This window comes from Gordonia sp. DT218 (assembly GCF_049847105.1).
Taxonomy (GTDB): domain Bacteria; phylum Actinomycetota; class Actinomycetes; order Mycobacteriales; family Mycobacteriaceae; genus Gordonia.
This window is the reverse complement of record NZ_JBNCNS010000004.1, coordinates 426,979-484,649: the sequence shown is the minus strand read 5'-3', so window position 1 is coordinate 484,649 and position 57,671 is coordinate 426,979. Positions and strand designations below refer to the sequence as shown.

General features: G+C 66.0%; 52 protein-coding genes and 1 tRNA gene. 28 read left to right on the top strand and 25 right to left on the bottom strand.

Annotated features, from left to right (window positions below):
* The first annotated feature begins 110 nt into the window (after positions 1-110).
* Positions 111-1,856 carry a DUF3556 domain-containing protein gene (locus ACPXCG_RS17560; RefSeq protein ID WP_425793290.1) on the top strand — a complete coding sequence of 582 codons (1,746 nt, stop codon included), beginning with the start codon at positions 111-113 and terminating at the stop codon, positions 1,854-1,856.
* A 328-nt stretch (positions 1,857-2,184) separates the two neighbouring features.
* Here ACPXCG_RS17560 and ACPXCG_RS17555 read toward each other — a convergent pair whose 3' ends face one another.
* Positions 2,185-2,571, bottom strand: a complete 387-nt coding sequence (locus tag ACPXCG_RS17555) for a VOC family protein (RefSeq protein WP_425793289.1) — start codon at positions 2,569-2,571, stop codon at positions 2,185-2,187.
* A gap of 219 nt (positions 2,572-2,790) precedes the next feature.
* Between ACPXCG_RS17555 and ACPXCG_RS17550 the strand changes: the two genes are divergently transcribed.
* On the top strand, positions 2,791-3,777 hold the full coding sequence (locus ACPXCG_RS17550; protein WP_425793288.1) for a hypothetical protein: 987 nt from the start codon (positions 2,791-2,793) through the stop codon (positions 3,775-3,777).
* Here the strand turns inward: ACPXCG_RS17550 and ACPXCG_RS17545 are convergent.
* Positions 3,737-7,120, bottom strand: a complete 3,384-nt coding sequence (locus ACPXCG_RS17545) for an SNF2-related protein (protein ID WP_425793287.1) — start codon at positions 7,118-7,120, stop codon at positions 3,737-3,739. The two genes, ACPXCG_RS17550 and ACPXCG_RS17545, sit on opposite strands and share 41 nt — an antisense overlap.
* 81 nt (positions 7,121-7,201) lie before the next feature.
* Between ACPXCG_RS17545 and ACPXCG_RS17540 the strand changes: the two genes are divergently transcribed.
* Positions 7,202-8,392, top strand: coding sequence for an alkaline phosphatase family protein (locus tag ACPXCG_RS17540; RefSeq protein ID WP_425793286.1), 1,191 nt, complete (start codon positions 7,202-7,204; stop codon positions 8,390-8,392).
* Between the two features lie 24 nt (positions 8,393-8,416).
* On the opposite strand, the gene ACPXCG_RS17535 is transcribed toward ACPXCG_RS17540, so the two are convergent.
* Both ACPXCG_RS17535 and ACPXCG_RS17530 read right to left on the bottom strand, forming a co-directional pair.
* A complete protein-coding gene (locus ACPXCG_RS17535) occupies positions 8,417-9,337 on the bottom strand; it encodes an aldo/keto reductase (RefSeq protein ID WP_425793285.1) in 921 nt (306 codons plus the stop codon).
* Between the two features lie 44 nt (positions 9,338-9,381).
* The gene (locus tag ACPXCG_RS17530; protein ID WP_425793284.1) at positions 9,382-9,693 is read right to left on the bottom strand and encodes a DUF2316 family protein; all 312 of its coding nucleotides are present in this window, start codon (positions 9,691-9,693) and stop codon (positions 9,382-9,384) included.
* Between the two features lie 81 nt (positions 9,694-9,774).
* Between ACPXCG_RS17530 and ACPXCG_RS17525 the strand changes: the two genes are divergently transcribed.
* Positions 9,775-10,209: a MarR family winged helix-turn-helix transcriptional regulator gene (locus tag ACPXCG_RS17525; protein ID WP_425793283.1), complete on the top strand. Its 435-nt coding sequence runs from the start codon at positions 9,775-9,777 to the stop codon at positions 10,207-10,209.
* Positions 10,210-10,418: 209 nt separating this feature from the next.
* Here the strand turns inward: ACPXCG_RS17525 and ACPXCG_RS17520 are convergent, their stop codons facing one another.
* On the bottom strand, positions 10,419-10,541 hold the full coding sequence (locus tag ACPXCG_RS17520) for a hypothetical protein (protein WP_425793282.1): 123 nt from the start codon (positions 10,539-10,541) through the stop codon (positions 10,419-10,421).
* Between the two features lie 148 nt (positions 10,542-10,689).
* Here ACPXCG_RS17520 and ACPXCG_RS17515 point away from each other — a divergent pair, with 148 nt between their 5' ends.
* Positions 10,690-10,839 (top strand): hypothetical protein, encoded by a 150-nt coding sequence (locus ACPXCG_RS17515; RefSeq protein WP_425793281.1) that lies wholly within the window; start codon positions 10,690-10,692, stop codon positions 10,837-10,839.
* Here ACPXCG_RS17515 and ACPXCG_RS17510 read toward each other — a convergent pair.
* Both ACPXCG_RS17510 and ACPXCG_RS17505 read right to left on the bottom strand, forming a co-directional pair.
* Complete coding sequence (locus ACPXCG_RS17510) at positions 10,820-11,449, bottom strand: histidine phosphatase family protein (protein ID WP_425793280.1); 630 nt, start codon at positions 11,447-11,449, stop codon at positions 10,820-10,822. The genes ACPXCG_RS17515 and ACPXCG_RS17510 overlap by 20 nt on opposite strands.
* 161 nt (positions 11,450-11,610) lie before the next feature.
* Complete coding sequence (locus ACPXCG_RS17505; protein ID WP_425793279.1) at positions 11,611-13,032, bottom strand: phytoene desaturase family protein; 1,422 nt, start codon at positions 13,030-13,032, stop codon at positions 11,611-11,613.
* Positions 13,033-13,329: 297 nt separating this feature from the next.
* On the opposite strand from ACPXCG_RS17505, the gene ACPXCG_RS17500 reads away from it, so the two are divergent.
* Positions 13,330-14,139 (top strand): DUF1266 domain-containing protein, encoded by an 810-nt coding sequence (locus ACPXCG_RS17500; RefSeq protein ID WP_425793278.1) that lies wholly within the window; start codon positions 13,330-13,332, stop codon positions 14,137-14,139.
* Here the strand turns inward: ACPXCG_RS17500 and ACPXCG_RS17495 are convergent.
* Both ACPXCG_RS17495 and ACPXCG_RS17490 read right to left on the bottom strand, forming a co-directional pair.
* Entirely contained in the window at positions 14,074-14,700 is a 627-nt protein-coding gene (locus ACPXCG_RS17495; protein ID WP_425793276.1) for a hypothetical protein, read from the bottom strand. The two genes, ACPXCG_RS17500 and ACPXCG_RS17495, sit on opposite strands and share 66 nt — an antisense overlap.
* A gap of 48 nt (positions 14,701-14,748) precedes the next feature.
* A complete protein-coding gene (locus tag ACPXCG_RS17490) occupies positions 14,749-15,465 on the bottom strand; it encodes a hypothetical protein (protein ID WP_425793274.1) in 717 nt (238 codons plus the stop codon).
* A gap of 253 nt (positions 15,466-15,718) precedes the next feature.
* On the opposite strand from ACPXCG_RS17490, the gene ACPXCG_RS17485 reads away from it, so the two are divergent.
* Entirely contained in the window at positions 15,719-16,678 is a 960-nt protein-coding gene (locus ACPXCG_RS17485; RefSeq protein WP_425793273.1) for a phosphotriesterase family protein, read from the top strand.
* A 41-nt stretch (positions 16,679-16,719) separates the two neighbouring features.
* Positions 16,720-18,222 (top strand): AMP-binding protein, encoded by a 1,503-nt coding sequence (locus ACPXCG_RS17480; RefSeq protein WP_425793272.1) that lies wholly within the window; start codon positions 16,720-16,722, stop codon positions 18,220-18,222.
* A 104-nt stretch (positions 18,223-18,326) separates the two neighbouring features.
* Here the strand turns inward: ACPXCG_RS17480 and ACPXCG_RS17475 are convergent, their stop codons facing one another.
* From ACPXCG_RS17475 to ACPXCG_RS17460, 4 genes are read right to left on the bottom strand one after another with little or no spacing between them, the layout of a single operon-like run.
* The gene (locus ACPXCG_RS17475) at positions 18,327-18,965 is read right to left on the bottom strand and encodes a TetR/AcrR family transcriptional regulator (RefSeq protein WP_425793271.1); all 639 of its coding nucleotides are present in this window, start codon (positions 18,963-18,965) and stop codon (positions 18,327-18,329) included.
* A 4-nt stretch (positions 18,966-18,969) separates the two neighbouring features.
* Positions 18,970-20,019, bottom strand: coding sequence for a phosphotransferase family protein (locus ACPXCG_RS17470; protein WP_425793270.1), 1,050 nt, complete (start codon positions 20,017-20,019; stop codon positions 18,970-18,972).
* The gene (locus ACPXCG_RS17465; RefSeq protein WP_425793269.1) at positions 20,016-21,281 is read right to left on the bottom strand and encodes an acyl-CoA dehydrogenase family protein; all 1,266 of its coding nucleotides are present in this window, start codon (positions 21,279-21,281) and stop codon (positions 20,016-20,018) included. The genes ACPXCG_RS17470 and ACPXCG_RS17465 overlap by 4 nt, the downstream gene beginning before the upstream one ends.
* Before the next feature lie 10 nt (positions 21,282-21,291).
* Positions 21,292-22,113, bottom strand: a complete 822-nt coding sequence (locus ACPXCG_RS17460) for an SDR family oxidoreductase (protein WP_425793268.1) — start codon at positions 22,111-22,113, stop codon at positions 21,292-21,294.
* Between the two features lie 172 nt (positions 22,114-22,285).
* Between ACPXCG_RS17460 and ACPXCG_RS17455 the strand changes: the two genes are divergently transcribed.
* Entirely contained in the window at positions 22,286-22,441 is a 156-nt protein-coding gene (locus ACPXCG_RS17455; protein WP_190267130.1) for a DUF6131 family protein, read from the top strand.
* Positions 22,442-22,549: 108 nt separating this feature from the next.
* Here ACPXCG_RS17455 and ACPXCG_RS17450 read toward each other — a convergent pair whose 3' ends face one another.
* Both ACPXCG_RS17450 and ACPXCG_RS17445 read right to left on the bottom strand, forming a co-directional pair.
* Positions 22,550-23,533, bottom strand: coding sequence for a TauD/TfdA dioxygenase family protein (locus tag ACPXCG_RS17450; RefSeq protein ID WP_425793267.1), 984 nt, complete (start codon positions 23,531-23,533; stop codon positions 22,550-22,552).
* Between the two features lie 90 nt (positions 23,534-23,623).
* Positions 23,624-25,963, bottom strand: coding sequence for a sulfatase-like hydrolase/transferase (locus tag ACPXCG_RS17445; RefSeq protein WP_425793266.1), 2,340 nt, complete (start codon positions 25,961-25,963; stop codon positions 23,624-23,626).
* Between the two features lie 223 nt (positions 25,964-26,186).
* On the opposite strand from ACPXCG_RS17445, the gene ACPXCG_RS17440 reads away from it, so the two are divergent.
* From ACPXCG_RS17440 to ACPXCG_RS17425, 4 genes are read left to right on the top strand one after another with little or no spacing between them, the layout of a single operon-like run.
* Positions 26,187-27,782: an ABC transporter substrate-binding protein gene (locus tag ACPXCG_RS17440; protein WP_425793265.1), complete on the top strand. Its 1,596-nt coding sequence runs from the start codon at positions 26,187-26,189 to the stop codon at positions 27,780-27,782.
* A complete protein-coding gene (locus ACPXCG_RS17435) occupies positions 27,782-28,738 on the top strand; it encodes an ABC transporter permease (protein ID WP_425793264.1) in 957 nt (318 codons plus the stop codon). Before ACPXCG_RS17440 ends, ACPXCG_RS17435 begins: the two co-directional genes overlap by 1 nt.
* Positions 28,738-29,682 carry an ABC transporter permease gene (locus tag ACPXCG_RS17430; protein WP_425793263.1) on the top strand — a complete coding sequence of 315 codons (945 nt, stop codon included), beginning with the start codon at positions 28,738-28,740 and terminating at the stop codon, positions 29,680-29,682. The genes ACPXCG_RS17435 and ACPXCG_RS17430 overlap by 1 nt, the downstream gene beginning before the upstream one ends.
* The gene (locus ACPXCG_RS17425; RefSeq protein ID WP_425793261.1) at positions 29,682-31,382 is read left to right on the top strand and encodes a dipeptide ABC transporter ATP-binding protein; all 1,701 of its coding nucleotides are present in this window, start codon (positions 29,682-29,684) and stop codon (positions 31,380-31,382) included. Before ACPXCG_RS17430 ends, ACPXCG_RS17425 begins: the two co-directional genes overlap by 1 nt.
* A 374-nt stretch (positions 31,383-31,756) precedes the next feature.
* On the opposite strand, the gene ACPXCG_RS17420 is transcribed toward ACPXCG_RS17425, so the two are convergent.
* Complete coding sequence (locus ACPXCG_RS17420; protein WP_425793260.1) at positions 31,757-32,599, bottom strand: SDR family NAD(P)-dependent oxidoreductase; 843 nt, start codon at positions 32,597-32,599, stop codon at positions 31,757-31,759.
* A gap of 157 nt (positions 32,600-32,756) precedes the next feature.
* Between ACPXCG_RS17420 and ACPXCG_RS17415 the strand changes: the two genes are divergently transcribed.
* A complete protein-coding gene (locus tag ACPXCG_RS17415) occupies positions 32,757-34,604 on the top strand; it encodes a multicopper oxidase family protein (RefSeq protein WP_425793259.1) in 1,848 nt (615 codons plus the stop codon).
* A complete protein-coding gene (locus ACPXCG_RS17410) occupies positions 34,601-35,173 on the top strand; it encodes a hypothetical protein (protein ID WP_425793258.1) in 573 nt (190 codons plus the stop codon). Before ACPXCG_RS17415 ends, ACPXCG_RS17410 begins: the two co-directional genes overlap by 4 nt.
* A gap of 92 nt (positions 35,174-35,265) precedes the next feature.
* Here the strand turns inward: ACPXCG_RS17410 and ACPXCG_RS17405 are convergent.
* Positions 35,266-35,351 (bottom strand) — tRNA-Leu (locus ACPXCG_RS17405).
* Positions 35,352-35,740: 389 nt separating this feature from the next.
* Here ACPXCG_RS17405 and ACPXCG_RS17400 point away from each other — a divergent pair.
* The 7 genes from ACPXCG_RS17400 to pknB all read left to right on the top strand — a co-directional run bounded on the left by ACPXCG_RS17400 (position 35,741) and on the right by pknB (position 45,416).
* Positions 35,741-36,937: a DUF3662 and FHA domain-containing protein gene (locus ACPXCG_RS17400; protein ID WP_425793257.1), complete on the top strand. Its 1,197-nt coding sequence runs from the start codon at positions 35,741-35,743 to the stop codon at positions 36,935-36,937.
* Between the two features lie 223 nt (positions 36,938-37,160).
* Positions 37,161-37,625: an FHA domain-containing protein FhaB/FipA gene (locus ACPXCG_RS17395; RefSeq protein WP_425793255.1), complete on the top strand. Its 465-nt coding sequence runs from the start codon at positions 37,161-37,163 to the stop codon at positions 37,623-37,625.
* Positions 37,622-39,073, top strand: coding sequence for a PP2C family protein-serine/threonine phosphatase (locus tag ACPXCG_RS17390; RefSeq protein ID WP_425793254.1), 1,452 nt, complete (start codon positions 37,622-37,624; stop codon positions 39,071-39,073). The genes ACPXCG_RS17395 and ACPXCG_RS17390 overlap by 4 nt, the downstream gene beginning before the upstream one ends.
* Positions 39,073-40,503, top strand: coding sequence for an FtsW/RodA/SpoVE family cell cycle protein (locus ACPXCG_RS17385; protein WP_425793252.1), 1,431 nt, complete (start codon positions 39,073-39,075; stop codon positions 40,501-40,503). Before ACPXCG_RS17390 ends, ACPXCG_RS17385 begins: the two co-directional genes overlap by 1 nt.
* Positions 40,500-42,005, top strand: a complete 1,506-nt coding sequence (locus ACPXCG_RS17380) for a peptidoglycan D,D-transpeptidase FtsI family protein (RefSeq protein ID WP_267631056.1) — start codon at positions 40,500-40,502, stop codon at positions 42,003-42,005. Before ACPXCG_RS17385 ends, ACPXCG_RS17380 begins: the two co-directional genes overlap by 4 nt.
* Positions 42,005-43,387: a serine/threonine-protein kinase gene (locus tag ACPXCG_RS17375; protein WP_425793251.1), complete on the top strand. Its 1,383-nt coding sequence runs from the start codon at positions 42,005-42,007 to the stop codon at positions 43,385-43,387. The genes ACPXCG_RS17380 and ACPXCG_RS17375 overlap by 1 nt, the downstream gene beginning before the upstream one ends.
* Before the next feature lie 106 nt (positions 43,388-43,493).
* Positions 43,494-45,416, top strand: a complete 1,923-nt coding sequence (gene pknB / locus ACPXCG_RS17370) for a Stk1 family PASTA domain-containing Ser/Thr kinase (RefSeq protein ID WP_425793250.1) — start codon at positions 43,494-43,496, stop codon at positions 45,414-45,416.
* 136 nt (positions 45,417-45,552) lie between these two features.
* On the opposite strand, the gene ACPXCG_RS17365 is transcribed toward pknB, so the two are convergent.
* A complete protein-coding gene (locus ACPXCG_RS17365) occupies positions 45,553-46,236 on the bottom strand; it encodes an aminodeoxychorismate/anthranilate synthase component II (protein ID WP_425793249.1) in 684 nt (227 codons plus the stop codon).
* A gap of 219 nt (positions 46,237-46,455) precedes the next feature.
* Between ACPXCG_RS17365 and crgA the strand changes: the two genes are divergently transcribed.
* Both crgA and ACPXCG_RS17355 read left to right on the top strand, forming a co-directional pair.
* Positions 46,456-46,746 carry a cell division protein CrgA gene (gene crgA, locus ACPXCG_RS17360; RefSeq protein WP_124709472.1) on the top strand — a complete coding sequence of 97 codons (291 nt, stop codon included), beginning with the start codon at positions 46,456-46,458 and terminating at the stop codon, positions 46,744-46,746.
* Positions 46,747-46,838: 92 nt separating this feature from the next.
* A complete protein-coding gene (locus ACPXCG_RS17355; protein WP_425793248.1) occupies positions 46,839-47,342 on the top strand; it encodes a PH domain-containing protein in 504 nt (167 codons plus the stop codon).
* Positions 47,343-47,358: 16 nt separating this feature from the next.
* Here ACPXCG_RS17355 and ACPXCG_RS17350 read toward each other — a convergent pair whose 3' ends face one another.
* Together ACPXCG_RS17350 and ACPXCG_RS17345 are read right to left on the bottom strand one after the other, a co-directional pair.
* The gene (locus tag ACPXCG_RS17350) at positions 47,359-48,252 is read right to left on the bottom strand and encodes a rhomboid family intramembrane serine protease (RefSeq protein WP_425793247.1); all 894 of its coding nucleotides are present in this window, start codon (positions 48,250-48,252) and stop codon (positions 47,359-47,361) included.
* Between the two features lie 47 nt (positions 48,253-48,299).
* The gene (locus ACPXCG_RS17345) at positions 48,300-48,821 is read right to left on the bottom strand and encodes a peptidylprolyl isomerase (protein ID WP_425793246.1); all 522 of its coding nucleotides are present in this window, start codon (positions 48,819-48,821) and stop codon (positions 48,300-48,302) included.
* 167 nt (positions 48,822-48,988) lie between these two features.
* Here ACPXCG_RS17345 and ACPXCG_RS17340 point away from each other — a divergent pair, with 167 nt between their 5' ends.
* From ACPXCG_RS17340 to ACPXCG_RS17330, 3 genes are all read left to right on the top strand, one after another.
* Positions 48,989-49,165, top strand: coding sequence for a hypothetical protein (locus ACPXCG_RS17340; RefSeq protein ID WP_425793245.1), 177 nt, complete (start codon positions 48,989-48,991; stop codon positions 49,163-49,165).
* 883 nt (positions 49,166-50,048) lie between these two features.
* The gene (locus tag ACPXCG_RS17335; RefSeq protein WP_425793244.1) at positions 50,049-50,330 is read left to right on the top strand and encodes a DUF4190 domain-containing protein; all 282 of its coding nucleotides are present in this window, start codon (positions 50,049-50,051) and stop codon (positions 50,328-50,330) included.
* Between the two features lie 203 nt (positions 50,331-50,533).
* Positions 50,534-50,947: a hypothetical protein gene (locus tag ACPXCG_RS17330; RefSeq protein ID WP_425793243.1), complete on the top strand. Its 414-nt coding sequence runs from the start codon at positions 50,534-50,536 to the stop codon at positions 50,945-50,947.
* A 259-nt stretch (positions 50,948-51,206) separates the two neighbouring features.
* Here the strand turns inward: ACPXCG_RS17330 and ACPXCG_RS17325 are convergent, their stop codons facing one another.
* Positions 51,207-51,599: a hypothetical protein gene (locus ACPXCG_RS17325; protein WP_425793242.1), complete on the bottom strand. Its 393-nt coding sequence runs from the start codon at positions 51,597-51,599 to the stop codon at positions 51,207-51,209.
* A 101-nt stretch (positions 51,600-51,700) separates the two neighbouring features.
* Between ACPXCG_RS17325 and ACPXCG_RS17320 the strand changes: the two genes are divergently transcribed.
* Positions 51,701-52,063: a DUF4190 domain-containing protein gene (locus tag ACPXCG_RS17320; protein WP_425793241.1), complete on the top strand. Its 363-nt coding sequence runs from the start codon at positions 51,701-51,703 to the stop codon at positions 52,061-52,063.
* Positions 52,064-53,725: 1,662 nt separating this feature from the next.
* Here ACPXCG_RS17320 and ACPXCG_RS17315 read toward each other — a convergent pair.
* The 4 genes from ACPXCG_RS17315 to ACPXCG_RS17300 all read right to left on the bottom strand — a co-directional run.
* Positions 53,726-54,439: a hypothetical protein gene (locus ACPXCG_RS17315; protein ID WP_425793240.1), complete on the bottom strand. Its 714-nt coding sequence runs from the start codon at positions 54,437-54,439 to the stop codon at positions 53,726-53,728.
* A gap of 113 nt (positions 54,440-54,552) precedes the next feature.
* The gene (locus ACPXCG_RS17310) at positions 54,553-55,818 is read right to left on the bottom strand and encodes a hypothetical protein (protein ID WP_425793239.1); all 1,266 of its coding nucleotides are present in this window, start codon (positions 55,816-55,818) and stop codon (positions 54,553-54,555) included.
* A gap of 72 nt (positions 55,819-55,890) precedes the next feature.
* On the bottom strand, positions 55,891-56,475 hold the full coding sequence (locus ACPXCG_RS17305) for a hypothetical protein (protein WP_425793238.1): 585 nt from the start codon (positions 56,473-56,475) through the stop codon (positions 55,891-55,893).
* 663 nt (positions 56,476-57,138) lie between these two features.
* On the bottom strand, positions 57,139-57,671 hold a 533-nt coding region (locus ACPXCG_RS17300; protein WP_425793237.1), incomplete at its 5' end, for a hypothetical protein.

The window sequence follows — 57,671 nt, the reverse complement described above, 5'->3', positions numbered from 1 at the left end:
CGAACCGCTACCAAGCACTTGCTTGGTTTGTTAGGCTCCCTCCTCGACACACGACATGCCGGCCAGCCCGGCCACGGCGACAAAACGCACAGGTGACGAGGGCGATAGCGATGGGATTCCTGAAGCAGACCACTCCCGAGATCGACTTCCCGACCTGGAGTCAGGGCACGCGGGCCGAGAAGATCAAGCCCATGGCCCGGCACTGGGCCGAGGTGGGTTTCGGGACGCCGGTCGCGTTGCACCTGTTCTACGTCGTGAAGATCGCGCTCTACATCCTGATCGCATGGGCGGTGGTCATCACCACGCCCGGCATCGACGGCTTCTTCGATGTGACGAGTTGGTACAACGAGCCGATCGTCTTCCAGAAGGTCGTGCTCTACACGATGCTGTTCGAGGTCGTCGGCCTCGGCTGCGGATTCGGACCGCTGAACAACCGATTCTTCCCGCCGATGGGCTCGATACTGTATTGGTTGCGGCCCAAGACTATTCGTCAGCCACCATGGCCGAATCGCATTCCGCTGACCAAGGGGGACTCGCGGCAACCGATCGACGTGCTGCTGTACGCGGCGCTGCTGGTGACGCTGGTGGTCGCGCTGTTCAGCTCGGGTACGGGTGCGATCCCGGAACTCGACACCACCGTCGGCGTCTTGCCCGACTGGGAGATCTGGACCATCGTCGTACTGCTCGCGGCGGCAGGTCTGCGCGACAAGACGATCTTCCTGGCCGCTCGCGGAGAGGTGTACGGCGCGTTGACCGTCACGTTCCTGTTCGCCGGCGTCGACATGATCCTCGGCGCCAAGCTCATCTTCCTCGTCATCTGGATGGGCGCGGCAACGTCGAAGCTCAACAAGCACTTCCCGTTCGTGATCTCGACGATGATGTCGAACAATCCGATCTGGCGGTCACCGAAGATCAAACGAAAGTTCTTCGAGGATTTCCCCGAGGACCTGCGGCCCGGACGGCGGTCGCGGTGGATCGCCCACTTCTCCACCGCCGTCGAAGGTCTCGTCCCGATTGTCCTGTTCTTCTCGGGCGGCGGCTGGCTGACTGCGGTCGCGGCGATCATCATGTTGATCTTCCATTTCGGCATCCTGTCGTCGATCCCGATGGGTGTGCCGCTGGAGTGGAACGTCTTCATGATGTTCGGTGTGGTGGCGCTGTTCGTCGGGCACTCCGACATCGGTCTCACCGACCTCCAGTCCGTCTGGCCGATCCTGCTGTTCCTCGTGTCGGCGGGCACCGTGATCATCGGAAACCTGGTGCCGCGCAAGGTCTCATTCCTGCCGGGTATGCGGTACTACGCCGGGAACTGGGACACCAGCCTCTGGTGCCTCACGCCCGCAGCATCCGCGAAGATCGAGAGCGGCATCGTCGCGATCGCGTCGATGCCGGCCGCACAACTCGAGCGTTTCTACGGCAGCGCGGAAGCAGCGCAGATCCCGCTCTACATGGGATATGCGTTCCGCTCGTTCAACAGTCACGGTCGGGCGTTGTTCACGCTCGCGCATCGGGCGATGGCCGGCTGTGAAGAGTCAGGCTTCGTGCTGACGGACGGTGAGCGGATCACCAGCACGGCGATGGGCTGGAACTTCGGTGACGGCCACATGTGCAACGAGCAACTGATCGCGTCGTTGCAGCGGCACTGCCGGTTCGAGCCGGGTGAGGTGCGGATCGTGATCCTCGACGCGCAGCCGATCCACCGGCAGACGCAGGAGTACCGGCTCGTCGACCCGGCAGTCGGCGAGTTCGAGCGGGGATTCGTGAAGGTGTCCGACCTCGTCACCCGGCAGCCCTGGGACGATCAGATTCCGGTGACGGTGACATGGCAAGCGGAGAGTCGGGAGTCGGCGGGATAGACCGCCCTGACTGCGTGACCCGAACAGAATGCAGCCCCGTTGCGACACAGTCGGCAACGGGGCCACCGGGCGGGACGCGCGTCCGGTCAGGTCACTGCCAGACCCAGTTCCAGCGGCGGGTGCGCTGATCGAACTTGCGCACACGTCGGCGACGATGCTGCGGGGCGGCGGGTGTGTTCTTGCGGTTGTTCGTGGGGGTCGGCATCGTTGTGCCCTTTCTCTCTGACCCGGCCGGTGCCGGCTCTCCCTCTGACACCCACAACAATGCGGTGGCAACCTTGCGGCGCCATCGACTCTTCCTGGCAGTTTGCTTGAGACGAATCCGTCGTCAGTCGTCGAACCCGTGATGCACTGCTTCGACATTGTTGCCGTCGAGGTCGCGTAGGAACACCCCGTAGTAGTTCGGGTGATATTCGGGCCAGACGTGGGGCTCGTGCAGAATCGTCGCGTTCGCGGCCTTGGCCGCGGCGAACACATCGTCGACGGCCTCACGGCTCTGGGCCGTGAGGGCCAGATGGATGGGGCGGTGTCCGGTGTCGTCGAGCGGACCTACCCAGAGGCGCGGGAAGCCGTCGGCGCCGGAGAGTCCGATCACCGGGCCGCCGTCGCGCTGATACCGCATGGCCTCGCGCACGCCGACGGCGGCGAACACCGTGGTGTAGAAGACCGCGGCGCGAGCCGGGTCGGCACACTGCAGGGCGACGTGATCGAGCATGGCAAGGAATCTACCGTCCACGACGGGCGACTGGTGGTGAACAAATGAGCAGAAGATCGCGCCGGTGTAACGCATCGTGCGATTGCCCCGATCTTCTGGCCAAGGCGTGACGCGAATGCTCGTCCGTGACGATGCGCCCCGCCCGAGCACTGTGGAGCCGGCCCCGAACTTGTCGGACCCGCTCCATATCGTGCTGTCATTGCCGACGACTGGAGACCCATGGCAGTCACCGTCTCCCATGACACCCTCGCGTTCTCCTTCCCCGAGGTTCACGCCGACGCCGAGTTGTACATCGAGTTCGTACGCACACTGCGAGTGCCCGACGACGACATCACTCATCCGCTGCCGCCCGGACTCGGCTCCTTCGACCTGCTCTCCGGAGGCCACCTCGGGCCCCGCATCCGCTCGACCGGATGGCACAGCGCAGACGTGCTGCTCCCGATGTGGCAATCGGAGGCGGCATGGATCAACTTCGCGTCCGTGTACCCCTTCCTCGTGCGGATCGGAGTGGGTGGAGTGAACGCCGTGACCGGTCAGGCGTTCTCCGATGATCCCGATTTTGACGCGGAAGACTATTTCGAGGTCCCGAATCAGCCGAGGCTCGATGGATTCCGGACCGACGCTTCGACGGTCCGTCAGTTCGTCGCCGTCCCCGCCGCGGATGGACAGTCGACCACAGAGCACGTCGCCGACGCCGACGACGGCACCGTCCGCATCGAGGTCATCCCGTTGCGCGGGGAGCTCTGGGAGGCGCGGCGAATCGACCCGAATCGATGCAGCGCCGAAATGGTTCCCGAGGTGGATGCGTGCGGCGCGTCCCTGACCGGCAGCATGGGTCTGAGCGCGGCCGGGTCGCTCACCCGGTCCATCGCGACACCCGTCGAACCACGCGCGAACTGGCATCCGACCGCCCGATCCGGCGCCGTCCTGCGCATCGTCAATTCGGTTGCGTGGAAAGAACTCACGGGCGGGGAACCCCATCACCCACCACTGACGATCAACGAGTACCGGCGACACCGCTTTCCCTGGTTCGAGTGGTACGACGATGACAGTCACGCGCGGCGCAGCGCGCGGGCGCTGTCCGATGGCGTGGTTCTGGCCGCACCTTCGGATTCCGGCTTCGAGCCGAAAGTGCGGCCGGATACTGAAGGTGCGGCCGGAACGGTCACGTGTCCCCCAGCATCGCCCGCACGTCGTCGGGGCTGATCACCGTACCGAACAGATCGCCGTCGTCGACGACGGCGTCGAACAGCGCACGCTTCTTGTCCTGCAACTCGACGACCTTCTCCTCGATGGTCCCCTTGGACACCAGCCGGTACACGGTGACCGGCCGGGTCTGGCCGATGCGATGGGTCCGATCGACGGCCTGAGCCTCGGCGGCGGGGTTCCACCACGGGTCGCAGACGAAGCAGTAATCGGCCTCGGTGAGGTTCAGACCGAAGCCACCGGCCTTGAGGCTGATCAGGAATACCTTGGTGTGGCCACTGCTGAACTGGTCGATCGCGGTGGTGCGTTGCTTCGCGCTCATCGACCCGTCGAGGTAGCTGTAGGCGATGCCGAGACCGTCGAGGCGTTCGCGGATGAGCCCGAGGAACCCGGTGAACTGGCTGAAGACCAGGGCGGCATGGCCTTCGGCGATCAGTGCGGGCAGCTGTTCGGCGAGGTAGTCGATCTTGGCGGACGCCACACCGAGGTCCTTCTCGTCGACCAGTCCCGCGTGCAGACTCAGCTGCCGCATCATCGTCAGCGATCGGAAGATGGCGAAGCGGTTCTCCTCCCAGTCCCCCAGCAGACCGAGGACCCGCTGGCGCTCCCGGTTCAGCCTGGCCTGGTAGATGTGCTCGTGTTTGGCGGTCAGGTCGACGGCCAGCACCTGCTCCTGTTTGGCCGGCAGGTCGGCGACGACCTGGTCCTTGGTGCGGCGCAACATCACCGGACGGATGCGTCGGCGCAGGCCGTCGAGCCGCTCGGGATGCTCGCCGGATTCGATCGGTTTGCGGTAGTACTCCCCGAAGGTGTTGGGCGACGGGAACAGGCCGGGCGCGGTCAGGGAGAGCAGCGACCACAGCTCCATCAGGTTGTTCTCCATCGGCGTGCCGGTGATGGCAAGTTTCATCTCGGCGCCGAGGCGACGCGCACACTGGTGGGTCTTGCTCTTGTGATTCTTCACGAACTGAGCCTCGTCGAAGATCACTCCAGTCCAACGGAATTGGTTGATCTTGTCGAATTGCAGGCGGAGCAACGTGTACGAGGTCACCACGATGTGCGCGCCACCGACCTGTTCGGCGAAGTCGATACCGCTCTTGGCCTCGGTGGCGGTCACCGCGACCGCCTCCAGGGCGGGTACGAATTTGTGCGCCTCGCTGACCCAGTTACCGACGACACTGGTCGGCGCGACGACCAGGAAGCACCCGGACGGCTGCTCGGCCGTCGCCTCGGCGATCAGGGCGAGGGCCTGCACAGTCTTGCCGAGCCCCATGTCGTCGGCGAGGATGCCACCGATCCTGTTCTGCCACAAGAACCTCAGCCAGTCGAGTCCGTCATGCTGATAGTCACGTAGGTCGGCGCGCAGCCCCGCAGGCGGACCCATGCGCGCGGGCAGAGTGGCCTCGGCGAGGCGTCTTACCCGCGAATGCCATTCGGCCAGTTGGTCGTCGACGACACCGAGGCCGAGCAGTTCCTCCCAGAGGGTCGCGTTGTAGGTGTTGCGCTTGACGAGGCCGTTCTCGATCTCGCCGAGGTCCTGCGCCTCGCGGATGAGCTCGGTGAGTCGCCGTAGCTCGGCGCTGTCGAGCGGAAAGTAGGTGCCGTCGGGCAGGAGCAGGTGGGTCGCGTTGGCGGCGAGTGCCCGGATGACGTCGCCGAGCGGGACCTCACGGCCGTCGACCTCGATGGTGATCCGGAGGTTCAGCCAATCGTTGCCGACCGGGCTGGTGTCCTCGCTGATGACGATCTCCGGCTCCTCTTGCGCCGGGCGGAAATCGACGAGGTCACCGATCACCTCGACCTCGATGCCGTCGCCGAGTTCGGGCACCAGCTCGCCGACCAGGACGGCGGTGTCGATGAGCGAGTAGGTGAAGGTACGGCGCAGGAGATCGGTGCCGGCCTGCCGGACCGCGGAGACAACGTCGTCGGCAACGACGGCGTCGAGGTCGCCGTCGTCGGTTCGCGCTCCGGACCGTAGCGACTGGTTGACCAGACGTGCCGCCTGCGTCTGCCACCGCGTGCATCGACAGGCGACGAGTTCCATCGCGACTCGTGCGTCCTTCCACGCCTGCGCTTCGTCTTCGGCGTTGCGGATGCTGCTCGCTGCCACCGGGTCGGCGGTGTCGAAGACGCGTCGCCGCTCGTTGATGCGATAGCTGATCCGCCAGTCCACCTGCGATGCCTGTTCACCGACTCGGATGGTGAGCAATGGCGTCGGCCCGACGATGGTCGGCGGGGTGATGGCACCGTCTTCGATGTCGACCGGGACCGTCGCGGCGAGTGACGGCAGCAGGTCCGCGACGAACTCGTCGAGATCGGCGTCGGGGATCACCACGCCACCGGTGGACACGAGCTCCTCGAGTGCCCGGCGGTCGGACGGCGCCTCGAACGGACCCATCAGCAAGACGTCCTCGTCGACGGTGAATGCACCATGTGGGACAGGCGTACCGATCAAGCCCACGGGTGAATCGTGCCAGTTGTCGTGATCGACCTGGAGATACGGGGAGACGAGGGCGCCGTCGTCGGTGCGGGTGATGCGGAACGCGATCCGTGCGCCGGCGAAGAGGTCAACGTAGGTGGCACCGGTCGACGGGTCGGCGAGCAAGGCCACCCCGGCGTCGCGGGCTGCCGCCACCAGTTCCCAGATGTCGTTCGGCGCCCAGCCGAGCGCCATCTGGTCATCGTGGACGCCGGTGTTGACGTAGGCGCGCGCCATTGCGACCACTGCGCGCAGCTGCCCCGATTCGAACTCCGGGTGCTCCGGGGCGAGCGGCAGGCCGCCGGCTCGTCGGGCCACCGTTCGCCAGCTGATGCCCTTCCTCACCCATCTGCCGCGCTTACCCTGTTTGACCAGCCGTAACGTTGGCGCGGGATTGGGCGCCCACCGTTTCCTCGGCGGCAGTTCGACGAGGATACCGATGTCGACGGGCGCCGTCTTCGGTTCCTCGTGGACAAACGCACCCAAGGTGGTGCGCCACTGGGCGGGGAGCCTGCTGATGGGCGCGAGCTCGCCGACGTCGGTCTGTGGTTCGGTCGTGCTCTCGACCTGCAGCGCGGTCAGCACCAGCGCCACGCCGTGCTTGCACATGAATCCGACCGGACACGAACACTCGGTGAAGTCGAGGGAGCGTGAGGTCTCCAGTGCGTTGAAGACGGCTGTGGTCTCGTACACCTGACCGCCGGATCCTCGGCATCGGCCGGTCAGCGCCAGCTCGTCCGGTGACCAGCTCATCCCGATGATCCGGCCGTCGTCGGCGTAGTTGGAGCCCCGGTCCACGGTTGCCATGTCGAAATCGACGAGCAGGTCGCTCGCCGCCTCGTGCAGGGGATCGAAATCGGGCATGCACCCAGGCTAGGGCGAGTAGCCGACGCGGCAAGCCGATGCGCCCGGGTTGTCCACAAGAAATGCGGATACCGTGTCGTTGTGAGTGAATCGTCGGACGAGCTCCATCCTCTGCAATGGAGCAGCTTTGCGACGCTCGCCGACGTACTACCGGCGATCGATGACGCCTTCGAGCAGAGCCCGACGTCGACCGTTCCGATCCCCTCGAGCAAAGACGTCGTGCTGCTCCTGATCGACGGTCTCGGCGCCACCCTGCTCGACGACCACGCCGAGGTCGCGCCGACGCTGACGGCGATGCGGACGGCCACCATCCGCGCGGGCTTCCCCGCGACGACGGCGACCAGCATCACCAGCCTGATGGCCGGCGCACCCTGCGGGAGCCACGGCATCATCGGCTACTCGTTCCGCACGGATCGGGACGAAACCCGTGGACCAAAACGCCGGACCCTCAACGCGTTACGCTGGACCTTCAACCGATCCGACGGACGCTCGGCTCTGGGACTGTATGTGCCGGAACTGATTCAGCCGGAGCCAGGCCTCCTCGCCGAGATGGCCGACCGCGGCGTCGACGTGACGTACGTGATGCCTGCGGCATACCGCGGGTCGGGATTCAGCCGGGCCGCCTTCCGCGTGGAGGGCACGTACATCGGGGCGCAGATACCTGCCGACATCCTCGCCGGCATCGGTGACGCACTGGCGCCGTCCACGCCGGATCATCGTCTCATCTATGCCTACTGGCCCGATCTCGATGCGGCCGGACACCTCTTCGGGCCCGGCTCGCCGCAGTGGGTGAAGACGTTGGGTGTGGTGGACCGCCTGGTCGCCGACATCGCGTCGGATCTCCCCCGCGATGCCACCTTGGTGGTGACCGGAGATCACGGGATGATCCAGGCGGACAATCGAATCGACATCGACACCACAGACGAGATGCTCAAGGGTGTCGAGGCGGTGGCGGGTGAGATGCGCGTCCGTCACGTCTACACACGACCCGGCGCTCGCGACGACGTGCACACGTTCTGGACCGACGTCCTGGGTGACGACGCGTTCGTGGTGCCGCGTGAACAGGTGCTGGACGAACAGTGGTTCGGTGCTGAGGTGACCGACGTGGTCGCCGAGCGGATCGGCGACCTGGTGGCCGTGGCACGGGGAAGAACGATCATCACCCGGACCCTGGCCGACCCGGCGCCGGAGGTGAACATGCCCGGCCATCACGGTGCCTGGACGGCGGCCGAGCAGTTGGTGCCGGTGCTGGTGCACGCGGGTGGGAACTGACTGCGTTCCGAGAACCGCTCGGTGTCAGCCGATTTGACCTTCACGATGGGGCACGTCGTCGAGGGCGGCCACCGTGTCCGCATCGAGCACGACCGAGCCGGCGACGACGTTCTCTTCGAGATGGCCCACCGATGAGGTGCCCGGGATCAGCAACATGTTCGGAGCCCGGTGCAGCAGCCACGCGAGCCCGACCTGCGACGGCGTGACGTCGAGGGTCTGAGCGACCTGCACCACGATGGCCTCGTCGGTCACCTTCGGCATCCCGGGAAACGCACTGCCGAGCGGAAAGTACGGCACCCACGCGATGCCCTCGGCGGTGCACAGATCGAGCATGTCGTCGTCGGTGCGGGACACGAGACTGTAGGCGTTCTGCACGCACGCGATGCCGGCAGGCAGCGCCTGGCGCAGCATCTCGATCGAGACGGTACTCAGTCCGATGCCGCCGATCAGACCCTCGTCGCGCATGGCGACCATCGCGGCGAGCTGATCGTCGAAGTCGACGACCTGGTCCGCCGAGACGGGGATCGGAGCGCTGGCGTCGACGCGTCGCAGATTCACCACCGGGATCTGATCGAGCCCGAGACTGCGCAGGTTGTGTTCGACACTCGCCCGGAGCTCTTCGGGACGCTGCGCGGCTCGCATCGGCATCGGGCCGTCCGGGTTCGGGTCGGCACCCACCTTGGTGACCACGGTGACACCGTCGTCTGGGCGTACGGCCTCGCGGATCAGCTCATTCGAGAAACCGTTTCCGTAGAATTGCGCGGTGTCGATGTGGTTCACACCGAGTTCGATCGCCCGCCGGATCACCGCGACGGCAGCTGCGCGGTCGTCGCGTCGTCGCTCCAATTGCATTGCGCCGTAGCCGACGCGGGCGACCGATCGGTCGCCGATGGTCCCGGTACCGCCCGGGTGGGACGCGGTTGAGGCGGAGTTGGTGTCAGACATCAGAGTCCTCGATTCGGTTGCTGGATGGATGGGAGTTCGGTGGATCAGGCGGCGAAGACATGCCGCGGAGCCGGTCGGAGCCGGAACCACATTCGCGCCATGCGCCGACTCTGGGGCGTGAGCACGGTGAACGACTCGGGCTCCCGCCCGGCGTCGCGGACGGCCTGCTCGAGGTAGTCCCGGACCATCCAGACGTCGACCGGATTCTGAGATCCGGACAGCTCCAGTAGTCCGTGCAGGTGATCCGACGTGAACCCGAGGTCGGCTGCCATCGCGGCGTGGGTCAGACCGGTGAGTTCGGCGTTGCGCCGCAGTTCCTCGCTGGTGCGTCGCCGTTCTGCCTCGTTGAGTGACATGTGTTCCTTCTTCCCGCGCGCCTTGATCTGGCGCGGCGATTGCGGGTGTTGTAATGTCAACAGTAGAAGCGAGGTGTAGAAATGTCAACAGATGGGGACGAGTCCGGTGTCGCGCTGTGGCTCCTCTGGAAGCGGACCAGCGAGGTGATCCGCACAGCCGTGATCGACGATGTCACGGCCGCGAACTCGGTCTCCGAACCCGAACTGACGGTGCTCGTGCACCTCAACAAGGCAGGCGGGACGGCGAGGCAGAATGCGCTCGTCACGTCGACCGGGTGGGACCGCAGCCGACTCTCGCATCTCCTCACGCGTATGGAGAAGCGTGGTTTTCTCACCCGTGAGCGGCTACGCAACGGCGTCGAGGTGTCGCTCGCGCCGGCGGGCGAGGACCTCATGGTCGACAAACAACGTGCACTTCACGACGCCGTCGAACGGCACCTCATCGGCAGACTCGACGTCGAGCAGCAGCGGGCCCTGCGCGACATCCTCACCACGCTCGACGGTGACGTGACATGAGCATCACCCCACAGGTCTGTTGACCGCATAGTGCGGCCGACGGAGCTGAGGGGTGATGCTCATGTCAGGGGTGGGGCAATCGCGTTCTGATGAAGAGATCGTGCGCCCGCTCGGCGGGGATCTGTGCCCGCTCGGCGACCAACACACAGCAACCCCGCCGCGGCATCTGCCACGGCGGGGTTGTGGTAGAACGGCGAAGGCCGGTCAGCTCACTGCCAGACCCAGAGCCAGCGACGCGAGCGCTGGTCGAAGTGGCGGACCCGCCGGCGACGCCGCGCGGGGGCCTGCGGGGCGCGGCGGGTGTTGTTGTTGTTCTGCTTCGGAGTGGGCATCGTCGGCCTTTCTCGATGGTGAGATCCGGTGCGGATCTCGTTGACACCATTGAGATTGCGCTACGCGACTTGTGGGATCCTCGACGCCGGCTGGGAGGTTCCTGGGTGGGTGTCACCGACCGCTGATCGGAGGAATCTGCGCTTCTCCATGACGTCGGAGGCCGTGGCGGCTGTGACCTGGATGGTCGAGCGGACCGTCACCCAGCACATCCTGCATCCGCGGGAGTCGTCGGATGACCGGTTGGTGGCGGCGTTGTCGCGCACCATCTGGTTGACGATCACGGCCGGGGCGCAATGACCGGCGGCCAGCCGTCGAGTCTCACTCGTAGGTGGTCGATCTCGTTGACCGACAACACCTGTCGATGGCCGCCTTCGAGAGCGAGCACTCGGGTCACCGACGTGTAGTACGGCTCGACGAAGAACATGCTCGCAGTGCCGATCACGTGCGACAGGTACGCGTTGATGACCCCACCGTGACAGACGATCGCGACCACCCCGACGTCGGCGGGTGCGGCCACCTCCTCGATCCCGGCGACCACGCGCTCGCGGAACACCTCGGGATCGAAGGTGTTCTCCCCGAGTCGTCCACCGTTCATGTCCTTCAGCAGCAGACTGCGGTCGGTGTAGGCATCCACGGCGCCGTAGGTGGTCCAACCGTGGTCGAGTTCGACGAGCCGCTGATCGGTGGCCACGTCCAGGGACAGCGCTTCGCGCGCAAAACCCGCGGTCTGCGCAGCGCGACGCATGGGGCTGCTGACCAGCCGGTCGACCTTGCCATACCGGTCGTCGGCCAGCGCCGCGGCGAGCCGCTTGGCCTGCTCCTCGCCCTCGGGGGTCAGGTCCGGGTCAGCACCGATCGGATCGTTCAGCCGGAACGGCTGGGCGTGGCGGATGAGCAGGAGTTCCATCTGTTCAGTTCACCGTATGGGCCATCGCGGCAGGCCGGCGGGGCTGGGAAGGCCGGCCTGCTCGGAGGACATGGTTGCTGTCGGCGGGATGCGGGTTGCTGTCGGCGCGATTCGGGTTGCTGTCGGCGGGATTCGGGTTGCCGTCGGCGGGGTTCGGGTCGTCAGGATCGCCGCGGTAGCGACCTCAGCGCCGACGAAGCCGCGTGGTATCCGCACAATCCGTGGATGCCCGCTCCCGGCGGCGTCGACTGCGAGCACAGGAACACCCCGTCGACCCCGACGGCATATGGATCGACAGCGAGCCTCGGGCGCACCACCATCTGCAGTCCGTCATTGGCACCACCGATGATGTCGCCGGCCGCGAAATTGGGGTTGTACGAATGTAATTGCTCGGTGCCGGCGCTTGCGGTGGCGATGATTCGCTCCCGGAAGCCGGGGGCGAATCGCTCGATCTGCGCGGTCACCGCCTCGGTGGCATCACCGTCGTAACCGCGGGGCACGTGAGCGTAGGCGTAGATCGGATTGACGGTTCCGTTGCTCCGACTGGGGTCCGCGACGTACTGCTGACCGAGCAGCACGAAGGGGCGGTCGACCATCACACCGTCTGCCCGACGGCGTTCGGTGTCGCGGACCTCGTCGAAGTCCCCACCCAGGTGGACGGTTCCGGCGCGGACACAGTCAGGGTTGCTCCATGGGATGTCGCCCTCGATCGCGAAGTCGACCTTGAATGCCGAGGCACCCACGCGATACCGCTGATAGGCCCGCGTGATCCGGGCGGGCATCTCGTCGCCGTAGATCGCGAGCGCCTGGGCCGGGGAGAGATCCAACAGGACGAGGTCCGCATCGGGAATGTCGGCGCGAGAGCTCACCCGCACCCCGGTCTCGATCTTGCCGCCGGCATCGGTCAGCGCCGCGGCCGCGGCGGCGGTGATCGCTCCCGAGCCACCTTCGGCGACCGGCCACCCGTAGCGATGACCACTCGCGGCGATCATCAGGCCGAGGGCGGCGGTCAGCGGGCGGTCGAGGCGCGAGAACAGATGGGCGGAGATGCCCCCGTAGAGGGCACGTCCACGTTCGGTACGAAACCAGCGGGCCAACACCGTGGCCGGCAAGAGCGCGCGCGGACCGAAGGCGGCGAGCCTGAGCGGGTGCGCGGGAACGTTGACGATGGGCCGGAGGAGATCGTGCCCGAGGTCGTCGAAGTTCCGGGCGAGATCTCCGAACGCCAGCTGCCACCGCCGTCCGTCCTCACCGAGTCCGGCCGCGGTGGCTTCGATCGACTGATACAGCAGGCCTGCATCTCCCGAATCGAGCGGGTGCGCGCAGTCGATCTCGGGCCACTTCCAGGTCAGCCCGTACTTCTCGAGACCCACTTCCGCCCAGAACGGCGACCCGACCCCGAGCGGGTGAAACGCCGAGCAATAGTCGTGGATGACGCCGGGGATGGTGAGCTCGCCCGACCGCGCTCCCCCGCCCACCGTGTCCGATGCTTCCAGAACCTGCACGTCGACGCCGTTCCGCGCGAGATGCAAGCCTGCGGCGAGCCCGTTGGGCCCGGCCCCGACAACGACTGCAGTGGTCATCGCCGCGCCCGATTCCGAGAGTCGGAAGCCTTGTCCTGGTCGGCGTGAGCGTCGGATCTCGTCGTCATGTCGGCCATAGACCCAGCATCTGTCAGGTCAGAGCACGCGTCAACGCCGGCGCTCGCTCTCACCACGACGGTTACTGGGCACGATCGACGAGAAACTGGGCACGATCGACGAGAAACTGGGCACGATCGACGAGAAACTGGGCACGATCGGCGGAGATGGTGCCCACGGCTGGCGAGACGGGACGTCCGGGCGGGTCTGCCGGACGGCGCTGCCGCTACCCTCATCGATGTGTCCATCTCGCCGATAACACCGTTCCCCTCCGGGGAGAGGTCGTCGTTGGGGAGGCCGTTCATCTGGCACGGCGACGCACCACTCCCCGAACGACCACAGGCCGCGCTGAATGTCGGCGCCCACATGTGGATCTCCAATCAGTACGCATGCGACACCATCGCTCTCGACGACGACCCGGAGTTACTGCGCACCCGCATGCGCGACTGGTGGGGTATCACCGACGACGTCTCGGCCAGGAAGACCGTCGGCCTGCTGCTCGACGGCATGCACAGTTCGACGTTCGAGGTGATCGCACCGCTGGTGGCAGAGGCGACGAACAGGACGCCAGGTCACGACCCGGAGGTCCACCGAGAGTTCCTCGCAGCGCGGGCGGCCGCCCGCGGCGAGTCACCCGGCCACTGGATCGGCCACTACAACGCCCTCTACAACCTGCGCACCGCGAGGCTGCTCCGGAACACGGTCTCCGACAGACACTTTCCCACCCACATCCGCGCCTGGGACCTCGGTCGACTGCCTTTTGTGGTGCGGACCTGCCTGAGCTCGGGTTACCTCGAGGTCGACGAGTGCTGGCCGATGCTGTTCGCCGCGCTGGACTCGGCCCGGAGTTACTACGCCAATTGGCGGCAGTTCGCGCACGGCGTGGTGATCGGGCGCGCCTACTGGAGTGCACTCACCGACATCGGCAAAGCAGGCGACGCGGCACAGGTTGCCGGCAACTGGGTCAATGCCCTGCTGGTCCGGTCAGACAGTCCGTGGCGGCGGATGCCCCTCTGGCCCGAGGAAGAGCCGCAACGTCGCGTTCCGTAGCGCATCGTCATCGAGGGCCCCGGTGTCGAATGCGTCCTTGAGTTTGCGGAAGCGGGCGAAATCGTCGGTCACCCCGCGATCGTCGGCGCGCTCGAGCCGGCCGCCGCGGTCGTCGAGCATGGTGCGCGAGACGCACCAGTAGAGCCGGTCGTACAAGGACTCGCCGACCAGCGCATTGGTGAAGAACAGCTTGGTCGTCGCCTCGTAGTCGTGCAGATAGAAGATGCGATACCCGTCGTCGGTGCCGCCGTCGGTCATCTCCAGGGCCGCCTCCACGGGGAGCTCGTACGCGTAGCCCTCCCGGCTCTCCGTCGGCACACTCACCATGATCACGCGTCGCGTGGTGACGGCCATGATCCCCCAGACACCGCGGAGCCAGGCGTTGCGCGCCGCGAGGAGGAGCTCGTCGTCGCGCAGGTAGGCGATGAGCCGGTCGAGCTTGCCGTTCGGCTCGGACTCCCACCAGAGCGCAGCGGCGATGTCGGGACGGTGCGGCGACACCGGACCGTGCGCGGTGGCCAGTCCGGTGAGATGTGCGAACGGTGTGTCGGCATCACTCACAGCAAGCAATCTAGTTGCTCGTTCGGGCGATGCGCGACGGGTACGCCCTCAGCCCGCGGTGGCCACCTTGTCGATTGCCTTGACCAGCGTCGTGTTGAAGACCACGGCGTCGGGGGCGCCGAGCAGACCACCCGAGGTCACCGCCACCGAGTAACCACCAACCGTCGCCCACCCCAGCAACGAGGTCGCCGTCACCTCCCGACCGTTGACCGTCGACGTGCTCGTCTGCTTGACGGCGAACACATCGTCGGCCCTGGAGTCGGGCACATCCATCGGGGTGTTCACGATCGTCGACGACGATCCCGCCGCGTCACCGTTCTTGATGGCGGCGGTGACCTTTTCGCAGTCGCCGGTCGTCGACTTCCGGATGGCCGTCATGTCGCCATGGTCAGCGGTGACGACCTCCGCGAGGGTCGTCGAGCCGAGCGCCGCGACCAGCATGCCCATCTCGGACATGTCCATCGTGTCCGGAATGGCGCTCGGCGGCGCGCAGGCGGCCGGGCTGATGTCGGCGCCCCTGGTGGCGTCGAGCATGCCGTCGGCGGACTTCTGCATCTGGTCCGCCGGGATGGGCATCTCCTGGTACCCGCGCGGCAGTTCGGAACCGCTGAGCACCAGATCTTTTGGCGGGACCGTCACATCGGATCCCGCCGGGGACGTGTCGGCTGCCGCCGCGTCGGACCCGGCACCCCCGCATCCGGCCACCATCGTGATGGTCGCCATCGCGGCCATCGCACTCGTCATCACCCGCACCGATGCTCGCACCGGCCCACCCCCCTGGTCGAAGAACGTCCCCCAGGTCGAAGAAACGTCGCAGTGGAGAGTAACCGACCCGCGAGATCCGCTCCGCCGGCCGAATGACATGTGGCGGCGGGATCATCCGTCTCGAAGGACCGACGACGGGATCGGGCGCACGCACCTCGAGGAGCAGTACATCTTGAAGTTGAACTCATCCTCAAATACAGTCGCCCGGAGTGATCCAGACCACACCCTGGTTCCCACGTCGCGAAGGACACACATGAGCACCGTCAACACCGTCACCGGCCCCGTCGACTCCGCCGAGCTGGGCAACGTTCTCGTCCACGAACATGTCTTCGTCCTCGGCGAGGAGTACCGGCAGAACTATCAAGACGACTGGGACGAGGAAGAAAAGATCGCCGAGGCGGTCCGCGACCTCCGCGAACTCAAAGGCCTCGGCATGGACACGATCCTGGACCCGACGGTGCTCGGGCTGGGCCGCTACATCCCGCGCATCCAGCGCATCGCCGAACAGATCGATCTGAAGATCGTCGTCGCGACCGGGCTCTACACCTACAACGACATTCCCTTCCAGTTCCACTACACCGGCCCCGGCCTACTGTTCGACGTGTCCGAACCACTGGTCACGTTCTTCACGAAGGACCTGACCGAGGGCATCGCCGACACCGGGGTCAAGGCCGCGTTCCTCAAGTGCGCAATCGAGGAGCAGGGCCTGACGCCCGGCGTGGAACGGGTGATGCGCGCGGTCGGACAGACCAGCGCGCAGACCGGAGCGCCGATCACCGTGCACACCAACCCGCACACCCAATCCGGACTCGTTGCGCAGCAGGTGCTCTCCGAGGAGGGTGCCGACCTGAGCAAGGTGGTGATCGGGCATTCGGGCGACTCGACCGACCTCGACTACCTGATGAAGATCGCCGACGCCGGGTCGATCCTCGGGATGGACCGATTCGGGCTCGACGTCCTGCTGCCTTTCGACGACCGGATCAACACCGTGGTCTCTCTCGTCGAGAAGGGTTACGCCGATCGGATGGCACTGGCCCACGATGCCGCCTGCTTCATCGACTGGTTCGATCCCGAGGCCAAGCGCCAGGCCGTGCCCAAATGGAACTACCGGCACATCAGTGAGGACGTGCTGCCGGCACTGCGTGAGCGTGGGGTGAGTGACAAGGACATCGACGCCATGTTGGTCGACGTCCCCCGTCGCTATTTCGAGTGATCGGTTGCACCGCAACACTTCTCCACACAGACAGGAACACCATGGCCAGCACTGTCGCCAGCCTCTGGGCTTTTGCGGACGACGCACCCGACCGACTCGCCGTCCGTGCAGGCGATCGGGAACTCACCTACGCCGCCCTCCGGGACCGGATCGCGCGGAGCGCCGCATCGCTCGCCGGACTCGGTGTGCGCGAGGGTGATCGCGTCATTCTCATCGCGCCGTCGATTCCCGAGTTCGTGATCACCTATTACGGACTCCAGACGCTGGGTGCCACGGCGATCACGATGAACGTGATGTCGACGTCGCCAGAGATCGACTACGTGCTCGACGACTCCGGTGCATCGCTCGTCGTCGCGTGGCACCACTGCGCCGACACCGCCCGGCGCAGTGCGGAATCCGCGGGCATTCCGTTCCTGGAGGTGGGTCCTTACGAGGAGGCCATCGATCTCCCCGAACCGGTGCCGTCCTATGTCGACCGCTCGGATGACGACGTCTCGGTGATCCTCTACACGTCCGGCACCACCGGTCGGCCGAAGGGTGCGGCGCTGACGGTCGGGAACATCAACGCCTGTCCCGTCGCCTTCCGGCAGCTGATGGAGGTGACCACCGACGACCGGTGGGCGACCGGCCTGCCCTTGTTCCATGTGTTCGGTCAGGCGATCGTGATGAACTCGGCGTTGTCGCAGGGCTGCAGTCTGTCGTTGATGAGCCCGTTCGACCCGACGGCATTCCTCGACCTGCTGCGCGATCAGAAGATCACCATCTCGTGCGGCGTCCCGACGATGTGGAACGCCATGTTGCAGGTGGCCGAGGGCTACTCACCCGATGATTTCCGCGCACTGCGGCTGGCCGGCTCGGGCGGGGCCGCGCTGCCGGCGGAAGTGATCCGTGCGTTCGAGGAGAAGTTCGGCTGCAAGATTCTTGAAGGTTACGGCCTCACCGAAACATCCGGTGCAGCAACATTTCACGACATCAACGGCCGCCCCGTCGTCGGGACCGTGGGTCCGGCGCTGCCCGGAACCCAGGTCGAGGTACGCGATCCCGACGGCCTGGTGGTCGGTGCGGATGTGGTCGGCGAGATCTTCCTCAAGGGTCCGACCGTGATGAAGGAGTACTGGAACCGGCCTGACGCGACCGCGGCCGAGCTGATCGATGGATGGTTCAAGACCGGCGACCTGGGTGCCATCGACGACGCAGGCAACGTGCGGATCGTCGACCGGGTCAAGGACCTCATCATCCGGGGTGGCTACAACGTCTACCCGCGCGAGGTGGAGGAGGTGCTCTACGAGCACCCGGACATCGTCGAGGTGGCAGTGGTCGGCGTGCCGGATGACCACTACGGAGAAGAGATCGCCGCGGTGATCACGCCACGCCCGGGAGCGACCATCGATCCGGATCGGCTACGCGACTGGACGAAGGAACGGCTCAGCGCCTACAAGGTGCCGCGGATCGTGCAGACCGTCGACGCATTGCCCAAAGGTGCGACCGGCAAGATATTGAAGCGGGCAATCGATCGGGAGACGTTGCGGAGGGTCGCGCCCTGACGACGGAGTTGCTCTCGGCAGGAATTCGGTTGCTGTCGGCAGAATTCCGGTTGCTGTCGGCGAGATTCCGGTTGCTGTCGGCGGGAATTCGGTTGCTGTCGGCGTCAGGTGGGACGGCGCAGTCCGATCGCGTTGACCCACAGTCGGGTGGCGGTGAACACCAGCTCGTCCATGTCAATCTCGTCGCCGAGACCGAAGCCGTAATACGCCATCCGGGAGACCATGCCGGAGAGGGCGCGTGCGGCCGCCAGCGGATCCAGATCGGGATCGGCGAGGCCCCGGGCCTGGAGCTCTCTGATGCGTTTCGCGTTCCGCTCCGCAAAGACCTGCCCTCGACGACGCCGGGTCTCGCGGAACTCGGTGCTGAGGCCTGCGACCTGTTCGCGAACCAGCATCAGCTGCGCATTCCGCCGGTAGGCCTCGAAGTACGCACGATTGGCCGCCTCGATCACCGCAGTCGGATCATCGTCGGACGCCGGCTCGACGTGCGGCAGTCCGGGATGCAGCATGTCCTCCTCCGCCTCGGCGAGGACGGCGTCGAGGATGTCCTCTTTGCTGTCGAAGTACGTGTAGAAAGAGCCGGTCGCGCAGTTCGCCTCCGCGGTGATGTCGGTCAGCCGGGAATCGCTGAAGCCGTCGCGCTCGAACACCGTCCGCGCCGCGGAGATCAACGCCGAACGGGTCCGCTCACCCCGCGGGGTGAGCGGACGCGATCGGGCGGGTGCGCCGTCGGCTTTCGGCATGACGCTATAGTCCCGCGTCGTCGGCCACGGCCACCGCTCGGGCCACGAAATTGTCGACATGGGCCGGGGTCGGCACGCCGGCGGCCGCTCGATTGGACGGGTTCTCGCGCGCCCTCCGCAGAACGCCTTCGGCGATGATCGCGACCTTCCAGAGCCCCAGTGCGTGCCAGTACCGCAGGGCCTGTGGATCGCGTCCGGTTCGCTCGAGGTAGGCCTGCGCCAGCTGATCACGGCCGGGAAATCCTTCCATGACATCGACCGGGTCACCCAGCACGACGGCGTCGGTCCGTTCCGGCCAGTAGGCCAGGGTGCTGCCGATGTCGGCGAGCGGATCGCCGAGCGTCGACAGTTCCCAGTCCAGGACCGCCGACACCGCTCCCGAGGCCGGACCGACCATCACGTTGCGGATGTGGAAGTCGCCGTGCACAAGAGTCGTCTCGTGCTGCTCCGGGATGTTGTCGGACAGACGCGCAGTGAGGGTGTCGAGGTCCGGGATGTCGCGCGTCTTCGACTTCTCCCACTGTGCACTCCACCGCTTGAGCTGGCGCGGCGCATAGGGCTTGTGACTCGCCAGGTCCGAGAGCCCGACCGCATCCAGATCGACGGCGTGGATGTGGGCGAGGGTTTCCGTCATCGCCCGGCCGACGGCGCCCCGGATGTCTGGCGAGAGCGCCTCGCCCGCACTGCGATCGGTCAGCACCGACCCGTCGACGAACTCCATCGCCACGATCGGCACCGGGCCGACAGCGGCGTCGTCGCACACCCCATAGATGTGCGGGACCGGAACGTCGGTCGCCGCCAACGCGTCGAGAATCCGTGCCTCGCGGGAGACGTCGTGAGCCGAGGCCAGCAGGTGACCCACCGGTGGCCGACGGAGCACCCATTGTCCGCCGGCCTCGTCGCGGACCCGATAGGTCAGGTTCGACTGACCGAAACCGACACGGGAGCAGGTGATCTCACCCGAAGTCTCGACGCCCACCGTTCGCAGCCACCCGACCAGAGCGGTCATGTCGGTGTCGGGGATGAGCATTCCGGTCGTCGCGCCTGCGCTCATCGGGAGACGAGCGCCTGATCCGAGACGCCCGCCACCGTCTCCGGGGCCGATGCAGCGTCCCGATACGGCCGGAGCTCTCGACGGGCGATGGCCCGCTTGTGGACCTCGTCCGGGCCGTCGGCCAGACGAAGGGTTCGGATGTGGGCGTACGCCATCGCCAGTGGGAAGTCGTCGGTGACGCCGCCACCGCCGTGCACCTGGATCGCGCGGTCGATGATCTTCAGTGCGATGTTGGGTGCGGCGACCTTGATCGCAGCGATCTCGGTGGCGGCGGCCTTGTTGCCGACCGTGTCCATCAGGGCCGCAGCCTTGAGCGTGAGCAGCCGGACCATCTCGATGTCGATGCGCGCCTCGGCAATCCAGTCCTGGATGTTGGCGCGGTCGGCGATCGGCTGTCCGAAGGTGACACGCTGGGTGGCGCGTGTACACATCAGTTCCAGGGCGCGTTCGGCGATCCCGATGGTCCGCATGCAGTGGTGGATGCGGCCGGGGCCGAGGCGGGCCTGGCTGATCGCGAAGCCCTCACCCTCGCCCTTGAGCACGTCCTTCGACGGGACGCGGACGTTCTCGAAGACGAGTTCGCCGTGGCTCTCGCGGTCGACATAGCCGAAGACGGGGAGGTTGCGCAGGATGGTGAGGCCCGGCGCGTCGGTGGGGACCACCATCATCGACTGCTGCCGATGGGTGGCGGCGCTCGGATCGGTCTTGCCCATCACGATGAGGACCTTGCAGTCGGGCCGAACCGCGTTGGAGGCAAACCACTTGCGGCCGTTGAGCACGTACTCGTCGCCGTCCCGGACCATCGAGAGCTCGACGTTGGTGGCGTCCGAGCTCGCGACACCCGGCTCGGTCATGGCGAACGCGGATGCGATCTCACCGTCGAGGAGCGGCTGGAGATAGAGCTTCTTGTGCTCGTCGGTCCCGAAGAGCGTGAGCACCTCCATGTTGCCGGTGTCGGGTGCGTTGCAGTTGAAGACCTCCGGGGCCCATGCCACGCGTCCCATGATCTCGGCCAACGGTGCATATTCGAGATTCGTCAGCCCGGGGCCCCACTCGGCGTGCGGGTGGAAGAGATTCCACAACCCGGCTTCTTTGGCCTTCGCCTTGAGCTCCAGCAGGATCGGCGGCGTCGCGTGGGGGTTGTCCGACTCGCGCATCTGCTGGTCGAACACCGCCTCGTTGGGGTAGACGTGGCTGTCCATGAACTCGAGCAGCTGCGCACGGTACTTCTCGGTCCGTTCGGACGGGTTGAGCAGATCCATCGGTGACTCCTTACGACGTGGCTTCTGTGAGACCCTGTTGGTACCGCCGCATCCCGCTCAGCCAGCGGTCGTAGTCGGCACTCTTGTGCCGGTACATCTCGAGCACCTCGGGATGGGGGAGGATGAGGAAACGTTCGTCTCCGAGGGCCTCGATGACGGTGTCGGCGACCTCTTCCGGAGTCAGCACGCGACCGGCGGTCTCGACCGCGCGCTGCATGAGTCGCGCATCCTCGTCGTCGGGAACGTGGTCCGGACGCAACAGCTTGGTGTCGACGCCCATCGGGCACAGGCAGCTCGCCCGGACGCCACGGTCGCCGTAGGTGATGTTGAGCCACTCCGCGAATCCGACGGCCGCGTGCTTGGTCACGGAGTAGGTGGCCGAGCCCAATTGGGTGAGCAGGCCGGCCGCGGACGCGGTCCCGACGAAGTATCCGCCGCCACGTTCGACCCACTCCGGAACGAGTCGTCGGGCAGCGCGGATGTGACCCATCACGTTGACGTCGATGACCTGCGACCACTCGTCGTCGGAGGCGAACAGCCCTGGAGCACCGCCGATTCCGGCGTTCGCAAAGTACATGTCGACGGGACCGAACCGTGATTCGGCGAGTTCGATGACCGCGTCGATGTGGGCCGTCGAAGCGGCGTCACCCGCGATGGACGCCACCGCCCCGGGCGCCGAGGTCTCGATCCCGGTCACCACGGCCTCGAGGGCGGTCGGGTTCAGATCGGTGACGACCACCCGGGCACCTCGAGTGACGAGTGCTCGGGCGATCGCGGCGCCGATTCCGCCGGCGCCACCGGTCACGATGGCCACTTTGCCGTCGAGTTGCATACACATCCCTCTGCCGCCGAATTTGAAGGTGAACCTACTTGAAGTTGTGTTCAGGTTCAAGTGTGGCGAAAGGATGACAAATCCCCGCCACGTGTCGATGCCGGACTAGGCTGGCATTACGGGCACTTGCAGCAGCGTCGAGTGCGTGTTGGTCTATCGCAAGGAGACACACGTGATCATTCTCGGCATCGTCCTACTGGTTCTGGGGTTCATCTTCAGTATCCCGATCCTCTGGACGATCGGCATCATCCTGATCGTGATCGGCGCGATTCTCGCCGTTCTCGGTGCGACCGGCCGTGCGGTCGGCGGGCGGGCGCACTACTACTGACGATCAGGTCGAGAACTCGACCCGTCAGCACCACGCAAATGCCGCGGCCGGCGGACACAGATGTCATGTGTCCGCCGGCCGCGGCGTTTGTCAGATGAGATCAGGCACTCACGCAGCGAAGACCCCGAGACGGTTCGGCTGTTCGACTCCCGAGTAGTGCGAGGCATCGCCCTGCAGCACCTGGCTGCGCTCGCCGCGCACATCGACCGGGACGTCGCCGGCGAGGGTGATGCGATGCAGTTCGCGCTTCTGGTTTCCGTAGTCGGCGATGCCGTAGTGCTGGGTTGCCCGGTTGTCCCAGATCGCCACGTCACCCAGACGCCAGTTCCAGCGGAAAGTGTTCTCGAGCTTGGTGATCCGTGCCTGCAGCAGTTGGTAGAGATCGGCGAACTCGGCGGACTTGAGTCCCCGGAACTCCTTCGCGAAGTGGCCCAGCAACAGACTCCGCTCACCTGTCTCCGGATGGACCCGGACCACCGGGTGCAGCGTCTGGTACTCGGTGCTGGTGAACTCCTGGTAGTTGTCTGCCTTCCTGGAGATGTCCACACCACCCGACGGTTCCTTCAGACCGACGTAGTCGTAGAGGTTGCTGTGGGTCGCCCAGAGCTCTTCGGTCAACGCCCGCAACGGCTTCGGCAACTGCTCGTAGGCGGCCACCGTCGACGCCCAGGTGGTGGCACCGCCGTACTCCGGCAGAGTGACCGCGCGCAGGATCGATGCCTTGGGGATGCGATCGACAAAGGTGACGTCGGTGTGCCAGCTGTTGGCGGCACCCTCGATGGTCAGCAGTTGGGTTCCACGCGAGGTCACCGTCGGGTGCGGTGCGGTCGGGTCACCGAGCGATTCGGCGAACGCATACTGCGTCTCGTCGTCGAGGTGGTGCTGATCGGTGAAGACCACCACCTTGTTGGTGGCCAGCGCAAGCCGGATCGCCTCCACCTGTTCGGTCGGCAGATCGCCGCCGAGACGCACCTGTCCGATCTTGGCGCCGATGTGCTCGCCGAGCTTGTCCACCGTGATGCCTGCGTCACGGTAGACCTCTCGGGCACGCGCATCCCGGTCCGCCCGTTCGTCGATCTGTGCCAATGTCATTGGGAAATCCTTTCTGTTCTTTCGCTCCATTTCCGCACAGTTCGGCGCGGCAATCGAGACCTGAAATCACGACGATTCGAAGTCCGTGCGTCAGTCCGCGTGATGCTCCGCGCTCTCGTCGATGGCATGCCGGACCCCGCTCGGGACTCGAACCGGGCCGGGCCGGTAGGTGACCGCGCGCAGCGCCGGACCGAACCGGAAGACCCCCTGCCGCGCACGGAGATCGGGATCCACCGGACCGCGCGCATCGAGGCCGACCGAGATACCCGTCCATGGCGCCATGCCCACCAGCTGGAACTGATCGGGCAGCTTGGCGACCACCGACGTCTGACCAGCATCGGTGACCTCGATCGAGAAATCCCAGCGCACCTCCGGTGTCGCGACGGCACGAACGGTCACAACGGATACGTCGTCGGGTAGCGGAGCGGAGGCACGGGCAAGTCTGCCGTAGCTGTTGAAGACGAAATGCACTGCCGCATCCTCGACGTACAGCAGATAGCCACCCTGCGGGTCGCCGTGCGCGACGAGCACCCCCTCATCGGAGCGGGTCCAGTCGACGAGATCCACCTCGATCTCGAAATCCCGATAGGCGATCAATCGGCTCGACCGGTATCGCTCCAAGGTCGGCGTGCCGGCGAGGAGGCGGACCGGTTCGCTGTACCGACTCTCGGCCGGACGCCGCCGGATCTGATCGGCGGGCGTATCGAACAGCGGGAACACCGTGTTGCGCCAGGCCGCGTCCTCCCACGCCTGCGCGAGTTCGGCGACCCGACCGGGTTGGCCCGCCGCCAGATCCGTGGTCTCCGCAGGGTCGGCGGTCACGTCGTAGAGTTCCCACTCCGGATCGTCGACCTTCGCCGGATCGGTGTGCAGGGACACCAGTTTCCACCCGTCCCGATAGAACCCGCGGTGTCCGCCGAACTCGGCGTACTGCTCGGTGTGCGCGGACTCCGCCGACCGGTCCCGCAGGAACGAGGCCGCGCTCACCCCGTCTCGATCCTGGGCCGGCTTGCCGAATCGGTTCGCGGGAGTCGGGATGCCTGCGAGATCCAGCAGGGTGGGTGCCACGTCGGTGACGTAGGAGTACTGACGCCGGACGCCGTTGTCGACGGGGTCCCGCTGCAAACCGTCGGGCCAGGAGATCACGAACGGCACCCGGACCCCACCCGCAAAGGTCTGACCCTTGTAGAAGCGGAACGGCGTGTTCGACGCCTGGCCCCACCCGCGCGGATAGTGCACGCCCAGGGCGGCGGAACCGATCAGCTCCTCGTCGTGCGGCACGTCACGCTCCCAGTCCGCCGGAACCGGACCGTGCACGAATTGGCTGAAGTACGAGCGGGTACCGACCGGGCCACCCTCCGCGGTCCCGCCGTTGTCCGAGGTGAACACGATGATCGTGTTGTCCAGTTCGCCCAACTCGGTGAGCGTGTCGACGATACGTCCGACGCTCTGGTCCACACTCTCGACCATCGCCGCATAGACCTCCTGATAGCGCTCGAAGCGGTCCTGTTCGTCCGGCTCGAGGCCATCCCACGGGGGCGCGTCGTAACCGGGAGTGGTGTTGCGCTCGGCGATCGGAGTGTCCGGGTCGAACAGGCCGGCATCGACCTGCCGCTGGAAACGCTTCTGCCGGACCACGTCCCAGCCCTCGGTGTAGCGTCCGCGGTATTTCGCGAGATCGGATTCCTTCACCTGGTGCGGACCGTGCATGGCGATGTGGGCGAAGTACAGGAAGAACGGCCTGCTCCGATCCTGCGCCCGCAGCGCCTTGATCTGACCGACGGCCCGATCGGTGAGATCGTCGGTGACGTAGTAGTCATCCGGATACTCGTCGACATCGACAACCGAATTGTCGGAGATCAGCTGATTCGGGTGGAAGAACGAGTTGAGCCCCTCGAGCGATCCGTAGTAGCTGTCGAAGCCGCGCTGCACCGGCCACGAATCCCGGTTCCGGCCCGGTCCCATGTTCGCGTCGCGGACCAGATGCCACTTGCCCACCGCGTACGTCGCATAACCGCTCTCCCGCAGAATTTCCGGCAATGTCAGCACGTCGTCGGCCAGCTCGAGCCGAAGGCCCGGGTACCCCGGATCAGAGTTGGCCACACTCCCGTAACCGGCGCGGTGTGGGTTGAGCCCGGTGAGCAATGCCGCGCGGGCCGGCGAACAGACCGGCGTCGTGTGATAGTTGCTCAGCCGCAGACCTCGCCGCGCCAACGCGTCGATGTTCGGCGTGTCGATCTCGGCACCGAACGGGCCGATGTCGGAAAAGCCCATGTCGTCGACGAGCACGACGACGATGTTCGGGGCTCCCGGCGGTGCGGTCCGCTCGGCCGGCCACCACGGCTGCGAGACCGACGATGTCCGTCCGACGGTGCCGCCGAAGTCCGCGTAGCCGCGGGACTCCTCCGGAGGACTCTGGTGCTGCGCCATGGGATCCGTTCTTCTCGTCCTGTCGCGATCGCACGGTGACACCGTGCGTCACAGCACCTTTCAGACAGTCGGCGCAACTGTCAATACTTTCGCCGAGACGCTTCGTAACCCCCCTCCGGGCTTGGCGTTCGGCGCTCCGTCCGCCCAGAGTGGTGACCTGGGCCGTTCGTGCGACGTAGCGCGACCGGCCGTGTCAGCCCCTCGGAACAGAGAGTTCGCAACGATGCCCGGACGCCGTACCCGCGTGGTGCAAGTACTCGCACTGGCCCTTGCCACCTGCCTCCTCGCGGCGGGGTGTCAGTCCGCGGTCGCCAAGCAGGAGAACTCCATCTCCCAGTCCCTGGCGCCCGGGCAACCGGCGCCGCAAGGGGGCAACCTCCGTGTCGGGGTACTCGGCGACATGTCGCCCAAGACCTTCTTGCAGATCGGCACCGGGAATCTCGCCGGCCAGGTGGTGAGCAACACCTTCGACACGCTCATCCGCTACTCGCGTGACGACCTCACCGTCCGGCCGTCGCTGGCGACCGCGTGGCGGTTGTCGCCCGACGGACTCTCGCTGGCACTGGATCTCCGTTCGGACGTGACGTTCCACAACGGCAGGCCCTTCGTCTCGTCGGATGTGCAGAAGTCCCTCGAGGCCTACCTCGCCGGCCCGTGGACCCCCCAGTTCAAACGCACGGCGGCCGCCATCACCTCCTACGACACCAGCGATCCGCATCGCGTGGTGCTGCGCTTCGCTCACCCGTTGAGCAACATCTTCGATCTGCTCGACTCCGCGCCCATCCTCGACGCGCAGTCCCTCCCGCAGCTGAAGGCGGGCAAGTCCTACATCGGGACTGGACCGTTCAAGTTCGCCTCGTGGCAACCGAACTCGTCGCTGCGACTGGTTCGCAACGACAACTATTGGGGCGGCAAGCCCAACCTGGATTCGATCACGTTCGTCATCATCAGGGACCAGCAGTCGCTGTACACCCGGCTGCGCACCGGCCAGATCGACGTGGCGTACGGACTGAACTACCACGATCAGCAACTCGCGACCACCCGCTACGGCTTCAAGGACGTCACCTTCACCGGTGCCGAATCGCAGGAGTATGTCGGCATCAACGTCACCAATCCGGCATTGTCCGACGTCCGTCTCCGTCGGGCGATCGCCCTCGCCATCGATCGACCCCGCATCATCAACGACGTCTTCCGCACGAGCGGCTACGTGGTGAATCTCCCGTGGCCGAAATGGTCGCCTGCTTATGACGCCGCAGCCAACGCGACGTACGGTCGCGACGTCGCACAGGCCAGGAAGCTGGTGGCGCAACACGGCCCGGTACCGCCGATTCCGCTGGACTTCTCCACACAGGGGATCGACCGCGTGGTCGCCGAGATCGTGCAGTCGAATCTCAAGGACATCGGCATCCCGGTGACCCTCGTCCCCAACGACCAGACTCAGCAGGCGTCCAAGCTGATCGGTGGGAAATTCACCGGGATCTGGTTGTTGCAGCATGCTTTTGCTCAATTCACCCCGTCGACGCTGGCGGTCTCGGCCTATCCGTTCAACGCTGCCAAGAACTCGTCGAACTACCTCAATCCGCAGTACGCCGCCGCCGCCAACGCGGCGTGGACCGTGCCGGACGGCGCATCGCCGGCAGCGTTGCGTGCCTATCGCCAACTCGATGACATCTGGCTGCGGGACCTCTTCCTGGTCGAGATCGGCATCGTCTTCCAGAAGGTCGCGACGTCGAACGCGGTCGGGAACATCGACTGGGATCGACGTGATCAGTTGCACCTCAAGGACACCTACCTCAACACCACGGGACGGAATTCGTAATGCTGGGTTATGTGATCCGACGGATCCCGACCGCCATCGTCGTGCTGGCGATCGCCTCGCTCTTGATCTTCTCGATCCTCCGGCTGATCCCGGGAGGCCCCGAGGCGGCCCTCGCCGGCCCCGACGCGGGGCCCGAACAGCTCGCGGCGATCCGGCACGACCTCGGTCTCGACCGACCGTTCCTGGTGCAGTATTTCGCGTGGCTCGGTGGGATCCTCACGCTGAACCTCGGGGAGAGTTACCAGGTGGGCGGATCGATCAGCGACCTGATCGGATTCGGGCTCGTCAACACCGTGGTGCTGACCGTGACCGCACTCGTGATCGCCGTCGTGCTGGCCCTCGCGCTGAGCCTGTCCGCGACGATCTTCGAGAGCCGCGTGGTACATGCCGTGCTGATCGGCATCAACGCTGTCGCCATCGCGATCCCGACCTTCGTCGTCGGCACGGTGCTGATACTCGTGTTCGGTGTCCAACTCCGCTGGTTGCCGGCAGGCGGCACACCACCGGGTGGTTACACGCAGAGTCTCCAGATCAGCCTGCAGTACCTGATCCTCCCGGCGCTGACGCTGGGACTGCCGGCCGGGGCGGTGCTGGCACGGTTCCTCACCGAGGCCCTGCGTACCGAACTCCGCCAGCCGTACGCGGTGACGGCCCGGTCGCTCGGTGTCCCGTGGCACACCATCGTCGTTCGCAATGCGCTCCGAAATGCGCTGCCACCCACTCTCACGGCGCTCGGTCTCGTCGTCGGCGGGCTGCTCGGTGGAGCGATCCTCGTCGAGTCGATCTTCGGCTGGCCGGGGCTCGGACTGCTCACCGAGGAAGGCATCTTTGCGCGCGACTATCCCCTGGTCCAGGTGCTCGTACTGCTGTCGGTGACGGTGTTCGTCGTGCTCCAGCTCGCCGCCGACATCCTGCACGCCTGGCTTGATCCCCGAATCCGATTGGCAGGTCAGTGATGTCCGGAAGAACCGCAACCAACAGCCCCACGACGACCGACCCGCTCGCCTCGACCTTCGGGGCCGAGGCCGTCCTCGACATCGAACCCGGACTGCTACCCGAGTCGGCCACCGACGTCGGGTCCCGGGTGCGGCAGTCGACGCTGCGCAGTCTGCTCAGCGGCTCCGGTCTGGTCGGTACCGTTCTGGTGGGCGTCGTCGTGCTGCTCGCGGTGGTCGGCCCGTGGCTGACCACGTTCGCGGCGGACCAGCAGATCGACGGCGCGTACCTTCTGCCGCCGAGCTCAGCACACTGGCTCGGCACCGACGATCTGAACCGCGACCTCCTGACCCGGGTGCTCTACGGAATCCGTGTCGACCTGCTCATCATCTTCATCGCCGTGCCTATCGGCGCGGCGGTGGGCATCGCGACGGGCCTGGTGACCGTCACCCATCCGTGGAGCGATGTGATCGCGCAACGGACCTTCGACGTGATCCTCGCCTTTCCCGCCCTCCTCCTCGGAATCGCGCTCACCGCGGTCCTGTCACCCGGCGCCCAGACCATCGTGATCGTGATCGCCATCGCCGAGATCCCCATCTTCGGGCGCCTGACGCGGACCTCGGTGCTCAAGGTTCGGGAGATGCCCTACGTCGAGGCCGCCCGGGTCAGCGGTGCGACCAACCGGCACATCCTGCTCCGCCATGTGTTGCCCAATTCGGTCGAGGCGCTCGGCGTCCAGGTCGCCCTGTCGCTCTCGCTGGCGGTGTTCGTGGAGGGCGCGATGAGCTATCTCGGGATCGGTGTGGTCGCGCCCACCCCGTCCCTGGGCTCGATCCTCGCGGCCGGCAACGGCTATCTCGAGACCAATCCCTGGTTCTCACTGGGCCCGCTCGTGGTGATCTCGGCCCTGGTGCTGGGCTTCTACCTCATCGCACAATCCATCTCCCGAACCCGGAGGCAGTGATGTCCGAGACCACCCGGCCGGCGGCCGGCACTCCCGACGAGCCCGTGCCCGCGTTGGCCGTCGACGATCTACGGGTCACCTTCGCGTATCCGCGGCCCGCGGTCGCCGGCATCAGCCTCCGCGTCGACCGCGGCCAGATCCTGGCGCTCGTGGGCGAATCGGGCTCCGGCAAGACCATGACGGCCCGTGCCGCGATCGGCCTCCTCCCCGAGACAGCCACCGCGACCGGGTCGGTCAAGGTCGACGGCATCGAGATGCTCAACAGGTCCGAGAAGGAACTCGATGCCGTCCGCGGGACCCGGGTCGCGATGATCTTCCAGGAGCCGCAGACCGCTCTCAACCCGGTCCAGACCGTCGGGTGGCAGCTGCGCCAGGCGTTGCGTACCCACCGCAGGCTCTCCCGGCGAGATGCCCATCAGCGGGCTGTGGAACTGTTGCGTCTGGTCGAGATCCCCGATCCGGAACAGCGCGCCGGGCAGTACCCGCACCAGCTCTCCGGTGGACAGAAGCAGCGGGTGGTGATCGCCCTGGCGCTGGCCAACGACCCGGTTCTGTTGCTGGCCGACGAGCCGACCACGGCACTCGACGTCTCCGTGCAACGGGAGATCCTCGATCTGCTGCTTCGCCTGCGCGATCGCACCGACGCCGGAATCCTGCTCATCACCCACAACCTCGGCGTGGTCGCCGACATCGCCGACCGCGTGGTGGTGGTCCAGCTCGGCGAGGTCGTCGAACGCGGCGACGTCTTCGACATCTTCGCCGCGCCGACGCAGCCGTACACCAAGCAGCTGCTGGCCGCCGTGCCCACGCTGCCCGCCCCCGGCGTTGATGGTTCCGACGCCGAGCGTGCCGACGATGAACCCGACGGCGATGGACTCACGTCGACGGCAGTGGTGCACGTCGACGACATCACGGTGCGTCATCCGGGCAGATTCGGCACCCCACCGCACACCGCCCTCGCGGGTGTCTCGTTGACGGTCCGTCCTGGCGAGGTGGTCGGTGTGGTCGGCGAGTCGGGATCGGGAAAAACCACGCTCGGCCGCACCATCGGCGGTCTCATCGCACCAGCCGCCGGCCGGATTGTGCTCGGCGGCAAGGACATCGCCCAGGTGTCCCGCACCGAGCTGCGGGCGGTGCGCCGGACGATCGCGTTTGTCCCGCAGGATCCGACGGCCTCGCTCGACCCTCGGTTCACCGTCGCCGAATCGATCCGCGAACCGCTGGAGATCCATCGCCTCGGTACGCGCGACGAGCGGACCACGCGGGTCGCCGCACTGCTCGACGCCGTCCAGCTGCCGCGCACGTTCGCGGGCAGATTGCCGCACGAACTCTCCGGCGGCCAACGCCAACGGGTTGCCCTCGCCCGCGCTCTTTCGGTCGAGCCCGCCCTGCTGATCGCCGACGAACCGACCAGCGCACTCGACGTCTCGGTCCAGGCGCGCGTTCTCGAGCTCTTCGCGCAGTTGCAGCGGGACCTGGGATTCGCCGCTCTGTTCATCAGTCACGATCTGGCCGTCGTCGAGCAGGTCGCCGACCGGGTGGCCGTCCTGCGCGACGGAAAACTGGTCGAGACCGGCGACGCCCGGACCGTGCTGTCGGCGCCGCATGACGAGTACACGAAGGCGTTGCTCGCAGCCGTCCCCTACCCCGACCCGGTGCGGCAGCGCGCCGGCCGACAGGTGCCCGCCGGCTCCCTCTGAGCTCCCGCTCAGCTCCCGCTCGGCGCAAACGCGGTTCTGGCCGCAGTTCCTGGTTCCGGCTTGGAGCCGCAACTGCGGCCAGACCCTGCAGGTGCGGCCGGAACTCGTTTGTCCCGCTAACGATTCCGTGTTCATCCGGTTGACCGAACGGCGTCGACGCCAGGTGTGATCTGGATTACACTTGGGTCTTCGGCGCGAAGAGCCGGAGGGAGGTGTCCCTTATGTTCGGTCTGATCTCAGAACTGGTGTTCAACATCCTCCGAGCTGTCGGCGGCTTCCTGTGGTGAGCAAGTCACGTTGAGCAACAACGTGTTTCGCTCTTGACGCCTAGAACTCGTTGTGTCCCAATCTCTCTCGAAGGCGTAACTCCCGAGTCAGGTCAGTGACGCGATCGCGCGGTCGGCCGTCGTCGGTGTGAAGTAGTCGATCGCGGGCAGGATCGCGCGCAGGGCGGCCGGCGCGACGTCGGTGGGCTGATGCGTGACCGCGCGCAGGATCCACCGGCCCGCCTCTTCCACACTGAGCGCGTGCACGTCGTCGTATTCGGCCGTGGGCGCGATCATCTCGGTGCGCACCAACGGGTAGAGCACGTTGGTTGCGCGCACGCCGGGATGCGCGTTCTCGGCGTTGAGGCTGCGTCCGAAGATGGCGAGCGCGTTCTTGGACGCCGCGTAGGCCGAGAAGCGGGGAAACGTGTTGGCCATGATCCCCCACGTACAGACGTTCACGAACTGACCGCGGCCGCGGTCCACCATCCCGGGCAGCAGACCGAGAGTGAGCTGCACCGCGGCGAAATAGTTGAGCTGCATCGTGCGCTGATAGTCGTGCAGACGGTCGACCGAGTCGAGCACCGTCCGCCGGATCGAGTGGCCCGCGTTGTTGACGAGAACGTCGACCTCCTCGTCCGCGAGGTCTGCCACCAGCGTCTCGATGGCCTTCTCGTCGGACAGATCGCAGGTCCGGTAGACACAGCCCGTTTCTTCTGCCAGAGAACGTAGTTCGTCCTCTCGGCGCGCGACCGCGATGACCCGAGCGCCGCGCTCGGCGAGCAGCGTGGTGGCCTGCCGTCCGATCCCGGCCGACGCCCCGGTGACCACGATCGTGAGGCCGGTGATGTCGCGGCCGGGTCCGGCGAGGGCATCCTCGACGATGCCGGGGAGGAGACTACGGCGCTGGACGAGGTCCATCAGCGTGCTGGTGAGGGAAAGTGACGGCATGGGCCTCATTCTCCATCAGCAGCCCGAACTCCAACGTCCGGATACGGACATCTTCGTCCACCGAGCCACCGCGTCCACCTGTTCCGCGCGACGAGGCGCCGGGTAACTTCTCCACGGTGTCTCAATTGAGTGCAACTGATCGGGGGGATGAGCAGGCGTGAGCGCGAACATCGGTCGTCGTCGACTACTCGTGGGAGCGGCGGCCGCTGCCGCTGCGGCTCGGTTCGGCCGGGGAATCGCGGCGGCAGAGCCCGCGCCGCCGCCGCCATACCCGACGATCTTTCATTCGCCGCCGATGGAGAAGTACGTCGACGACCTGCCGGTACCGAAGGTGATCACCTCGTCGCCGACAGAACCGATCGAGATGGTCGCCCGATCCACCACGACGCGCTTCCACCGCGACCAGCCGCGGGTGCCGGCGATGGGGTACAACGACGAGACGTATCACGGCCCCACCATCGAAGCCCACGTCGACGAGCAGACGACCCTCCACTACCGCAGCGAGCTCGGCCGGCACACCTTTGCCGCAGACCTCGACACCACGCTCCACGGTGTCTCCGAGAGTTATCGCAGCAGCCCGCCCACCTCGTTGCATCTGCACGGCGGCGCCACACCCCCGCAGTTCGACGGGAACCCACAACGCCTCCTGCTGCCCCACCACGGCACATCGCTTCTCGAGTTCCCGAATCGTCAAGAGGCCGGGCATCTCTGGTATCACGACCACGCGATGGGGATCACCCGCGCCAACGTCTACGCAGGTCTCACCGGGATGTACTTCCTGCGTGACGGCTACGACACCGGCGGCGCCGACAACCCGCTCGGTTTGCCGTCCGGACCGCATGAGCTCCCACTCGTCCTGCAGGAAAAGGTCTTTCACGAAGACGGCCGGCAGAGTCTGCGATCCACCCCTGTGGTGCCACAGGGCTTGTGGGAGGGTGGTGCCGTCGGCGATCGCGGCGTGGTGAACGGCCGGGTGTGGCCGAAGTTGACAGTGGACCGCGGGATGTACCGCTTCCGCCTCATCAACGCCGCGTCGTTCTCGGTCTGGCGACTGTTCTTCTCCAACCGCATGCGCTTCTGGGTGATCGGGAACGAGGGCGGTCTGCTCAACGAGCCGGTACGGTGCCGCTCCATCCTGGCGGCCCCCGCCGAACGTTTCGACATCCTGGTGGACTTCAGTTCGTTGGCCCCCGGTGAATCAGTTGAGCTGTGCAACGATCTGACGCCACCCTTCCAGGCGACCATGCTGGGTGAGGTCGCGATGTCGAGGTTCTGTCGGTTCACCGCGGGTACGGGACGTGGCGACCGACGCCCGGTGCCGACCACTCTGCGCGGTGGACGCAATCGGCCGGCCCGGATTCCTCCGCCCGCACGGCCCGACGTGATCCGACGGGTGTCCGTGTCACAGCCGTACGAGGTCCGTCTGCCGCCGGCGATCATGTCGCTGAACAACCTGCGCTACAGCGATCCACAGATCGAAAAGCCCCGGGAGGGCACCGTCGAGCGTTGGGACATCATCAACATCACGCCCGACCCGCATCCGATCCATCTGCACCTGATCATGTTCCGGGTCCTCGGGCGACGTCCTCTCCGCACCGTCGACTACCAGGCGGCGAATCCGCAGCCGCCCATCGGGACCCGATGGGCGCCGGACCCGAGCAACTTCTACGCCGGGCCGATGCGACCGGCGGCCGCGTGGGAGGCCGGGTGGAAGGACACGGTGCGGGCCGACGGCGGCCAGGTGACCTCGATCCTCGTCCGGTTCCCCCGGGCAGACGAACTCGGCTTCGATCCGGACGCGATCTTCTCGTCCGACGCGACCGACTCGCGCACGCGACCGGCCCACGGGCGATCGGTCGCGCCGCACATGTCCGGGAGCCACCACGCCGGTGCGATGCCGGCGCACGGGATGGTCACCACCGACCTACAGGGGTACGTCTGGCACTGCCACATCCTCGATCACGAGGATCACGACATGATGTTGCGCTATCGGCTGGTGCCATGAGCGGTTGTCGAGACCTACTCGCGCTGGTTCCGCCGCCCGCCGACGGCGGACAATCCCAGGTCGATTGGGAAGACTTCCGGCAGACAACAGGATTCGAGGCACCGGCCGACTACCGACAGATCGTCACCGAGTACGGCGTCGGCCAATTCTGCGGCGAGTTCTACGTCTTCGCTCCCGGCGGGCCGGAAGGTCAGGACATCGTCGACGAGTACCAGACCTCGATGGACATCATCGCCGATCCCGGCTGGCAGGAGTTCGTGGACGAGATCGGCGAAGGGTGGCTGGAGCCCGACGGTTCACGCCACCCCGTCGATCTGCGGCAAGATCCGCCGCCCTTTGCCCCGTGGGGTGGCGGCTCGGCCGGCGGCTACGGCTACTGGCACAAGATCGGTGATGATCCCGACCGGTGGCCCGTCGCCTACACCGACCTCGCAGATGTGTGGCTGTATGACCGCGACGGACTCGCCTCATTTCTGGTGAACGCCCTGACCGGCAGGTATCCGGCCGACAAGATCGATCCGTCCGTCACTGACGGGGCGCCCGAGTTCACCCGATGGCCCACCGGTTGATCGCGGATCGAAGGACAAATCGGAGAAAAACAAAAGGCCAGGCCGCATTTCTGCAACCTGACCCTTGATGTCCGACCGAGTTGAACCGCTCGTGGTGGGCGAAGGGGGACTTGAACCCCCACGTCCCGAAGGACACTGGCACCTGAAGCCAGCGCGTCTGCCATTCCGCCACTCGCCCGTGGCCGTCTGCGTGAGACTGGAAGACGATAGCAAGGCCGGTGGGCGGAAGTAAAACCGGTTGGGGGCCCCTGCTCACCCGTCCGGGCGGCCTGTCCCGCGGGTCTGGCGGGTGAACGCGGGTTGTCGGCGGCCCGCGTGGGCCGAATGGACTCGCGTTTGCCGAGCTGAATGTCCCGATTCGTGATCAGAAATACGTGTATCTGCGCTGGTCACATCCCGTTCAGCGCGTAGGGTGATGGGCACGACGTCGGTGGTGCTGATGTTGCGCGCGGTGCTGCATTGACGGGAACCCCGTCATAATGGGCACAATCGGTATCATCTATCAAGGCCATACGCACGGCGACACGCCATGGCCGTCTGGAACCGAGCCGCGAAGGGAGGTCGCCGGTGGGCATTCTGCAGCGCATTGAGCGCAAGCTCGAAGGCGCCGTCGACGACGGCTTCGCACGGGTCTTCGGGGGCCAGGTCGCCCCCCAGGAGATCGAGAACGGGCTGCAGCGAGAGGCCGAGGAATCCCTCGAGGATCTCGGCGACGGTGCAGTCCTCGCTCCCAACAGCTATACGTTGTTGTTCAGTCCCACCGACTACGAGCAGATCGCGGCCGAGTACGAACTGAATCGCAAGACGTTCTCCAAGCATCTCGAGAACTTCATCTCCGACAATGGCTGGCAGACCTACGGCCGGGTGGTCGTAGAGTTCGACCAGTCGCCGTCGTTGCATACGGGTATATTCCGCGCCCGCGGTGCGGTGAACCCGGATGTGCGTCTGCGGCCTGTCGCGTCGGGTCCGCAACGACCACCAGCACAGCAGCACCCACAACGTGCACACCGAGAAGTAGGAGCCCCACAAATGACCAACAACCCCGGATACGACCAGCGCAGGGGCACCGACCCGGCGTACGACCAGGGTGGCCAGCAAGGTGGCTACGACTACCCGCAGGGTGGTTACGAACAGGGTTACGCCCAGCAGCCCGGCTACGACCAGGCCTACGCGCAGCAGGGATATGGACAGCCCGGGTACGGCCAGCAGGGATACGACCAGGGCTACCAGCAAGGTGGCTACGACCAGAACTATGCACAACAGCCCGGCTACGACCAGGGCTACCAGCAGGGTGGCTACGACCAGAACTATGCACAACAGCCCGGCTACGACCAGGGCTACCAGCAGGGCGGCTACGACCCCGCATACGGACAGCAGCCCGGTTACGACTACCAGCAGGGCTATGCCCAGCAGCCGCAGTACGGCTACCAGCAGGGCGGCTACGACCAGGGTTACGCCCAGCCGGGTGGCTACGCACCGGCCGCGATCACGCTGCTGCTCGAAGACGGCAGCAACCGCACCTTCCAGCTGCGTGACGGATCGAACATCATCGGCCGCGGCCAGGACGCACAGTTCCGTCTGCCGGACACCGGCGTGTCGCGCCGGCACGTGGAGATTCGCTGGGACGGCTCCACCGCGATGCTGACCGATCTGAACTCGACCAACGGCACCACGGTCAACGACCTCCAGGTCAGCAGCTGGGAACTCGCCGACGGCGACCGTATCCGCGTCGGGCATTCCGACATCACCGTCCGGTTCCAGTAGTCCCCGGTCATCCACCCGGTCTCCTACGAGAGACCGTCCTTCGCGATGCTCGGCCGGCGCCTCGCTCCTCAGGAACCAGGCGTTGATACTGAACTGTCACATCTCAATGTCGGCGAAATCAGCGTCTGCCCATAAGATGCAGTCGGGTCCGTTTCAACGACTAGGCGCCCGGGGTGGAACGAGCGGGCCGCGAAAGGCGACGGCGCTGGAGGTGAACACGTAAATGCAGGGCTTGGTGCTGCAGCTGACCCGATTCGGGTTCTTGCTGCTGCTCTGGTTGTTCGTCTACGCCGTCATCCGCACGCTCCGGGCCGACATCGCAACCGCCGGGGGGAGTCGGCTGACGCGCTACACGCGGGGCGACAAGGGCGACAGGTCGGCTCGGGCCGCCCGTGGCTCGGCGCGCTACCTCGTCGTCACGCATGGTGCGCTGGCCAACACCCGCATCACTCTCGGCACCCAGCCGGTGCTGCTCGGCCGTGCCGACGACTCGACGCTGGTGCTGACGGATGACTATGCGTCCGAGCGGCATGCCCGGCTGTCGCGGCGCGGTGACGACTGGTACGTCGAAGACCTCGGGTCGACCAACGGCACCTACCTCGACCGGTCCAAGGTGACGACCGCCGTCAAAGTCCCCCTCAGCACCCCGATTCGCATCGGCAAGACCGTGATCGAGCTGCGCCCGTGACACTGGTGTTGCGCTATATCGCGCGAAGCGACCGTGGGCTGGTCCGCTCGAACAACGAGGATTCCGTGTATGCGGGCGCCCGATTGCTCGCGCTCGCCGACGGTATGGGCGGTCACGCCGCCGGCGAGGTCGCCAGCCAGTTGGTCATCCAGGCGCTGCGCAACCTCGACGACGACGAGCCGGGCGGCGACCTGCTGGCCCAGCTCGACCGTGCCACCCACACCGGTAACGCGGCGATCGCCGACCAGGTGGACCACTCCCCCGAACTCGAGGGCATGGGCACCACACTCACGGCGATCCTGTTCGCGGGCAACCGCATCGGCCTGTGCCACATCGGCGACTCCCGCGGCTACCTGTACCGGGACGGCCAGCTGACCCAGATCACCCGCGACGACACCTTCGTGCAGACCCTCGTCGAAGAGGGACGCATCACGCCCGAACAGGCCCACTCGCACCCGCAGCGTTCGCTGATCATGCGGGCGCTGACCGGTCAGGAGGTGGAGCCGACGCTGACGATCCGCGAGGCGCGCGCAGGAGACCGCTACCTGCTGTGCAGCGACGGATTGTCGGATGTGGTCAGCGAAGAGACGCTCTCCGACACGCTCGGCTCGATCGTCGACCACAAGGAATGTGCCGACCGGCTCATCGAACTCGCCCTACGCGGAGGCGGTCCCGACAACGTGACGGTCATCGTCGCGGATGTCGTCGACACCGAGTACGGGGATTCGCGGCCCATCGTCGGCGGTGCCGCGGGGGTCGACGACGAGGGCTACACACCCAACCCGGCGACAGCCGCCGGTCGTGCCGCGGCGCTGCGACCACCACCGGCCGAACCGCAGCGGCCCACCATCATGGCCGACGACGAACCGCCACCACGCAATCGGCGTCACCGTTGGCTGGTCGCCGGCACGGCGGTCGCGGTGATCGCGCTGATCGTCGCCGGGTTCTTCGTCACCCGGGCGATGGTGCGCAACAACTACTACGTCGGTGCCGTCGACGGCGACGTCGTGGTCTTCCAGGGCTCACCCGACAAGGTGTTGTTCCTCGACCTCAGTTCGGCATCCCAGAGTGCCTGCGTGACCGGGCTCGACCAGACCGACCCCGAGATCGAGTTCGTCGACGACGGCGCATCGGACACCTGCACCCCGCTGCAGGTCGCCGACCTCGCCGAACTCGACCGCAACGCGGTCGTCGGCAAGTCCATCCGGAACATGCCACTCGCCGAAGCCGAAGAGCGGGTACGGCATCTGAACTTCCTGCCGCTGTGTCCCGCGCCGACGCCGGCGCCCGCTCCCGCGCCCGCGCCCGCGCCGGGAGCACCGCCTGCCCCATCTCCGGCACCGTCGGCACCACGCACGACGGCACCTGCCCCACCGACCACCGAGACCTCGCCGCAGGCACCGCCGCAGTACGACAGCGACGGCAACAAGATCTGCCGAGGTCATTGATGAGCCAACCCGCCACTCCCGTCCACGCACCGCCGCGCCAGCCGCCCGAACAGACCGGCCGCACCGCGGAGTTGGTGCTGCTCGGATTCGCCATCGGCCTGGTGACGGTGGCGCTGCTCATCGTGCAGGCGGCCCAAGGACAGAGTCTCACTTGGGATCTGGCGAAGTACGTGATCGCCTACATCGTGCTGTTCGGTGCTGCGCACCTGGTGGTCCGGCGGTACGCACCACACGCCGACCCGTTGCTGCTGCCGGTGGTCGCAGTGCTCAACGGCCTCGGGTTGGTGCTCATCCACCGGCTGGACCTGGGTACCGGCCGCAACGGCGAGACGGTCAACCCCACCGAGGTCACCCACAACGCCGATCAGCAACTCGTCTGGGCGGCCCTGGGCATCATCGCGTTCGCGGCGATCCTCATCCTGGTCCGCGATCACCGTACGCTGTCACGGTATTCGTACACACTGGGCCTGGGAGGCCTTGTCCTCCTGATCATCCCGGCCCTGCTGCCGTCGTCGATGTCGGAGATCAACGGATCGAAGAACTGGATCATCCTGCCGTTCTTCTCGATCCAGCCCAGCGAGTTCGCCAAGATCCTCATCATCATCTTCACCGCGGCGTTCCTCGTCTCGAAGCGGGATCTGTTCACCACCGCGGGAAAACACTTCCTGGGCATGGACTTCCCCCGCGCCCGCGACCTCGGTCCGCTGCTGGCGGCGTGGTTCGTCTCGATCGCGGTGCTCGCCTACTCGTCCGACCTGGGCAGCTCCCTGCTGATCTTCTCGACGATGCTGACGATGGTCTACGTCGCGACCGAGCGGGCGAGTTGGCTGGTCCTCGGTGTGACCCTGTTCGTCATCGGCGCGCTGCTCGCCTATCAGTTGTTCGCCCACCTGCAGGTGCGCGTGGAGATCTGGCGGGATCCCTTCAGCGACTTCAACGGTTCCGGCTATCAGATCGGCCAGAGTCTGTTCGGCCTGGCCACCGGCGGGCTCTTCGGCACCGGTCTGGGTTCTGGCAGGCCGAACATCGTCCCGTTCGCCAACACCGACTTCATCATCGCCACGATCGGCGAAGAACTGGGGTTGGTCGGGCTCGCGGCGGTCCTGATGCTCTATCTGATCTTTGTCCTGCGCGGACTCCGCACCGGCATCGCGGTTCGCGACAGTTTCGGCAAACTGCTCGCCACCGGCCTCTCGTTCACCATCGCCGTGCAGGTGTTCGTGGTCGTCGGCGGCGTCACCAAACTGATCCCGCTGACAGGTCTGACCACACCGTTCCTGTCCTACGGAGGTTCGTCGCTGCTCGCCAACTACATCCTGGTGGCCTTGCTCATCCGGATCTCGAACGCGGCACGCGAACCCGATCCCACGCGTAAGCGACCGCCGCCCAAGAGCATCGACTCGCTGCCGACCCAGGCGGTGCGCCGATGAACAAGCCGATCCAACGGGTGTCGATGGCGGTGATCGTGATGGTCATCGCGCTCCTCGCCAACGCCACCTACGTACAGGTGTTCAAGGCCGACAAGCTGCGGTCCGACCCACGCAACAACCGCGTGCTGCTCGACGAGTACGCCCGGCAGCGCGGCGCGATCACTGCCGACGGCGGTTCCGTGGTCGCCGTGTCGGTGCCCACCGACAGCCGGCTCAAGTTCCTGCGCACCTACCCGCCGAACACCGCGACCGCCTTCGCGCCGGTCACCGGCTACTACTCGTTCCAGTACGGCAGTACCGGACTGGAGCTGTACCAGAACTCGATCCTCAACGGCAACGACGACCGACTCTTCGGTCAGCGGTTCATGGACATGTTCTCGGGCCGGGATCCGCGCGGCGGAAATGTGGTGAGCACCATCGTCCCGCGGCTGCAGCGGGCGGCCTTCGACGGTTTGCGCAACGGATGTCAGGGCGGCTGCCGCGGCGCGGTGGTGGCACTGCAGCCGAACACGGGCAAGATCCTCGCGATGGCGTCGACGCCGAGTTACGACCCGAACAAACTGGCCAGCCACGACCAGGACGTGCGCGAGAAGAGCTGGGCAGCGTGGAACCAGCCCGGCGACATCGACAACCCGATGCTCAACCGTGCCGTCAACGAGCTCTATCCGCCCGGATCGACGTTCAAGGTGGTGACCACGGCGGCCGCGCTGCGCGACGGCGAGACCCCGGATGTCCGACTCACCGCGGCGCCGTCGATCGTGCTGCCCGACACCAACACGTCGCTGACCAACTACGGCGGCGAGACCTGCCCGGGCTCGTCCGGCGGCACTGTCTCGCTGCTCCAGGCGTTCAAGTACTCGTGCAATACGGCTTTCGTCGATCTGACGACGAACAAGATGAAGGATCCGATCACTGTGTTCCGTGAGACGGCGCAGCGCTTCGGCCTCGACGAGAAGCAGCCGGACACCCCGCTGCCGGTGTCCCGGTCGACTGTCGGCGCCATCCCCGACCTCGCCGCGCTCGGACAGGCGTCCATCGGGCAGCGCGACGTGCGGGTGACCCCGATGCAGATGGCGATGGTGGCATCCACCGTCGCCAACGGCGGCGTGCGGATGCAGCCCTACCTGGTGGACAAATTGCAGGCGGCCGATCTGCGGACGCTGCAGACAACTCAACCGACGACCATCAACGAGCCGATCAGTTCGGATCAGGCCGCAACCCTGACCTCACTGATGATCGAGTCGGAACGTAGTACACAGGGGGCCGGTGGCCCGGTCTCGATCGCATCGAAGACGGGTACGGCCGAGCACTCGGCAACCTCGGACGTCGAGTCGGAGACACCGTACTCGTGGTACATCGCCTTCGGGCCGTCCTCGAATGCGCAGATCGCGGTCGCGGTGGTGGTCGAGAACGGGGACCCGGGTCCCGCGTCAACAGGGGGTGCGGTGTCGGCACCGATCGGACGAGCAGTGATCAATGCATTGGTGGGAGGTGCAAGCTGATGACGCTACAAAGTGGCACCACGATCGCCGATCGTTACCGGCTGATGCGTCTCATCGCGACCGGTGGCATGGGCCAGGTGTGGGAGGCCGTCGACAGCCGGCTGAACCGGCGCGTCGCGGTCAAGGTGCTCAAGGCCGAGTACTCGAACGATCCCGAGTTCACGGCGCGATTCCGCACGGAGGCGCAGACCACCGCGAAGCTCAACGACCCGGGCATCGCCAACGTCTTCGACTACGGCGAGACACCCGACCGGGGCGGCGGCGATCCATTGGCCTACCTCGTCATGGAGCTCGTCGACGGTGAGCCGTTGAACTCGGTGATCTCCCGGATGGGCCGGCTCTCGCTGACCAACACCCTCGACATGCTCGAGCAGACCGGGCGTGCCCTGCAGGCCGCGCACAGCCAGGGCCTGGTGCATCGGGACGTGAAGCCGGGCAACATCCTGATCACGCCGACCGGCCAGGTCAAGATCACCGACTTCGGTATCGCCAAGGCCGTCGACTCGGCACCGGTCACCCAGACCGGCATGGTGATGGGCACCGCCCAGTACATCTCCCCGGAGCAGGCGACCGGCGACGAGGCGACCGCGGCGTCGGACGTCTACTCACTCGGCGTGGTCGGGTACGAAGCGCTGACCGGGCGCCGGCCGTTCCTCGGCGACGGTGCGATCACCGTCGCGATGAAGCACATCCGTGAGACGCCGCCGCCGCTGCCGACGAGCGTGCCCGGCAACGTCCGCGATCTGATCGACACCACGCTGGCCAAGGATCCCCGCCAGCGGTACGCCAACGGCGGCGAGTTCGCGGCCGCGGTCGCGGCGGTCCGGGCCGGTCACCGACCGCCACATCCCGGCGCGATCGCCGGTGCGGCCGCCGCGGGAGCCCTGGGCGGGGCTGCGGCCGCCGCCGCGATGCGACCGACGACGAGGTCGATGGCCGACACCGCTGCGTCCCAGCCCGCGACCGCGCGCACCACCAGCCGGCCGCCCAGCCGACCGGTGCCCCCGGCCGACGACAACAGCTGGACCACCGGTCAGAAGGTATTGGCCGGGGCCGCCGGCGTGCTGTTGATCGCCGCGCTCGCACTACTCGGCTACTGGCTGCTGAACCTGGATTCGTCGTCCCCGGAGTCACCTGCGCCGTCGTCCACGACGACGATCACCGAGACCACCACCGAGGCCCCGGAGACCACTCAGGAGGAGGCGCCGGTCCAGACGACGACGCGCGAGCGGCCGCCGACGACCACGCAGACGACCACCGAGGAAACGACTCCGGAGGAGCCCACCACGACGACGGTCCCGGAGACCACCGACCCCGGTGCTCCCTCGGCAAACCGGCCGACATTTCCGACGTTCACCATTCCTGGCTTCCCAGGCGGATGAGTTGACCGATAATGGATGAGGTGTCGTTTCGAAGCGCGGTCCGGGCAACCATGCCCGGTCACCGTCCGGACGATCGCGAGCAGCGAAAGATGGTGAGCGCAAGGTGATGTCGACACCGCACCATCTCTCCGATCGGTACGAACTCGGTGAGACGCTCGGATTCGGCGGGATGTCGGAAGTCCATTTTGCCCGGGATCTCCGACTTCACCGTGACGTCGCGGTCAAGGTGTTGCGCGCCGATCTGGCCCGCGACCCCACCTTCTATCTCCGATTCCGCCGCGAGGCACAGAACGCGGCGAAACTGAACCATCCGACCATCGTGCAGGTCTTCGACACCGGGGAGGCCGAGACCGAGGACGGCCCTCTGCCGTTCATCGTGATGGAGTACGTCGACGGCGAGACGCTGCGCGACGTTCTCCGGGCCAACGGTCAGGTCTCACCGCGACAGGCGATGACCTGGATGGCCGATGTGGCTGCCGCGATGGACTTCTCCCACCGCAACGGCATCGTGCACCGCGACATGAAGCCCGCCAACGTGATGATCGACAAGTCCGGCGCCGTGAAGGTGATGGACTTCGGCATCGCCCGCGCGATGAGCGACTCGACGTCGACGATGACGCAGACGTCGGCGGTCATGGGCACTGCGCAGTACCTGTCGCCGGAGCAGGCGCGGGGCATCAAGGTGGATCCGCGCAGCGACATCTATTCGATGGGCTGCGTGCTGTTCGAGTTGCTCACCGGCGAACCGCCCTTCACCGGGGACTCGCCGGTGGCGGTCGCGCATCAGCACGTACACGAGGACCCGCCCTGGCCGTCGTCGATCCGTCCGGAGATCCCGCGCGAGCTGGACTCCGTGGTGCTCAAGGCCATGAGCAAGAACCCGGCCAACCGATACCAGTCGGCCGCGGACCTGCGATCCGATCTCATCAAGGTGCTCGCCGGCGGCAAACCATCGGCGCCGATGCTGCTGTCCGACGAGGACCGCACCGAGTTCATGGACAGCGGCCCGCGCCGCGCCCTCGCTGCCGATGCCGGCGTCCGACGTGGCAGCGGCAACCACCGCCGTGACGACGCCGACGCGGACGGTGACGATCCGGCGCGGCGACGCATCCGTGGTCCGGTGATCGGTGCGGTCGCGGCTGTCGTGGTCCTGATTGCCGGACTGTTGCTGTGGTCTCCGTGGAGCTCGGACTCTGCCCGGCAGGTTCCGGTGCCCGCCGTCGCGGGCAAGTCGTTGACCGATGCGCGGAACAGCCTGGAGAAGGCCGGGTTCAAGGTGAAGCAACTCGAGGAACCCAGTCTGGACGTCGCCCCCGGTTCGGCCACGCGCTCGGCGCCGGCGGAAAACGTACTGGCCGCGCAGGGATCCGAGATCACCCTGTACATCTCGACCGGACCACAGCGACACCAGATGCCCGACCTACAGGGTCAGACTCCGGACGAGGCCACCGAGGCGTTGCGCGTCCTCGGCTTCTCGAACGTGAAGACCGATCGGGTCGACTCCAGCGCCGACCTGAAGGACAAGGTGGCGAGCACCACGCCGCCCATCGGTGCCGAGGCCCCGGTGAACGGTGCCGTGGTGGTCCATGTCGGCAACGGACCACGGGAGATCACCGTCCCCGACGTGACCGGGCAGACGGAAGATGCGGCCAGGACCGTACTGGAACAGGTCAATCTGAAGGTGGTCTCGATCGCCGGCGACTCCGAGTTGCCGGCCGGACAGGTGGTGAGCAGCTCGCCGTCGGCGGGTACCACCGTGGAACAGGGCTCGACGGTGCAGATCGTCGTGTCGCGGGGCAACATGTTCGTGATGCCCAACCTGCGCGGGCAGACCCCGGCACAGGCCCGGCAGTCGCTCGCCGCAGCGGGCTGGGCGGACACGACGCTGACGCGGTCGTCCCGGAACGTCCCGATCACCAGCCCCGACGACGGTAAGGTGGTCGGTCAGGAACCCGACGCCGGGGCCCGCGTGCGCAAGAACGGCTCGGTCTCGATCGTCGTCGGAAAGGGTAGTCTGCTGCCCGGCTGAGCTGTCCCCGGTCACCACGCGCCCGTCTGCCGATCGAGTAGGCGACCCGCCCTTGCGCCCATCGGGTCACCACCCGCCCATCTGCCGATCGAGTAGGCGACGAGCGCAGCGAGGAACCGTATCGAGATCCCGCAGGTCAGCCGATCGCGTCGACCATCTCCGCCTCGAGAACGGCCACCCGCGATTCGTCGATGTTGATGCCGCAGATCGCCAGCCAGTTCGCCAGCATCCGGTGACCGCCCTGCGTGAGGACACTCTCGGGGTGGAACTGCACGCCGTGAATGGGCAGTTCGCGATGCGCCATCGCCATCACGATGCCGGACTCGGTACGGCCGGTCACGATCAATTCGTCCGGGATCGTCTCCGGGAGCACGGTCAAGGAGTGATAGCGCGTCGCGGTGAACGGATCCGGTAGTCCGACCAGCACACCCGCGTCGTCGTGGAACACCAGCGACGTCTTGCCGTGGAGCAGTTCGGGCGCGCGGTCGACCGTGCCACCGAAGGCCGCGCCGATCGCCTGGTGACCGAGGCACACGCCGAGGAGCGGTATGCCGGTCGCCCGTGCCACACCGACCATCGGGATGGCCGCGCCCGCGCGCTGCGGAGTGCCCGGTCCGGGGCTCAGGAGCACGCCGTCGAAGCCCTCGGTCGCGGCGGTCGGGTCGTCGAGCTGCGGGTCGTCGTTGCGCCACACCACGGCCTCCACGCCCAGCTGGCCCAGATACTGGACCAGGTTGTAGACGAAGCTGTCGTAATTGTCGATGACCAGGATGCGGCCGGAGGTGCTTCCGGCGCCCACGTGCGCAGACGGCTGATTCACCCCGTCAGGCTACCGCGGGCGCCCAGATGCGCGTCACCTGGTTTTCTGTGCCGCCCGACGTCGGAATCGCGACATTGTCGGGTCAGCTACCTGGTGAGATACCGTGGACACAGATCTCTTGCGAGAGCGACGGACCGCCGGGCCCCCGATGCGGGCCATCTCCGGCACCGTCGCGCCGACCGACAGCCCGACGCGCTGTTCAGCACTACAAAGGAAGTCATGCCGAAGTCAAAAGTCCGGAAGAAGACCGACTACACCATCAACCCCGCCAGCCGTACGCCGGTGAAGGTGAAGGCCGGACCGTCGAGCAACATCTACGTGTGGATCATGCTCGGACTGATGCTGCTCGGGCTCGCCTGGCTCATCGTGTTCTACCTCGTTGCGACACCGTCGGCGCTCGGCGCCGAGGGCAAGGCCCTGCATTGGATGTACAACCTCGGCCCGTGGAACTTCTTGATCGGATTCGCCCTGATGGTGGTGGGTCTGTTGATGACGATGCGGTGGCGCTGACCACTGGTGACGCACCCGGCTCACATGTGTGTAATTCATCCACATTGTGGAAATCACATGTGTGTAACTCATCCCCACTGTGAGTAACTCCTGTGGATAACTCAGCCGATCTATCCACGCACGAATGGTCGACGCCGCGCCCGGCCGCGTTTGCGCTGGGCGGCGGCGGGGTGATCCTGCTGGTCGCGGCGATATTGACCGCGTCTGATCCGGTCGGGGTGGTGCTGATGGGCTTCGCCGCACTTCTGCTGTTGGGTTTCGCCGGTTACGCGCTGTGGATACGTCCACGGCTTGCCGTCACGACTGTGGATACACAGCCGGCGATCACGGTGCGCACCCTCGGCGGCACCCACACGTACCCGCGAGATCGAATCGATCGAATCCGTCTGATCGACTTCCGGCGGATCGGTCGGCGCACCGGCCAACTCGAGTTCGATGTGCTCCGCGAGGATGCGCCGGCGACGCCACCGACCGACGACCTGCGTGAGGACACCCGCCTGATGGTTTTCAGCAGATGGGATCTCGGCGCCGACCTCGGGGATGTCGCCGACGACCTCCGGCGGGCCGGCTTCGTCGTCGAGGATCAACGCAAGTAGGCGCGCCCCCCGGTCGTCAGCCGACGAGGACGTGGGAGTTCGCGTAGGCGATCCCGGCCCCGATACCGATGGCCAGCGCGATGACCAGCAAAACCGCCACACTGACCCAGCCGACCCGACTGACGGATGCGGCCGTACGGCGCTGCGGCGAGAGCACCCATTGCGGCAGGAAGATGATGCCCGCGGCGGCCGCCGCACCAAACACCAGGCCGCCGACGTGGGCCAGCAGTGAGATCCCGGGAATGGTCACCGACAGGACCAGGTTGAGCACGATGATCGAGATCACCGGGACCGGCGAGACCCTCGCCTTGAGCACGATGACCAGCACGGCGCCCATCAGACCGTAGATCGCGCCCGACGCACCGGCGTTGACGGCAACCGATCCGAACGCCATCACGGCCGCGCTGCCACCGAGTAGAGACGTCACATAGACGGCCAGGTAGCGCGGGATGCCGATCGCCACCTCGAGATCACGTCCGAGGATGTACAGCGAGATCATGTTGAGCGCGATGTGGGTGACCGAGAAGTGCAGGAATCCGGCCGTGAGCAGTCGCCAGTAGTCGCCGCCGGCGACCCAGGGCTTCACCAGCGCCCAGTCGACGAACAACGGCGACCGGACCATGTCGACGCCCTTCGCCTGCATCACGCAGATCGCGAAGACGACGAGGTTGACCGCGATCAGGCCGTACGTCGCGTACGGGCGGGCCGCCACCATGGGCTTCGTGACCATCGGGCGGATGCCGCGGTCGGCGAACGTCGGTTGTGTCACGGACTTCTGGACGCCGTCATTGCGCAGGCAGTCGACGCAGTGCTGTCCGACCGCCGCCGGACGCAAACATTCCGGGCAGGCAGGTCGACCACACCGGCTGCACGCTAGGCCGGTCGGGCGGTCGGGATGCCGGAAGCACACCGCCGGCGGGCCGGCGGCGTACTGAGGTCCGGGTTGTTGCGGGCCGGTCAGTTGATTTCGATCTTCTGGATGACCACTTCGTCGAGAGGACGATCGGAGCGGTCGGTCGACGTGGTCGCGATGGCGTCGACAACCTGCTGCGAGGCGGGATCGACGACCTCACCGAAAATGGTGTGGCGACGATTCAGGTGCGGGGTCGGTCCGACCGTGATGAAGAACTGCGAACCGTTGGTGCCCGGCCCGGCGTTGGCCATGGCCAGCAGGTATGGACGGTCGAACTGCAGCTCCGGGTGGAATTCGTCGGCGAACTGGTAGCCGGGGCCACCGCGGCCGGTGCCGGTCGGGTCGCCGCCCTGGACCATGAAGCCCTCGATGACGCGGTGGAAGACCGAGCCGTCGTAGAACGGGCCGCTGTCGCCGCCGGAGGCGTTCGGCTGGCTGTACTCCTGAGAGCCGTCTGCGAGGCCGGTGAAGTTGGCCACCGTCTTGGGAGCGTGGTTCGGGAAGAGTTCGACAACGATGTCGCCGCGATTGGTGTGGAGGGTCGCGGTCTGCTTCTGAGTAGTCACATCTCCATCCAACCACTTGACGCCAAGTCTGCACTCTGCCCTCCGCGAACAGGGCCCTCCGCGAACAGGGCCGTCCGCGAACAGGCGCTCCGCCAACAGGCCTGACCCGAACATGTCGGACACGTCCGAGGTGACAGGCGGTCAGTCGGGCTGGCACGCTGGTGGGCATGCCGAACAAGTACGTGTGGGCCGCGGTGTCGGTCCTGACCTCCCTGCTCGCGACCGCGGCCGCGGTGGTCATCGTCCGACGCTCTCGTCGCGAACCGGCACCTGTGTCCGCGACGGTCCCACGCGTCGAGGAACTCAACGCCACACCAGGGGATTCGACGACGGCGGCGTCATGAAATCCACTCAGGCTCGGCCACTGCGACGAACGACCCAGCGGTAGCGGCGCGGTCGCCGCGCCCACACCGGTAATTTGTAATGGTGACCTCCGACGACAGCTCGCGTCCGCCCGGCGATCCGGATCCCACGGACAGCGGGAAGGACGACGATCGCAGCGCCGCGACGCCGGCCCCGCAGATCCCGGCTCCGTGGGAGCGCCGCCCGACCGCACCTGTCACCGCGCCCGGCACGGTGCCTCCGGCCTCCGGGCCGTCTCGGCCGGCTCAGTCGCCACCACAACCCCCAGCCCCACCGGGCCGTGGGGCTCCCCGCCCGCCTCAATCCGGGCCGCCGCCTGCGAACAGGCCCGGCCCACCGCCGCAGGGACGACGCGGACCGAGTGGTCGAGGACTGGTTCCGCCCGGTTCGCCCCCGCCCGGTGGACCTGGCAGCGGTCCTCCGCCATGGAACCCCGGCCCCGGTGGACCGCCGCGCAATGCTCCGCCTCCGCGTCGCGGTGGTCCCCCGCCGCCCGGTTACCGACCGCCTCCCGGACAACGTCCGCCCCCGCCGGGGCGCGGTGGCCCGCCCCCCGGTGGTCCGCCTCCTCGCGGGTCCGGTCCGGCCGGTCCTCCGCCAGGTGGTCCGCCGCCCGGCGCCGCGCCGACCCGCGCTGCCTCACCACCTGACTCTGCGGCGTCTTCCGACGCGACGACGCAAGCACCGACCCCCGGCGACGACAAGACGACCGTCAACCGCCCCGGGCCATTCCTCGGACCTTCCGACGACTTCAGTCCTGTCGATTCGACGCCGGACGCGAAGACCGAGCAGAGTGAGCAACCCCGCCCGCTCGCCTACTCCGCTTCCATCAACAAACCCGTCGACGACGTTCCGGAGGAGCCCGTGCCGCCACGGACCCATAACGCGCCACCTCAGCCGTCCCGTTCGCCGGCATCGAACCGTCCGACCAACCGGACGGCCATCTGGGCCTTGGTGCTCTCGATCCTCGGGATCACCGCGCCCGTCGGCCTGTATCTCGGATATCGCTCGCGGGCGAGCATCGCGCGTAGTCGCGAGCTCGGCGAACCCTTTGCGCGCGTGGCCATCTGGATCGGTTGGCTCTACGTCGCGGTGTTCGTGCTGGCCTTGCTCGTGTACTTCTGGATTGCGGGGCAGGGGTCGTAGGCGGTCACCAGAGGCGCTCGCAGACACTGTCGTTCGGATGGAGGATGCCGGGAGGCACGAGTGTCATCTGATTGTCAGCGACCGATGCCGGTCCGTTAGCCTGTCCCCAATACATGCTGACTCGTCGCCAGCTTCAAGTTGAAAGGCCTAACGTGTTACGTCGTTCCTTGGTCCTCCTGTGTAGTTGTATTGCGCTCATTGCCGTGTCGTTGGTTGGCGCAGGCAGCGCCGCTGCCCGTCCCTACGAGGCCCCCCGCATCACCCAGTACAGCGATGACATCTGGGCAATCGGGGCGAACAGCTCATGCCGAGGCGCCATCCACGTTGGACTCAAGGTCGATCCGGCACAGCCAGGTAAAGTGTTCGTCACGTACACCCCGCGAGGATTCGTCGGTGATGGCGCGGGCTGGAAACGAAATCCGGTGTGCGTGATCAACACCAATGTCATCATTGATTACTTCCGCCAGAGCCCATCCTGGCACAAGACTGTGACCGCCGGTCCTCGAGGTGGTAAACCCGTGAAGCTGACGCTGAATTCTGGCTCCGGCTTGCACGTACTCGCTTTCGGCGGAATCGGCGCCAGCTGGGGAAACGGCAGCTACCTCATCGTTCCATGAAGCGGGCAAAGGACTCAGGCGCCTCGGTTCAGACGTCAGGGAACACGACCATCGCACGAGCACCCCGCGCCTGTGGTGAACATACCGGTACGCCATATGCGCAAGAGTTCATTCCAACGTTGACGGAACGTGAGCCTGCGCAAATAGACCGCTCTACGTCATGTCCTGGTGCGCAGACGATCACGCCCACCAATGAGCACTCAATCTCCGCATCATGACCCGCCTCCCCCACGAACTGCTTTCGGATTCATTATCAGGTTCAGCGGCTCACAGTACTGGTGGTCGTCAACACGGCCAACTGACTGATCGCGGCCCAGGTATTCTGGGAAAAGCGTTGCTGCGCAGCTTTGTCGAGGGCAGTTCCATCGCCAAGAATTGGCTCATAGTCGAGCCCGACAACTTCGGCTACTCTCCCCGCCACAACTTCGATAAGCATGTCCGTCAACGCCTGGTGATTCAAAGTCGGCACCTGGTAGCAGATCACGACGATGGTGCGCGCCAACACACCCGAGTTATCCCATTCTGTGAATATCTCGCGAGCTCGGTTCAGGAGGTCGGGTCGCGGACTGACCACTAGAACCGCTGTCACATCGTGCATTTCGGGGTTCTCGAGTTCGGTCAGAACTGAAAGTGGTCGAGCGCCCGCGTCCACGACCGGTACCGCAACGAATCGCCAACTGTGGTAGACGACGTCAGGGACTGCTGCGTCAGGGCTGGAAGAAGCCCTGTGCCCGACGAGGTTCGTAACAGCGCGTGATCACCCGTGGCACGAAGTCGCTCATGCAGGTCTCCGCTTCCATCAACAAACCCGTCGACGACGTTCCGGAGGAGCCCGTGCCGCCACGGACCCATAACGCGCCACCTCAGCCGTCCCGTTCGCCGGCATCGAACCGTCCGACCAACCGGACGGCCATCTGGGCCTTGGTGCTCTCGATCCTCGGGATCACCGCGCCCGTCGGCCTGTATCTCGGATATCGCTCGCGGGCGAGCATCGCGCGTAGTCGCGAGCTCGGCGAACCCTTTGCGCGCGTGGCCATCTGGATCGGTTGGCTCTACGTCGCGGTGTTCGTGCTGGCCTTGCTCGTGTACTTCTGGATTGCGGGGCAGGGGTCGTAGGCGGGCGCCGCATAAGCTTGTAGCCACTGTCGTTCGTGTGGAGGACACCGAGCGGATTCAGCACGGTCTGATAGTCGGTCGCCAATCGCAGTCCGCTAGCATGACGCCGAGACATGGTGGCTTGTCGCCAGACCCGAACTGAAAGGCCTGACGTGTTCCGTCGTTCCTTTGTCCTCTTGTGCAGCGGAGTCGCACTCATTGTCGCGGCATTGATAGGAGCCGGAACCGCTGGTGCAGCACCCCATCCGGCGCCCCGTATCAGTCAATACAGTGAGGACATCTGGGCGGTCGGCGGAAACAGCGGCTGTCGCGGAGCCATCCACGTCGGTATCAGTGTGGACCCGAGGCAGCCTGGCAGAGCATTTGTCACCTACGCACCTGGTCCGTTCGTTGGAGATGGACCGACCTGGCAGCGAAACCCGGTCTGCAAACTGAGGGTCGGGGCGAGGATGGACATTGTTCGTGGTGAGGGTTGGTACCGCACTGTCACTGCTGGCCCTCGCGGAGGAAAACCCGTCAAGTTGGTGCTGCAACCTGGTGGTGGAGTCCACATGTTGGAGTTCTTCACCGAGGGAGTGCAGTGGGGAACACGGAACTTCGTGGTGATTCCGTGACGCGGATTGGATTGCGCCCCAACCCCTGACGACCATGGCCTGGTTGATGGGATCACTACCGGCTATGAGCCCGTGCTTCCAGATCAACGAGGAACCACGCCACTGACCGTGATCCAATCTCCGCATCGGGCAACATGCGACGGGGCTGATGAGAGATCGGGACTCAAGAACCGGGAGAGGTCGCTTGTCGGGTCTTGACTCGATAGCTCACTCGAGCCGATGCATCAGTGCCGACGCACGACGTCCTCAGGGAACCAGGAAAATCGCACCGACACCCTGAGCCTGCGGTGAACGCACCGGTGTGTCTGAGGCATCGGAGTTGATTCCGATGTTGCGCAGGTCCAGGTTCTCGCTGTACACAGTCAACCTCGGTACGGGGCAGTCGGCCGAGGCGCTACCGGATCCAATTTCCCTCGGCGCACTTACGATCCCCGCCAGAACCAACACCGACAGTTTCCGTGCCATCTCATCCTCGAATGATTCGCACCTGCAGCTGACTGCCCGTCGCGCTACGCAGAAGCGCCAAACCTATGGCACTACGAAATAGTAATTTCCTCCGTACCCTGCCAAACACGAACTGGGCCCTTCGCCGAGTATGGAATGAGGGCCAATTGCACCAGGCCTGACCCCGTAGGGAAGTCTCGGACGACCCTTTGGCCTGGTTTCGAGCCGAAAGCTACTGGCACATCGACTATCCGCGAAGACTTAGACCCTCAGTAGTTTGCTTCCAATACCGCGCGACAGACCGGATTGCGCACCCAGCCGACGCCACGCCCGGTGAATCCAAACGACGTTAGTGTCATCCGGGTGACGCCACGCTTCCCTTTGGAGCGCTAATCCCGACGTGCATCGCACCGCGACAGAAGTCATGGTCGCCGAGTGTCCCAAAATTCTGCCCTTGGACCGTAAAGATCTGCAGTGGTGTGTCGGCCCGGCTCTCACCAGCACCCAGACAGGTAAGCACACAGACGATCAGCACCATCAATGCAGTACTCAATTTTCGCATCATTATTCGACTACCTCGTGAGCTATTCCGGGCACTTATGGCTCATCGGCGCACAGCACCGGTCGCCACGGTCAACTGATTGATCGCGGTCCAGGTATTCTGGGAAAAGCGTTGCTGCGCAGCTTTGTCGAGGGCAGTTCCATCGCCAAGAATTGGCTCATAGTCGAGCCCGACAACTTCGGCTACTCTCCCCGCCACAACTTCGATAAGCATGTCCGTCAACGCCTGGTGATTCAAAGTCGGCACCTGACAGCAGATCACCACGATGGTGCGTGCCAGGACGCCGGCGTCATCCCATTCGGTGAAGATCTCGCGAGCGCGGTTCAGGAGATCAGGCCTCGGACCGACGACCAGAACCGGTGTGACGTCGCGCAATTCGGGAGTCTCGAGCTCACTCAGGACCGTTAGAGGACGCGATCCGGCATCGACGACCGGCACCGCGCCGAAACGCCACGTGTGCACAACGACATCGGTGACTGCGGCGTCGGGGGCGGGGAGTAATCCCGTACCTGACGCTGTCCGGAGCAACGCCTGGTCACCTGTGGCTCGGAGCCGCTGGTGTAGATCTCCGTCGTTGCCCGCGGCGTCGACCCACCAAGACGCGCCGCCCAGTGAGGTCGCCGCACGATGCTCAGCTAGCAGAGCCGAGACCACCGAGGTACCAACGCCACCTGCAGTGCCGCAGACGACCACACTGTTTTCTGCGGTGTCCGGCGGGCGGATGGTGCCGGACTGTCCCTGTGCATCCTCGCTCATAGTCACTCTCGAACTAGGTTGTGTCGGGCGCACCTCATCGGGTGGTCCCCCGTTCGGTGCGGCCCACCCGTTCGTGGGCCGCGGCCAGTCTATTCAGAGCCTATCGACCCGGATCAGTGTGCTGGGGCGATTTCCTGCGGCCAGTCCACATGCCCGCCCGGAACTGTGGATTCGAGCTGGCCGCTGCGCTGTTTGGTCATGTCGCGCGCAGATTTCTCGCCCTGCTTGGCGCCGCCACCCATCAGCCCGTATGGCTCGAGCGCTTGTTCGACGCTCCAGTTCGCCTTCCAGTTCCCGACCTCGACGTTGACGTCACCGCGGTGATTGACGACGTAGTTGACGGCCGGCAGTCCCGACTTCTTCGCATCCGCGGCGGAGAGCTTGTACTCGAACTGGTTCGCACCGGGGTTCGGGAGCGGTTGGGCCTTAGGTGCCTGGGGCTTGCCCTGCTTCCACGGTTCCTTCGGATGCGAGCCAGGATCCCCGGCTCCGAGGGCGTAGGCGACTGCGCCACCGGCCGTTCCCCCAATCACTGCTCCGACAACAGCACCAGCAGCACCGACGCCGGCGCCCCCAACGGCTGCACCCACACCTGCGCCAATCGCCGCTCCCGCCGGTAGCAGGGCCGGGATGCTCGCGCCCGCTGTTGGTGCACTCATCGCGGTACCAACGACCGCACCTACACCTGCCCCGACCACCGCACCCCCGGCCGCTCCCATCACCGCAGCTGGAATGCCCAACGTGACCGCACCCGCGGTACCGCCGGTCATCACACCGATGATCGTCGACGCCGCCTGACGCGACGCCTCATCCTCGGGCACCCCCACCGAAATCAAACCCTGGGCGATCTTGGCCTCACCATAAGCCGACCACTCATTCACCGAATTCACATTCCGCTGCGACATCCCCTTCGGAATATCAGTCACAAAGTTGCCCACCCGAATCTTCTTCGGCGGCGGCGCAATCGGCCGCACCGGCTTGGCAAGGTGCGGCGCCGTCAGCGGTCGCGACGGCAACGGCGTGTAGGCGTTCTCATAGCTTGTGCCCGAATCCGGCGCCGCATACGACTGATACGGCGCCTCCTGCGGCGGACCCGGAATCGACCCCGGACCCGGGTTATAGGCAGGCGCCACCTGCGGAGTCGGCGTCGTCCCACCCTGCTCCGGTGCCGGCGCATCAGGTGTCGTGCCACCCTGCTGCGGAGCCGTGTCGCTCGGGCTCGTGCCGCCCTGCTCGGGAGCCGCCTGAGCCAAACCCGCACCCACACCCGCCGCAATCGACGCCGCCAACGCCGCCGAGGTCACCGACAACAACAACGGCGAACGACGACCCTCCGGATCATGACGATGCCGCGACCGGCGCTCAGATGCGTAAGCCATGGTGATGGGGTTCCTTTCAAAGGCGGCTCCGATGGGAAGCCTGTGGTCTGTTTGCGATTCACCGGAGGAGCGTCATCCGATGGACTTGATCGATGAGATCCAGGTCTTGCCGCCCGCCTCGACAGTCTGGATCCTCTGCCGATAGACGATCGGTGCCGCATCGGAGTCCGGCGTAGTCTCGGTGAGCACGACGTCATACGTCGTCTTCCCGCGTGCCGTGATCGACAGGCAATACTCGGTGCCCGGTGGCCGCTGATCGATGTACTTCTGCATCACGTTCCGTGATGCCACCGCATTCGGTGCGGCCACCGCGCGAGCCTGCGTCGCTGATCGTTCTACGTAGTAGGCATGGTTGAAGGCCTTGATCACGCCCGGCCCGGACTTCTGGTCGCCGGCATCATTGCCGGTCGTGACCGCACCTTCGGTAGATGACGGGCAAGGCGCGGCCACTACGGCAGACGAGGTTGCCGAGCTCTGTGGCACAGCCACTTGTTCCGCGCTGGGGTCGTCACCGCTCACGACCTTGCCGATCGCCAGCGCAGCCGCAGCGCCGACCACCAGAACGGCTGCGGCCGCCCCGACAATCGGGCCGCGGTGATCCTTCCAGAAGCGTTGTGGACCCTTATCACCCTTCGGGGTGACTGTCCGGACGCGCATCTGCTCGAACAGATCGTCATCAGAGACAGGGGCCCGCGCTGGTGAACCGTCATCCGCTGGGGTCTCCGGTATCGCTGGCTCCGGATGGGGTGAATCAGGCGGCGGTGGTGACTGCTCCGAGCGCGCGACAATCGGAGAAACCGGTCGGGCGCCGACGGTGACAAGCCTCGCGTCGGCAAGCGCCCGTGCCAGTTCGCGAGCCGGGGTATCGCTGGTTGCGGGCCACGCGGGCACGTCGGCAAACCACTCGTGGCTACCTTCGGTCACCACTGTTGCCTCCTCCCCCAGGCTGTCGTGAAGCCATGCCGTACGTGGCCTGTCGGGACGCCGGCGTGGTACATCACAGCGCTGCGTCCAGCGTGGTTATGGCACGCCGCCGCAGCGTCACCACCAGTGGTGGAAAACTCCCCCTGCGTCAAGTGAATCCCCCGAAACAGCATCACAACCGCGCCCCGACAATGCTCGCTGGCAGAATACCCGACCGGTCACGACCGAGCTCACCGCGTATCGCCGCTCGGATTGTTCCAAGTTCACGGCCAAGCGCCCGGCTTGGAAGCGGCCGTTGTGATCAAATCAGACCGAAAGTTCATTTCTTCGGATTACGAGGAAGTGTCATCGCGATCCACGACAGACCTTTTACCGCTGGGCGCCCGCAGCACAACGTCAAGGAACCTGCGTGAAGAATCTGGACACATAGCCCTGCTGGACTCTGATTGGGTTGTTGATTGCGACAGTCCCTACCGCGACCATGGCTGGACCCGCGCCTGTGTGAAGATCTCGCACGATACGTTCTCCCCTACGAGGTCCGAACGAGACCGGAACGAACACTTCTCCATCGAGGTTGGATGTGCCCGCAAAGGAGAGGTAGGCCAAGAAGCGGCATGAGGGATTTCGTTTCCAACCACTACCGTTCCCGGTGAATCCAAACGAAGTGAGCGTCACTCGGACGACTCCGCGCTTGCCTTTTGGCGCCACCAGGCTGACGTTGAACGCCCCTCGACAGTAGTCGTGGTCACCGAGAGTCCCGACATTGTCACTGGCCAACGCGATCCGCGGCAACTGCGGCTCAGCCGCCACACGCCCCGCGCCAAACAAGCTCAAAGCCACCACCACGACTGCAAGCAGCAGCACCCAGATCTTCCGCGTAAACACGAGATTCCCCCCAACATCGATCGCCAACAACGCGTTCACGCTAC

Coding starts and splice junctions, on each gene's coding strand:
- ACPXCG_RS17560 (WP_425793290.1), top strand. CDS start 111: ATGGGATTCCTGAAGCAGACCACTCCCGAGATCGACTTCCCGACCTGG.
- ACPXCG_RS17555 (WP_425793289.1), bottom strand. CDS start 2,571: ATGCTCGATCACGTCGCCCTGCAGTGTGCCGACCCGGCTCGCGCCGCG.
- ACPXCG_RS17550 (WP_425793288.1), top strand. CDS start 2,791: ATGGCAGTCACCGTCTCCCATGACACCCTCGCGTTCTCCTTCCCCGAG.
- ACPXCG_RS17545 (WP_425793287.1), bottom strand. CDS start 7,120: ATGCCCGATTTCGATCCCCTGCACGAGGCGGCGAGCGACCTGCTCGTC.
- ACPXCG_RS17535 (WP_425793285.1), bottom strand. CDS start 9,337: ATGTCTGACACCAACTCCGCCTCAACCGCGTCCCACCCGGGCGGTACC.
- ACPXCG_RS17530 (WP_425793284.1), bottom strand. CDS start 9,693: ATGTCACTCAACGAGGCAGAACGGCGACGCACCAGCGAGGAACTGCGG.
- ACPXCG_RS17525 (WP_425793283.1), top strand. CDS start 9,775: ATGTCAACAGATGGGGACGAGTCCGGTGTCGCGCTGTGGCTCCTCTGG.
- ACPXCG_RS17520 (WP_425793282.1), bottom strand. CDS start 10,541: ATGCCCACTCCGAAGCAGAACAACAACAACACCCGCCGCGCCCCGCAG.
- ACPXCG_RS17515 (WP_425793281.1), top strand. CDS start 10,690: ATGACGTCGGAGGCCGTGGCGGCTGTGACCTGGATGGTCGAGCGGACC.
- ACPXCG_RS17510 (WP_425793280.1), bottom strand. CDS start 11,449: ATGGAACTCCTGCTCATCCGCCACGCCCAGCCGTTCCGGCTGAACGAT.
- ACPXCG_RS17505 (WP_425793279.1), bottom strand. CDS start 13,032: ATGACCACTGCAGTCGTTGTCGGGGCCGGGCCCAACGGGCTCGCCGCA.
- ACPXCG_RS17485 (WP_425793273.1), top strand. CDS start 15,719: ATGAGCACCGTCAACACCGTCACCGGCCCCGTCGACTCCGCCGAGCTG.
- ACPXCG_RS17480 (WP_425793272.1), top strand. CDS start 16,720: ATGGCCAGCACTGTCGCCAGCCTCTGGGCTTTTGCGGACGACGCACCC.
- ACPXCG_RS17475 (WP_425793271.1), bottom strand. CDS start 18,965: ATGCCGAAAGCCGACGGCGCACCCGCCCGATCGCGTCCGCTCACCCCG.
- ACPXCG_RS17470 (WP_425793270.1), bottom strand. CDS start 20,019: ATGAGCGCAGGCGCGACGACCGGAATGCTCATCCCCGACACCGACATG.
- ACPXCG_RS17465 (WP_425793269.1), bottom strand. CDS start 21,281: ATGGATCTGCTCAACCCGTCCGAACGGACCGAGAAGTACCGTGCGCAG.
- ACPXCG_RS17460 (WP_425793268.1), bottom strand. CDS start 22,113: ATGCAACTCGACGGCAAAGTGGCCATCGTGACCGGTGGCGCCGGCGGA.
- ACPXCG_RS17450 (WP_425793267.1), bottom strand. CDS start 23,533: ATGACATTGGCACAGATCGACGAACGGGCGGACCGGGATGCGCGTGCC.
- ACPXCG_RS17445 (WP_425793266.1), bottom strand. CDS start 25,963: ATGGCGCAGCACCAGAGTCCTCCGGAGGAGTCCCGCGGCTACGCGGAC.
- ACPXCG_RS17440 (WP_425793265.1), top strand. CDS start 26,187: ATGCCCGGACGCCGTACCCGCGTGGTGCAAGTACTCGCACTGGCCCTT.
- ACPXCG_RS17435 (WP_425793264.1), top strand. CDS start 27,782: ATGCTGGGTTATGTGATCCGACGGATCCCGACCGCCATCGTCGTGCTG.
- ACPXCG_RS17430 (WP_425793263.1), top strand. CDS start 28,738: ATGTCCGGAAGAACCGCAACCAACAGCCCCACGACGACCGACCCGCTC.
- ACPXCG_RS17425 (WP_425793261.1), top strand. CDS start 29,682: ATGTCCGAGACCACCCGGCCGGCGGCCGGCACTCCCGACGAGCCCGTG.
- ACPXCG_RS17420 (WP_425793260.1), bottom strand. CDS start 32,599: ATGCCGTCACTTTCCCTCACCAGCACGCTGATGGACCTCGTCCAGCGC.
- ACPXCG_RS17410 (WP_425793258.1), top strand. CDS start 34,601: ATGAGCGGTTGTCGAGACCTACTCGCGCTGGTTCCGCCGCCCGCCGAC.
- ACPXCG_RS17395 (WP_425793255.1), top strand. CDS start 37,161: ATGCAGGGCTTGGTGCTGCAGCTGACCCGATTCGGGTTCTTGCTGCTG.
- ACPXCG_RS17385 (WP_425793252.1), top strand. CDS start 39,073: ATGAGCCAACCCGCCACTCCCGTCCACGCACCGCCGCGCCAGCCGCCC.
- ACPXCG_RS17380 (WP_267631056.1), top strand. CDS start 40,500: ATGAACAAGCCGATCCAACGGGTGTCGATGGCGGTGATCGTGATGGTC.
- ACPXCG_RS17375 (WP_425793251.1), top strand. CDS start 42,005: ATGACGCTACAAAGTGGCACCACGATCGCCGATCGTTACCGGCTGATG.
- pknB (WP_425793250.1), top strand. CDS start 43,494: ATGTCGACACCGCACCATCTCTCCGATCGGTACGAACTCGGTGAGACG.
- crgA (WP_124709472.1), top strand. CDS start 46,456: ATGCCGAAGTCAAAAGTCCGGAAGAAGACCGACTACACCATCAACCCC.
- ACPXCG_RS17340 (WP_425793245.1), top strand. CDS start 48,989: ATGCCGAACAAGTACGTGTGGGCCGCGGTGTCGGTCCTGACCTCCCTG.
- ACPXCG_RS17315 (WP_425793240.1), bottom strand. CDS start 54,439: ATGAGCGAGGATGCACAGGGACAGTCCGGCACCATCCGCCCGCCGGAC.
- ACPXCG_RS17310 (WP_425793239.1), bottom strand. CDS start 55,818: ATGGCTTACGCATCTGAGCGCCGGTCGCGGCATCGTCATGATCCGGAG.
- ACPXCG_RS17305 (WP_425793238.1), bottom strand. CDS start 56,475: ATGCGCGTCCGGACAGTCACCCCGAAGGGTGATAAGGGTCCACAACGC.